The sequence below is a fragment of the Acinetobacter sp. TYF_19 genome, assembly GCF_043105125.1.
GTDB lineage: Bacteria > Pseudomonadota > Gammaproteobacteria > Pseudomonadales > Moraxellaceae > Acinetobacter > Acinetobacter johnsonii.
In genome coordinates this window covers 1-44,887 of the sequence record NZ_JBICLH010000057.1, presented here as the reverse complement: position 1 = coordinate 44,887, position 44,887 = coordinate 1, and the positions used below count along the sequence as shown (strand labels likewise).

Genomic DNA, 44,887 nt, shown 5'->3' with positions numbered 1-44,887 from the left:
AAAGCCCTGAATTTATAACATATTGGTTCTCAATACAAAATGTTATAAAACAAGGCTTCTCGATGGATCATATTACCGAATTATTTTGTATTTTGGACGATTTCTGCAAAACATTTAATGAATCTTTAGAAAAAGCTTTAATTTCTGATCAAAAATCCAAGCTGAAAAAGTCAGCCTTGAGCTTGTCTGAAGCAATGACCATTGTCATTTTATTTCATCAATCCGGTTTTAGATTCTTCAAATATTTTTATTGCCAAATGATCGTTCCATTCTGGAAATCTGCTTTTACTAAACTGCTTAGCTACAACCGATTTATTGAAATCATGCCCCGTTGTTTGCAAGCTCTGAGTAGTTTCTTCCACCAGGTGAAAGGAAAAGATACGGGAATCAGTATCATTGACTCCACTAAATTGGTAGTTTGCCATAATCTTCGGATTAAAAGGCATCGTGTATTTAAAGGCTTGGCCGGCCGTGGAAAAAGTAGTACGGGTTGGTTTTATGGTTTTAAATTACATATCGTTATCAATAATTTAGGTGAAATTATTAATCTCAAACTAACATCGGGAAATGTTCATGATGTTGCTATATTAGAATCTTTAACTCAAGAATTAAAAGGAATCCTACTCGGAGACAAAGGCTATTTGAGCAAAGCAAAAGCCGAAGCTTTAGCAGCAAGAGGACTGAAAATATTGACCCCATCACGTCGGAATATGAAAAATAAACCCATCCAAACTGAAGAAGAAAAACAATTACTTTGCAGAAGAGGATTGATCGAAACCGTGAATGATCAATTAAAAAATTTACATCAACTTGAACATTCACGTCATCGTTCGGTAAATAACTTCATGGTGAATATCATGGCTGCTGTAGTGGCTTATTGTTTGAATCCCAATAAGCCAACTTTCCAAAATATGCTAAAAGGCTAAGCAGATTTCGTCGAACTCAGGTTAGAATAATTAGAATACTGTGTAGAATAGGGTGATAAAAATTATAGAGTCTGGTTGGTATACCGCCCCCAATGATTTTCTAGGCTGACAAAAGGATGATATTTGTCAGATAAAAAGAAAATAAAACAAAAGGAATTTGAATTTGCAAGTGAAGCATGTGCTAAGTGGATTGGCATTCATTGTGTTGGCATCTGTATGCGGTGTACTTATCGCTATTTGGACGTTTAAACACTTTAATATTTATATTCCCTTAGAAAATCAAAAAGTCAGTATTGATCTGCAAGAGCCTTTACAAGCTGAGGTTAAAATTCATGATGCCTTAGATGTTGATGTCACAGGGCGCGTCAATGCAGAAATTCCGATCCGTGAAAATCTGAATATTCCACTGACCCAAACGCTGACGCCACGAGTGTATTTTGATAATCAGGTTCCGATTAAAACCATCATTCCAGTACGTGAAACCTTGAAAATTAACCAGAACATGCCTGTAGATACCAAGGTACAGGTGAAAGTCATGGGGCGAGATGTGACTTTACCTTTAAAAGGAAATATTCCCATTCAGCTGGATGTGCCGATTCATATCGATGTGCCACTTGAACAGCAGGTACACCTCAAGTTTGATGCGTCTGTGAAAACAGTGCTTAAAGAAAACCTACATATTCCAGTCAATACAGTGGTTAAAACCAATATTCCCATACAGGGACATTTAAACGTTCCCATTAAAACGGCGTTGAAAGCTTCAGTGGATGTGCAAAATACATTACCAATTGAAATTAAGCAGGGTGAATTGAAAATTCCACTCATAGTCTGCAACTACTGCGTGAAAAACCTCAACCTCAAGAACACGTGAAGCCATAGGAGGGAGTATGTGGATATTCCAGTCTATGAAGCGGCTTGTATTGAGTTTTGTATGCGTTGTCATTTTGGTGGGTACGCTGTTTTGGTTGTACCTAAATATTCAAGCCAGTATGCAGGTGTCTGCGAGTGAAGCACAAATTCAACTGTCAGACGCCTTACCGACAAAAATCCAAGTGGGTAATTATTTAGAAACCCAATCTGTTGGGACTTTAGATACGCAACTGAAAATTGATCAGAAAATCAATCTGCCTTTGACCGGGAAATATTTGGCAAATTTAGAGTTTGAAGTAGAAGTGCCTGTTTCAGTGGAGGTTGATTATCAAACCGAGGTGCTCATTGATCAAAACATGCCGTTGGAGACAACTACGGATTTAATTTATCAAAATAAACTGTTGCCTAAGTTTCCACTCACTTTAGATATTCCGATTAAGCTGGCTGTGCCATTTCATTTAAAGCAAGACTATCAGATCCCGATCAAAATTATGTTTAATGGCTTGGTCTATTTTGAGTTTGATGAGCAAGTGCATCTGCATGTGTTGCATCAGTTTGCGCCACAGTTAAATTTGAATGACCCAATGACTATGCGCAAAATAGCAAGCTTCAATGCCACTATGTACAACATAGAGCGAAGTACGACGGCGAACTTGGAGATGAATATGACTCTACCCGTGAAGAACATTCACCCATAAAAAACACCACCAATGATTGGTGGTGTTTGAATGTGAAGATTAAATGGGTGGCTTAAAGTGAGGCTTTGATCGCATCTTGAATGCTGGTGGTCTTACGTCCAATCAATTGTTCTAAGTCTTTGCTGTCGCTGTACATCGCACCTTTGGCGGTTTGCACATCGGCATCCACAATCACATCAATCAAGTGTGCTGGGAGGCTGGCTTGAATTAAGCCTTGACGCAGGTCATCGGCAGACAAATTTTGATAGATGACTGGCTTATGTGTTGCCTGACTGATGAATTGAGCCAAATCAGCTTTAGTAAAACTTTCAGAGCCTGCCAATTCATAGGTTTTATTCTCATGGCTCGTTGAGGTTAAGACTTTAGCTGCAGCTTCAGCATAATCTATACGTGATGCTGAGCTAATTCGGCCATCTTGAGCTGCGCCAAAAAGAGTCCTAATTTCAATGGTGTGAGCAACCCCCGCAAGGTAGTTTTCGCTATACCAGTTATTTCTTAAGAAGGTATAAGTGATTCCACTGTCTTGAATCAGTTTTTCGGTTTCACGGTGTTCTTGCGCTAAGCCGAGTGGGGAAGTGTCTGCACGTAGTAAGCTGGTGTAAGCAAGATAAGGTACGCCGGCAACTTTCGCAGCATTAATCACTGCTTGGTGTTGAGGTGTACGGCGACCGATTTCATTGGCTGAAATGAGTAATAACTTATCTATTCCTAATAGAGCAGGAACTAATGTTTCAGGGCGGTCATAATCAAACTCACGCAGCTCAATACCTTGAGTTTTGAAATGTTCAGCTTTATCTACATTACGAACCAGCGCAACAATATTCTGGGCAGCAGTCAACTGCAAGAGTTGCTCTATAATGAGGTTGCCGAGTTGTCCTGTTGCGCCTGTGATTGCAATTTTCATAATTCACCTAAGTTGGTTGTTTTCTATACTTGATGGTTGAATCTTAATCTGTTAACTTACTAAATGTAAGTACGCACCAAAAAGTAAGTAATAAACCAAATGGAGAGAAATGATGCACACCTATGCGACAAGCAAATTATTAGGTCAAGTTTTATCCACGGAGTGTCCGTCTCGTGAAATTTTGGAGCATCTTACGAGTAAGTGGTCGGTACTGGTGTTGCGTTGTTTAAGTGATGGCGTACATCGTTTTAGTGAGCTCAAGCAGCGTATAGAAGGCGTGAGTGAGAAAATGCTTTCTCAGACGCTCAAAACGCTTGAGCATGATGGCTTTATTCTACGGACGGTCTATCCCGTGGTGCCACCCAAAGTAGAGTATCAATTGACGATCTTGGGTTCTCAAGCTGCTGAGAAGACCATGTATTTGATTGGTTGGATTGAAAAAAGTTTGCCTGAAATTCTGGAAAGCAAAGAGCGAGTAGCAGCTTTAAAATAAAAGATGACAAGTAATGTGGATTGGTTGTGTGAATCCTTAATTACACTTTAAGAGTGAATTCCTCTGGAGTGCGGAAGTGGATTAGATTTGATTAGAATTTCAGGCTCTGAAAAAGGCTTGTGATCAAACAATCTCCTCTTTTAGCGCGCTATTTTGATGAGAAAATCCTTCTTGGAGTAAAAGTTGAGTAGGATTGAATAAAATGAGTCGAAGAGTGACCTAACAACTAAGTGGTCAACACATTTAAATTAAAAATGAAGAAAATCAGGTGAAAAGTGTCAAAAAATTAGATTTTGGTATTTTTGTGACTAAATTTCATGTTTCGCTGAATAATTATATTCGAGAAATTTTGTAAAATATGGCAGAATATGCGGTTTTAAAGTATTTAGAGGATTGGCAGCATGCGCTTTGTTGATGAAGCAGTCATTACCGTAGAGGCTGGCGACGGTGGCAATGGCGTAGCCAGTTTTCGCCGTGAAAAATTCGTACCTTTTGGTGGCCCAGACGGTGGTGATGGTGGTCGTGGTGGTAGCGTATTTATCGAAGCTGATGATAATACCAGTACCCTTGTAGACTTCCGTTATACGCGCCGCTTCCGTGCGGAGCGAGCTAAAAATGGTCGTGGCGCGAACTGCGCAGGCCGTGGTGGTGAAGACACAGTATTAAAGGTTCCTGTAGGTACAACCATTGTTGATACTGACTCAGGTGACATTATTGGCGACTTGGTTGAAAGTGGTCAGCGTGTTCTTGTCGCAGCGGGTGGTGATGGTGGTTTGGGTAATACTCACTTTAAATCATCGACGAACCGTTCGCCACGTAAGTGTACCCATGGTTTTAAAGGCGAATTCCGTGAAATTCGCTTAGAGCTAAAAGTACTGGCCGATGTTGGCTTACTGGGTATGCCAAACGCAGGTAAATCGACGTTTATTCGTGCCGTATCAGCAGCAAAACCTAAGGTTGCAGACTATCCGTTTACTACGATGGTTCCAAACCTTGGTGTGGTCGATGCAGACAGTCATCGTTCATTTGTAATGGCGGATATTCCTGGCTTGATTGAAGGGGCTTCTGAAGGTGCAGGTCTTGGTATTCGTTTCTTAAAGCACTTGGCGCGTACGCGTATTTTGCTTCACATTGTGGATGTTCAGCCGATTGATGGTTCTGATCCTGCATACAATGCAAAAGCGATCTTGGGTGAATTAGAGAAATTCTCTCCGACACTTTCAAAGTTACCTATCGTTCTAGTATTAAACAAAGTTGACCAACTTGCAGACGATACGCGTGATGAATGGTGTCAGCATATTTTAGATGAAATGCAGTGGGATGGTCCTGTATTTAAAACTTCAGGTTTGATGTCTGAAGGGACAAAACCAGTTGTGTATTACCTGATGGATCAAATTGAGCAACAACGTGAACGTGAGCTTGAAGATCCTGATTATGCAGCAGAAGTGAAAGCATTCCGTGAGCAGCTTGAAGCTGAAACACGCGAACAAACGATTGCCGCTAAAGAAGCATATCGTGAAATGCGTCGCCAACAACGTCTTGCAGGCCTGTTGGCTGATGATGATGAAGACGATGATGAAGATGACGGCGAAATGGAAGTGTTTTACGTACGTTAAGCTCGTAATGAGTAACTGAGGACAAGATGATAGAAGTGGTAGATGGGCAACGTAAGCTCGAAGCTTGTAAACGAATCGTTGTTAAAATCGGATCATCTTTACTCACAGCAAATGGGCAAGGTCTAGATATAGATGCAATTTCGCATTGGGCGAAACAAATTGCAGATCTACACAATGCCAGACATGAGATTATTCTGGTGTCGTCAGGAGCTGTGGCTGAAGGTATGGTTCGTATGAAGCTAGACAGCCGACCCACCGATCTACCCAGTCTTCAGGCGTGTGCTGCCATTGGTCAGATGGGCCTTATTCATACGTGGTCAAGTGTGCTTGAAAAACATCATATTCAGACCGCGCAAGTGTTATTAACCCATGATGATTTGGCAGACCGTCGTCGTTATTTGAACTCGTGTGACGCTTTACAGAACTTGATTGAATGGCATGTCATTCCTGTAATCAACGAGAATGACACGGTTTCGACCGATGAAATTCGCTTTGGTGACAATGACACGCTTGCTGCGATGGTTGCAGGTCAAGTCCATGCAGATTTGTTAATTATTTTGACTGATCAGCAAGGTATGTTCGACTCAGATCCACGTTCAAATCCAGACGCTAAACTGTTCCATACTGTGCGTGCTCTAGATGAGAGTTTGTTTGATATGGCTGGCGGTGGCGGCAAGTTTGGTCGTGGTGGTATGTTGACCAAAGTCCGTGCTGCACGCTTAGCTGCAAAGTCTGGCTGTCCAACGCTGATTGCCAGTGGTGAAAGCGACAATGTGCTTGCGCGTTTGATGGATGGTGAAATGCTCGGGACATTGTTTATTACAGATAATGACCGCATTACCGCTCATCAACAGTGGTTGGCGGCTCACTTACAAACTGCGGGTCGTTTAGTGTTGGATGATGGTGCTGTCAAAGCCATTAAAGATAATCATCGTAGTTTACTTCCAGTTGGTGTGAAAGCTGTGGAAGGGCATTTTGAACGCGGTGACGTGGTTGAATGTGTTGATATCCAAGGTGGCCGTGTTGCGGTCGGGCGTGTCAACTTTAGTTCGCGTTCTGCGGAGTTGGTAAAGGGCTTGGCGTCAGATAAAGTTCACCAAGTTCTAGGTGAAGCACGTTCACTTGAGATGATCCATCGCAACCACATGGCAATCTACTGACTTAAACGCATCAAAAAAATCCCGCTTTCGAGCGGGATTTTTTTGTTTTAAAGCAAAAGTTATTTGATATAGCCTTTTTGAATAAGGGGCTTAAATAAGTAAAAGTGAATAGTGAGTGCCCATTGCATGATTGTATCTTTATAGAGATTCCAAAGCTTTAATCCAAAGAAGTTTAAGGCAAAAGCCAATAGAAAAGCCCCAAGCATATCTAAAGGAAAGTGCACACCAAGATAGACACGTGACCATGCAACCAGCCAAGCCATGACCAAGAGAAAAATTCCCAGTTTACGCTGCGCAGAGAAGAGATAAGAAAAGGCGATACTGCTAAAAATCAGCATATGGTCACTCGGGAAAGAGCCATTGGGTGCATGGTAAATGAGAGTGCGTCCGACCTCCATGACAAAAGGCCGTGGGTGATAATACACATGAGAAATACATTGGCTGATCAAAATGGCGATACTGGTAAAGATAAACGCCTTCAATATCTGTTTTTTAGTGTCATAGTTACCACGTAGCCAAAACCAAGCAAACAGTAAAATCATGCAATAGAGCAGGTCATTGGCGATGAATATGGCAAAATGAATGCTGGTATTACTGGCTTCAGGAGAAGCATTAATCCATGAAAAAAGCGATAAATTAAGTTCTGAAAGAGTCATGAAAGTGGATTGTGTTTATAAAGTATGGAAGAGAGTCATAATTTTGTCATATTGTTAAAATAAAAAAGACCACAAAAATGTAGTCTTTTTTAACAGTTCAATGTAGTTGAACTAATTGGCTTTCAGTTTTAGAAATCAAATGACGTTTGAAGGTAGAAGGTACGTGGTTGCCCTACATATTTTCCGCCTGTTGAGTCAGTAGAACGTGTGAGATATTGTTTATCAAACACGTTTTTAACGCCACCCGCGATTTTTAAACCGTGAAATTGCTCACCAAAGTCATAGGCTGTACGCACGGCAAAAGTGGAATAACCTGGAATATCACCTAATTTTCCATCAGCCGATTCGTCAGTTTGATAGGTATCACCCGAACCTGGAGAATGCTGCTTAGATTGGGCAAACATATCTGCATTGATGCTCCATTGATTCACTTTATAGCCTAAACCAACATTTGCTGTGTGGCGTGAGTAGAACGGAAGATCTTTGTCTTCAAAGTCGCCTGCTTCAGCCACAGCTTTGGTGAAGGTGTAGTTGCTATAGAGTTTTAAGCCCTCAAGCGCATCGGTTAAATAGGCAAAGTCATAAGCCAGACCAAGTTCTACACCTTTGTGACTGGTTGCACCTAAGTCTGTCCAAATGCCATTGTTCTGCGCATCACGTTCTAAAATTAACTCTTTTTTGAAGTCTAAATAAAACGCGGTTAATTCTGCATTTAGACCATTGCCTAAATACTTCGTCCCAATTTCATAGTTGTTGGACTTTTCAGGATGCAAGCCATCAGTTGTACTTTGCGCAACCCCACCTTCTAAACGTGCCAATTGGTTGTATTGCTGTGGGCCGAATGAGACGCCCGCATTGGCAAAAATGTTCCAATTGTCTGTCGCTTTATACATAACCGATAGGCTGGGTAAAAACTCATCTGAATCAATTTTTGGTGAAACGGTATTAACTGCTACGCCTTGGTTATAGGCAGTAAAATTGTTATGTGTTTCAATTGATTCAAAACGTAGTCCCGGTGTGATGACCCAGTTACCTAAATCGAAGCGGTTATCTGCATAAATCGCATGTGCTTTAGTGCCACCTTCACTCGTGGTACGTGCTTTAATTTCGGTCACAGGTGCATTCAATGCATATGTAGATGAGCGACCTGAGAACTCAGAACTATCTTCATCTAAATAACGATAGCCGATAGTAAATTCGCTATTTGAGTTACCTAATTGGTATGCACGAGACCAGCGCGGTTCAATGGCAAAAACTTTATAGTCGCGTGGAGAGGTATCCATACGCGAAGTCGTTGCACTAAGATCTGTCTCTAAGTCGCTCGTGCGAAATGAGTCAATATAATAGGTCAGCAATTCAAAGTTATTTTTTTCATCTTGATGCGTATAGCGGAATGACACATCTGAGCGGCGACCAGAGAAATAATTACGTGACTTATTTGACTGATAAGGGTTTTGTGCATATTTTTCGGCAGTTAAGCCTTCAGGCATTTCACCATAACCTTCATAGTGATGTAGGTTTAAGGCAATCGCATCCGCATCTGTAATTTGATAGGCCGTTTTTAACATGACATCATCAATGTCAGTTTTATTATTGGCTTCACGGTAGCCATCACCTTTTGTGCCAGAATACAGTAAAGCAAGGTCTAAACCATTATCTAAGGTTCCGCCTACAAATAGATTCGGGCTGTATTTGACTTGATCTGTACCCGAAGCATATTCGGTCGTTAGGCTGACATTACCTGCAAACTCTTGAGGAATAGCACGAGTTGCAAAATTAATGATACCGCCAACGTTCTGCGGCCCAAAACGTACAGAGCCTGCACCACGAGCCACATCTACAGATTCAATATTGCCTAATGATACTGGTGCTAGAGAAAGCTGAGGCTGTCCATAAGGCGCAAATGAGAGTGGGACGCCATCGAGCAATACTGTAGAACGAGGAGATAAACGAGAGGCTAAACCACGGACCCCAATATTGAGTGAAACATCACTGCCACCAGTACCATTATTTTCTTGGACTTGAACACCAGGCGCTTGCTTCAGGGCATCTTTAATTGAAGTCGCAGCAACTTCATCTAAGCGATTACGAGTAATAATCGTACGAGCGCCTGCATGCTTTTGCACTTTCTCTGCATTGGCATCTTCTAACCAGTTGCCTTGTGCTTCAAGTTTAATGGTCGGAAGCACATTGTTGCTCGTTGCGTCCGTGAGTTCTTCTGCTTGTGCATAGGTCAAGCAGCTCATAAAAAGTCCAATCGCAATACTGAGTTGTTTGGCTTTGAATAATCTGCGATCCTGCAGATGAAGACGTGATTAAATCATTCTTTTGTGCGCAATCCATAAGAAAGAGCGCGGCTATCATATGCTGAACTTTGTTGAAATTAAATAATAATCATTATCACTTATTGCAATTAAAACACTAAAATTAATAGGCGAATTAAAGTTTTATTGATGGATACACAATAAAAAAGCCACGTTTAACATGGCTTTTGAGATGAATTTGAATGAAATCTATTATTTAAGTTGAACAGTACCATTTGCATTGACAGTGATTTTAGATTCACCGCCTGCAACATCTTGCATTGGCACATCAGCTGCTGCAAATTTTGCACTTTCTGCACGCATCATGACTGGGCGAGGGTAGTAGTTGCTGGTATTAATGTTTAAGTTAACCAAGTTATAACCTGACTTACTCCATGCTTGTACTAATGATTGCGCACGCTGTTGAAAGTTTTTCGATGCTTCAACAATCAGCTCATTTTCCACTTTCTTACGTTGTGTGTCGGACACACTGAAGCCGATTGACTGTGTTTGGAAGTTTTGCTGTAGCTCACCAATCAATTGGCTCGCCGCTTTAAAATCGGTACTTTCTAAATTAATTTCAGCACGACCACGCCATTCTTTTAACTTTTGGTTGTCATCGTTGTAAATTGGGTAGGTGGTTTGAGAACCTGTTTCGACTTTTACGCTTGGATATTTACGAGCTAAAGCTGTGGCTTGATTCATCAGCTGCGTAATTTGTGTAGCGAGCTCGGCAGGTTGTTTGTTACTACGTTCAATGTAAAGCGTTGCATTCATTAAATCGTTGGATACTTGGCGTGTTGCCTCGGCCTGAACATTGACAATATTGTAGTTTAATTGGTTCTCAGACTGAGCAAAAACTGCTGAGCTAAATAAAGCACTAAGCGCGATTGCTGGGATGAAGAATTGACGCATTTTTATTCCTTTTTTATTTAGGAGGAGTTTTGCAACATTTGTAAAAAGCTTAAAGCCAATTTGTGGTGAATTTGCGAAAATATTGTGGTTCGATTGTAAAAAAAAGGTATAAAATATTTTTCAGAAAAACCTAGATAAATCTATTTATTTCAAAAACTTATTTTTCAACCAAGGTGAGTATTTTGAATTTTTGTGGCGAAGTTGAAAAATAAATAAATTCATCGGCTTTTCTTTACGTTGTCACACTATAAGAGGATAATTTAAGCTATGGTTTGGCATGATATATTTTTTTAGTAAATTTCTGGCAGATAATGTGCAAAAGCTGTTTATTTTATTGAAAATTTCTGTATCATCCGCCTCCTAGTTATGAAGTATCCAAACGCTATCTGACTAGAATTTATAAAGCGCCGAGTCAAAGGACCAAAAGTCACCCGACTTATTTCTTTCAACCCATATCAGAGATGGTAATTCGATATGAGCGTTTCTTCTGTAAACCCTGCCACTAATACTACTAACGAATACTATTTGACTCGCCAAAGTCAGATGGAATCCAATGTTCGTAGCTATCCACGGAAATTACCGTTAGCGATAGCCAAAGCATTAGGCTGCTGGGTTACTGATGTTGAAGGTACAGAGTACCTCGATTGTTTAGCTGGGGCAGGAACATTGGCTTTGGGCCATAATCATCCTGCGGTAATTCAAAGTATTCAAGATACACTTGCAAGTGGCCTTCCTTTACATACTTTGGATTTAACGACACCTTTAAAAGATGCATTTACTGAAGCATTGCTTGAACAATTACCAGGCGGTAAGGAAGAGTATTGTTTACAGTTCTGTGGTCCATCTGGTGCAGATGGCACGGAAGCAGCAATTAAATTAGCGAAGACGTATACCGGTCGTAGCACAGTGATTAGTTTCTCTGGTGGCTACCATGGTATGACGCACGGCGCTCTTGCAATGACAGGTAATCTGTCTGCGAAAAATGCTGTAAATGGTTTAATGCCAGGCGTTCAATTTATGCCGTATCCGCATGAATACCGTTGCCCACTTGGTTTAGGTGGCGAAGCGGGTGTGGATGCTTTGACATATTTCTTTGAAAACTTCATTGAAGATGTTGAAAGTGGTGTAACCAAGCCAGCTGCTGTCATTCTTGAAGCAATTCAAGGTGAAGGCGGTGTGGTAACAGCGCCAACCAAATGGTTGAAAAAAATCCGCGAAGTGACTGAAAAACACAACATTGTGTTGATTCTTGACGAAGTTCAAGCAGGCTTTGCACGTTCAGGCAAAATGTTCGCATTTGAACATGCGGGTATTGAACCTGACGTAGTAGTAATGTCTAAAGCCGTTGGTGGTAGCTTACCACTTGCTGTATTGGGTATTAAACGTAAGTTTGATGCTTGGCAGCCAGCAGGTCACACGGGTACTTTCCGTGGTAACCAATTGGCAATGGGTACTGGTCTTGCAACGATCAAAACTATCAAAGAACAAAAGCTTGCGCAAAATGCACAAGAACGTGGTGATTTCTTACAAGCTGAATTTAAAAAGCTTGCTCAAGAGTTCCTATGTATCGGTAACGTGCGTGGTCGTGGTTTGATGATTGGTGTTGAAATTGTTGATGAGCGTAAACCAGCGGATCATATGGGGTCTTTACCTGCAGATGGTCAACTGGCAGCAGCGATTCAAGCGGCATGCTTTAACAACAAATTGTTGTTAGAAAAAGGTGGTCGTAACGGTACAGTGATTCGTTTACTTTGCCCACTTATTATCACTCAAGCTGAATGTGAAGAAGTAATTGTTCGCTTTAAGAAAGCAATTGCTGAAGCACTTGTTGCAACTCGAGGCGCGTAATCATGGTTGATTTTGCAGAACACCGTAAGGCGTTACTCTGCAATGATGCTGCATCTATTGCTGACTACTCGTCAGCAATGGATCAAGCGACTAAAGCAGTTGCAGCATGGTTGCAAAACGACAAAATGTACACGGGCGGTAGCATCAAAGAGCTCCGCAGTGCGATTGCATTTATTCCTTCTAAAGAAGGTTTGGGTGTACAAAAGTCACTTGAACGTATGGTTGAGCTTTTCTTAAACAAAAGCTTAAAAGTCCATCACCCGCACTCGCTCGCGCACTTGCACTGTCCAACTATGGTGACCAGTCAAATTGCTGAAGTGCTGATCAATGCAACGAATCAATCGATGGATTCTTGGGACCAAAGTCCTGCAGGTTCATTGATGGAAGTTCAGTTGATTGACTGGCTTCGTCAAAAAGTGGGTTATGGTGCAGGTCAGGCAGGCGTGTTCACTTCTGGTGGTACACAGTCAAACTTGATGGGTGTACTGCTTGCACGTGATGCATGTATTGCGAAAAACTGGAAAGACGAAAACGGTAATCCGTGGTCTGTACAGCGTGATGGCGTGCCGGGCGATGCGATGCGCAACGTCAAAGTTATTTGTTCTGAAAATGCACACTTCTCTGTACAAAAGAACATGGCGATGATGGGTATGGGCTTCCAATCAGTCGTGACCGTTCCTGTGAACGAGAACGCGCAGATGGATGTGGATGCACTTGAAAAAACCATGGCTCACCTTCAAGCTGAAGGTAAGATTGTGGCGTGTGTGGTTGCAACTGCGGGTACGACCGATGCAGGTGCAATTGATCCACTGAAGCAAATTCGTGAAATCACCAACAAATATGGCGCGTGGATGCACATCGATGCGGCGTGGGGCGGTGCTTTAATCTTATCGAACAATCATCGCGATATGTTGGATGGTATTGAGCTTTCTGACTCAATTACGCTGGATTTCCATAAGCATTACTTCCAAACCATCTCTTGTGGTGCGTTCTTGTTAAAAGACGAAGCGAACTATCGTTTCATGCACTACGAAGCTGAGTATTTAAACTCTGCTTATGACGAAGAGCATGGCGTGCCTAACCTCGTGTCTAAGTCACTTCAAACAACACGTCGTTTCGATGCGTTGAAGCTTTGGATGACTGTTGAAGCGCTTGGTGAAGAACTGTATGGCTCTATGATTGACCACGGCGTTACTTTAACTCGTGACGTTGCTGATTATATCAATGCAACTGCTGGTTTAGAGATGTTGGTTGATCCACAATTTGCATCTGTATTGTTCCGTGTGGTTCCAGCAGGCTATCCAGTAGAATTGCTTGATACCTTAAACCAAAACGTTGCAGATGAATTGTTTGCACGTGGTGAAGCGAATATTGGTGTAACTAAAGTAGGCCACAATCAATCATTGAAAATGACGACTTTAAGTCCAGTTGCGACTTTAGATAACGTGAAGAATCTGCTTGGTCTTGTCCTTGCAGAAGCGGATCGTATCAAAGGTCCAATCGCAGATGGAACCTATACACCTGCAATTGCTTAATCGATTGTTTGTGTTAAAAAAGGAGCTGATATCAGCTCCTTTTTTATGTGTTCTAAATATTAAAGAACATAACATCACTGGCTAAGTTTCTAATTTTAATTATGTTGGAGATGCTTTATTTTTCTATGAAGTAGTTGTCGATATCTGCTTCAACTATGATTTTCAGGAAAATGAGCTTCAATAGTTAAGACTAAAGCTAAATATTCGGGCTTTTGATTTTCAACAGGCAAATGATTTCCTTCACGAATTTTCAAGTTAAAGGTATGACCTGCACGACAGGCAAGTCCTTATCATAATCCCGAAAAATTGGGGGGTAAATAAACGTGTTTGGCTAGCTGTCATGGGAAATGTCGCACTCATATGACTTGTCACGCTTATTACGAAAAATGAATGGTTAAGGCGGCAGTAAGGGGAGGAGAAACCCAAAATCTCCTTCTTTGAGCTATCTTTTAGAAAAAAGATAAAGCGGTGTCGTCAGAAATACCCATTATTCGGACAAATATTTCTAAAAATAAGAAAAGTACCTGAGTCTGAAAGTCATAAATTTGCTCTCGTATTTGAGATGAGCATGCTATTTTTCAGTAATAAATAAGGGATAAAAGGTAAAAATTAAGACCTAAATGATGCTCAATTTTCTAAATATGACACCACGCATTTGTCATTTATAGGTTATGAAATTCTGACAAATGGCGAAAATTTATATGGATTTTGCATATAGGTATACGCAAAGTTTTATAGATTAGAAGGGATATTCAATGTTAAATAAATCAAAGTCTATGAAGTTCTTTTTTGCTTTATGTATTGATTCTAAATGTGTTTTATTTTTTATAAAAGCGTAAAAGATGTTTATGTAAAATGAATTACGCACTCTCGGTATATCGAAATAAGAAAAATTCTTTACGTGTTTAGACTGGGTGAAATTGAACAAAGTGTAACGAATCATGGAAAAATAAAAATAAACATCATGAAAGTGTCACAATGCTGTAACTTGCTTGTCATATTCTGAAATCAAAATGCAGTTATCCAAAAAAGTACAAGACTGAATAAAAAGTGGCGTACTCCAAAATGTTTAATATGTGAGATAACAAATATGCGCTTAAACCATATCGCACTTGCAGTAGTAGTTTCTGGGGCAGCTGTAGCAACCACGGCAAACGCAGCTCGTGACACAATCCAAATTGCGGGTTCTTCAACAGTTTTACCATATGCAAGTATTGTTGCTGAAGAATTTGGCAATACTTTCCCACAATTTAAAGCACCAGTTGTTGGTTCTGGCGGTTCTTCAGGTGGCTTAAAACAGTTTTGTAATGGTGTGGGTGATAACACAATTGATATCGCAAACGCATCTCGTAAAATTAAAGATACAGAATTAGCTGCTTGTAAGAAAGCTGGTGTGAACCAAGTGATCGAAATCAAAATTGGCTATGACGGTATTGTATTCGCTTCAAATGCAAGCAAAGCAGCATATAAATTACGTCCACAGCACGTCTATGCAGCTTTAGCAGCGCAGTTACCATCTAACGGTAAAATGGTTGCAAACCCATATACACGTTGGAACCAAATTGACAAAAGCCTTCCAAACGAACCAATCACTTTAGTGATTCCAGCATCAAACCACGGTACACGTGAAGTGTTCCAAGAAAAAATGGTTGATGCAGGCTGCGAAACTTATGCAGCAATCAAAGCAATGGATAAAGATGCACAAAAGAAAGCATGTTCAACTTTCCGTAAAGACGGCAAAGTGATTGAGATTGCGGGTGACTACACTGAAACTTTAGCGCGCTTAAAAACCTCGCCTAGCGCAGTAGGTGTGTTTGGTTTGGGTTTCTACGACCAAAACCGTGACAAGTTACGCGTAGCTACAGTGAACAATGTTGCACCATCTGAAAAGACGATTTTGAATGGTTCATACCCAGTTTCTCGCCCACTATTCTTTTACGTGAAGGGTGAGCATTTGAAATCAATCAAAGGCTTAAAAGAATACACGGAATACTTCATCAGCAAGAAAGTATCAGGTAAAGGTTCTAAGCTTGAGCGTGCTGGTTTGATCTCAATGTCAGACAAAGAGCGTGCAGCAGTTCTTGCGAACTTCAAAGCAGGCAAAGCGGTTAAGTAATTAAGCGTAGAAACAGTCAACGGTAGGCAAGTCCTACCTTTGACGTTTTTTACTAGGATTAAGTTTTTTCAAATAATGAAAATTGAAAGAACCGTGGAGAATAGATGAATCTGCTACTTATAGGTGTGTTATTGGCACTGATTGCCATAGCCTATCAAATGGGCTTAAGTCAGAGCCGTAACTTAGCAGGTAAGGGAAATAATTCTGCAAAATTACACTCACGTCCGGGGTATTACGGTGCGTTAGTGGCTTTGTGGTGTGGTATCCCTGCTTTTTTAATTTTGATTGTTTGGAATATTGTTGAACCAAATGTTTTGAATCATGTGGTGTTAAATCACGTGCCAGCACAAGTCGCTGCAACCTTAGATGCTGCTAGTACGGATGTGTTGATTAACCGTGTAGAAGCGATTGCCTCAGGTTTTGGTGTCACAGATACACCAGCCGCGTATGAGCTTGCTGCTGCGGAGCAACTGGCGAAGTTTCAAAGCATTGGAACATTTGCAAAAATTGCAGTGGTGATTTGTGCTGCACTGGCAGGTTTAGTCGCTGCGAAAAAGCGCATTGCAACTCAATTCCGCGCGCGTAACCAAGTTGAAAAAACCATTAATGTTGCACTTGCGCTCTGTTCTGGTGTCGCGATTCTAACCACGATTGGTATCGTGATGTCGATGTTCAGCGAAGCGATGCGATTCTTCCACTTTGTGAGTCCACTCGACTTTTTCTTCGGTACAGAATGGAACCCCGGCTTTAGTACCTCTGGTAATGCAGAAGGAAGCTACGGCTTACTGCCATTACTTTGGGGTACCTTAATGGTCAGTGGTATTGCACTCTTGGTTGCAGTCCCTGTAGGTTTAATGATCGCGATCTATCTTGCTGAATATGCATCTTCTGGGTTTCGCTCATGGGCAAAACCAACCATTGAAGTTCTCGCAGGGATTCCAACCATTGTTTACGGTGTATTTGCACTGATGATCATTGGCCCATTCTTTAAAATGCTTGGTGAATCCGTTGGTTTACACATCAACGCAACTAGCGCACTCACTGCTGGTTTCGTCATGGGTATCATGATTATTCCTTTCGTTTCATCGCTTTCTGATGACATTATCACGCAGGTACCACGTGCATTACGTGATGGCTCATTAGGTTTGGGCGCGACAAAGTCCGAAACCATTCGTCAGGTGGTGATACCAGCAGCACTTCCGGGCATTATCGGCGCGTTCTTGCTTGCAGCGTCACGTGCCATCGGTGAGACCATGATTGTGGTGCTTGCAGCAGGGAATAGTCCTCTATTGCATGCCAATCCACTTGAAGCCATTTCAACTGTGACCATTACCATCGTAAACCAATTGACTGGTGATACTGACTTTGCAAGCCCGCAAGCTTTGGTGGCATTTGCACTAGGTCTAACACTCTTTGTAATTACGCTTGGTTTGAACATTGTTGCACTGTACATCGTGCGTAAATATCGTGAGCAATACGACTAATGACGACTTCTAATAGCACAGCAGATCAAGTATTTGATCCACAACATGCGGCAGAATTACGAGAAAAGCGTAAGCAAACGATCAGTAATTCATTGGCAAAACGACACCGTAAAGAAAAAACCTTTCGTTTCTTTGGTTTCTCGGCAGTGATTGCAGGTTTATTCTTTGTCGCGCTACTTTTTGGCAGTATTTTATCGAAAGGCTTACCTGCTTTTTGGCAAAGTAGCATGAGTTTACCTGTGTACTTTGACCCTGCCATTATTACGACAGGTGCAAAACCTGTACAGCGTGCCGGAGAATCTCCAGCGCAGTTTGAGGAGCGCTTTATTGCTTGGCAAACTGAAATGGGCATGGTGGATTGGGATGCTTTAATCGTGAATGCCATGATTGTAAAAGATCCAGCACTTGCTTCTAAACGAGATGATTTAGCTTCTTTGTACACCAGTTCTGAAGCGTATCGCTTACGTGATATGGTGATGAAAGATCCATCATTGGTCGGTAAGAAAGAAGACATTAAAGTGCTTGCCGATGCAAACGTTGATGTGTGGCTCGCAGGAAATATTGACCGTAGTTTGCCTGATGAACAGCAACAGTTGAGCCCAGAAGTTCGTCAACTTGCCGATGAAATGAAAGCTTCAGGGGTAATGGAAAATACTTTCAATACCAACATTTTCGTTAGTCCAGACTCGCGTAGTTCACCTGCAACTTCAGGTTTAGCAGGGGCATTCATGGGGTCGCTGTTCATGATGTTGATTGTGATCATTATTTCGATTCCAATTGGTGTGGCATCTGCAATTTATCTTGAAGAATTTGCACCTAAAAACTGGATCACTGACGTCATTGAAGTCAACATTAACAACCTTGCCGCTGTACCATCAATTGTCTTTGGTTTGCTCGGTGCTGCGATCTTTATTGGTTGGATGCATTTACCGCTTTCCGCACCATTGGTCGGTGGTTTGGTGCTGAGCTTAATGACTTTACCAACGGTGATTATTACGACACGTGCATCGTTGAAAGCTGTACCACCATCAATTCGTCAGGCCGCTTTAGGACTAGGTGCTTCACGTGTACAAACTGTATTTCACCACGTTTTACCACTTGCACTACCGGGGATTCTAACGGGTGCAATCATTGGTGTAGCACAAGCATTAGGTGAGACTGCACCGCTGTTATTAATAGGTATGAGTGCATTTGTTGCAAGTGTACCTGCGACCCCATTTGATCAATCAAGTGCTTTACCTGTACAGATTTTCTTGTGGCAAGGTAATGAGCTGCGTAACTTCTTCGAAGGACGCACAGCGGCTGCGATTATTGTCCTCCTTGCAATGATGATTGGACTCAACAGTATTGCAATTTGGTTACGTAAGAAATTTGAAGTCCGTTGGTAAGTGAGGGCAAAATATGAATACCGTTGTTAAAAATTCCTTAGATCAGGATCAAACAGTGAATCAAGAACACACTCAATTTACAAACCCGAATACGACCTCAGGTCAGCAGGGTACTTCTTTTGTGTCGCAGTTCGATACACAGACTTCTGCTAAGAAAGATCAGGCACAAGGACAAGTCAAACTCAGCACTTCAGATGTACATGTTTACTATGGCGAAGCTGAAGCGATTAAAGGGATTGATCTGAATATCTACGAAAATGAAGTGATTGCATTTATTGGGCCATCGGGCTGCGGTAAATCGACCTTCTTACGTACTTTGAACCGTATGAACGACACCATTGATAGCTGTCGTGTGACGGGTAAAGTGATGTTGGATAATCAAGATATTTATGACCCAAACCTCGATGTGGTACTGCTTCGCGCTCAAGTAGGTATGGTATTCCAAAAACCAAACCCATTTCCAAAGTCAATTTTTGATAACGTGGCTTATGGCCCTAAACTGCATGGTTTAGCCCGTGATAAGTATGACTTAGAAGAAATTGTAGAAAACAGCTTACGTAAAGCGGGCCTTTGGGATGAAGTCAAAGACCGTTTAAACCAACCGGGCACAGGCTTGTCCGGTGGTCAGCAGCAGCGTTTATGTATTGCACGTACCATTGCGGTGAGCCCTGAAGTGATTTTGATGGATGAGCCATGTTCAGCGCTTGACCCGATTGCAACAGCGAAAGTGGAAGAGCTTATTTCTGAGCTTTCAACGCAGTATACGATTGCGATTGTGACACACTCGATGCAGCAGGCTGCACGTGTATCAGACCGTACCGCTTACTTCCATTTAGGCGACTTGATTGAAGTGAACTCAACCGAGAAAGTCTTCACTCAGCCAGATCATCAGTTAACTGAAGCCTATATTACAGGTCGTTTCGGTTAATACGCACAACTTGAAATATTTGAAAAAACAGAGCCTAAGTGCTCTGTTTTTTATACGCGAGCATTTGGTTTGGTGATGAAATAGCCACGATAATGGGCATTGTGTATTGCAGTCATATTGGACAATAAATGCGAAGATGTGCTGTCTGAGGGATTGACTCAGCTTATAAATGATTAAATGTGAAAGATAACGCATTACAGAATAAAACAAAAAATGGCTATTGAAAAAAAATGCCATTGACCTAATCTAGGTCATATACCGACGTATTATTTTAGAGAATATAATTTCTATGTTATTTCATTTACCGAAACTTCCCGCTGAAATTCGAATTACACATTTAAATGCGCGTATTAATGAACAACGTAAAAAAATTGCGCAAACTACAGCCTCTAAATTGGAGTTATTGCAACTGACTCAGCAGTTAGCGAAAGAGTCTCGTCACCGTAAAAAAGCCAATCAAAAAGTTTATATTCTAGATTTTAAAGGTGATACTGCGGCAACAGCGGTAGAAAGCTTACGTGAAGAAATTACTTTGATTTTAGCGACAGCCAAAGCAGGGCGTGATCGCGTTGTGGTGCGTTTAGAAAGCCCAGGCGGTATGGTACATGGATATGGTTTGGCTGCTGCCCAATTGGTACGTTTACGTGATGCAGGTTTCAATCTCACTATCTGTGTCGATAAAGTTGCAGCGAGTGGCGGTTATATGATGGCATGTATCGCCAATCAGATTATTGCTGCACCTTTTGCGGTTGTTGGTTCAATTGGTGTGGTCGCGCAAGTCCCTAACTTTAATCGTCTGCTAAAAGAACACAATATCGATTTTGAACTGTACACAGCAGGGCAATATAAACGTACAGTGACGATGTTTGGTGAAAACACAGCAGAAGGTAAGGCGAAGTTTGAAGAAGAGTTACAACAGACGCATGTCCTGTTTAAGCACTTTGTTGAAAAATACCGTCCACAACTCAATGTTGAGAAAGTAGCGACAGGTGAGCACTGGTATGGGCAAGATGCTTTAGATTTGAATTTGGTCGATCAGTTACAAACTTCAGATGCTTATTTACTTAATTTACTGACCGATCATGATGTTTATGTCATTTCAACACGTAAGAAACCGACTTTAGGTGAGAAGTTAGGCTTACAAGCTGCGCAAATGGCAGATGCCTTGGTACCAGCAGTCATGAATAAAGTGATGGAAACCTTAACTAAAACCAATGCAAATTTGGTGCAAATGCGTGATCCGAAACTTTAATATTTAGTTGGCCGATTCATTTCAAAAAGTCTGGTTCCGAAATATGCAAAAAGCAATTTTAGAACCAGACTTTTTTGTCTTAAGCCAAGTACGCTTTAATCATTTTTACCAAACGTTCAATCAGTTGATCCGCCTGATCTTTGGTAATGTTCAAGGTCGGCAGTAAACGCACCACAGAACCCGCAGTAACGTTAATAATGGTGCGGTATTCATCACGAGCGATGTTGACTAAGTCACCACATGCTTTTGGTAGCTCCACACCAATCATCAAACCAAAGCCACGGACAATCACATTTTGATCGGCAAGTTGGTTACGCAGTTGTTCTACGATGTAAGAGCCTTGTTCAGCTGCATTTTGTACAATGTTTTCTTTTTGCATAATGTCGATGATGGTATACACCACACGCGAACCCAATGCTGAGCCACTATATGTTGAACCGTGGTTACCTGCGGTCAGCACGCCTACACCACGACCTTGAGTCATCACCGCACCAATGGGGAAGCCATTGCCTAAACCTTTGGCTGTGGTGAGTACATCAGGAATGATGTTGGTGTGTTGGTAGGCAAAGTATTCGCCCGTACGACCATTACCAGTTTGAACTTCGTCCAACATCATTAGCCAGTTGTGTTGATTACAGATCTGACGAATCTCTTCCAAATAGCTAAAGCCTTGCGGAGCAGTGTTGACACCACCTTCGCCCTGAATTGGCTCGACAAAGATTGCGACGATGTCTGGATGGTGAATTGCAGCTTCTTCAATAGCTTCAATGTCACCGAATGGAACACGAATAAAACCTTCAACCAATGGACCAAAGCCTTCTTGGACTTTTTTGTTGCCTGTTGCTGATAAAGTTGCCATGGTACGACCATGGAATGAGTGCTCTGCAACAATGATTTTTGGATTGGCAATGCCTTGCATGTAGCCAAATTTACGGGCAATTTTGATTGCACCCTCATTGGATTCTGCACCACTGTTTGAAAAGAATACTTCTTCCATGCCAGCAACTTCAGCAAGTTTTTGTGCTGCAGCCGTTTGCCAAGGCACTTCAAACAAGTTACTGGTATGAATGAGAGTCATAGCTTGTTCTGCAATCGCTTCTGCAATGACAGGATGTGCATGGCCTAAACCACAGACTGCAATGCCCGTTAGCGCATCAAAGTATTCAGTACTATCCTCCGTGTACAGATAAGAGCCTCGACCTCGGACAAAGCTGATCGGCTGACGGCCAAATACTGGCATCAAATGTGAGGGTTGATCAGTTTGTACAGGAGCAAGGGTAATGTTATTCATGACTAACTCTTATCTGTTAGAGGGTAAGTGAAATCCAATATTAAGCAATTATGCTTGTAGTTTTAAAGCCTAAATCTAAATAAAAGTCGAAATATTGCTTTAGGCATACTGTTTTTCTACGTTTTGGGTATAATGCGGGTTAGATTAGTTGAGGATTGATCAATGACTGAACAAGCACGCGATACCGAAGCGTTAATTCGTGACCAAATTGCAAAACACGCTGTACTTCTTTATATGAAAGGCACCCCACAGTTTCCACAATGTGGTTTCTCTGCACGTGCTGTAGAAGCGCTTAGTCAAATTGGTCGTCCGTTTGCTTATGTGAATATTCTTGAAAATCCAGATATTCGTGCTTTGTTACCACAAATTGCAAACTGGCCTACATTCCCACAGTTATGGATCAACGGTGAGTTGATTGGTGGTAGTGACATTATTCTAGAGATGTTCCAAAAAGGTGAATTACAACCTTTAGTTGAACAGCATAGTCCAGCACCTGAAGCTTAATCTTCAGTTGTAAAAAAAGCGCCATTGAGGCGCTTTTTTTGTTTGAGGGAAAGGCTTAATCCGTTGTAATTACAGTGCTTACAGCTTCAGGAGTTTGTTCCGCTGTATTTTCAGTTGCAACGGTCTTCTTTTCAGCTTTGTCCTTTTTTTTGTCCTTCTTCTTTTTTTTCTTTTTCTTCGGCTCTTCTTCAAACTCAGCACCATCTTCAATGGCTTGCCAATAATCTAACTGATCCATCACCGCTGCATAAATGGACTTCTTCGTGTAGCGTCCTTTTTTGTCTAAAGTACCGACTGGTCGAGCCATAAGTAGTTCAAGCGCTTGATCAATCGTATCTATAGCATGAATGTGGAACTGGCCATTTGAAACCGCATCAATCACATCTTTACGTAACATTAAATGTTGCATATTTTGACGCGGAATAATCACACCTTGTTTACCAGTTAAACCTTGAAGTTTACATGCATCGAAGAAGCCTTCAATTTTCGCATTGACACCACCAATTGGTTGAACTTGACCTAATTGGTTCATTGAGCCAGTAATCGCCCAAGATTGATCAATCGGGAGTTGGCTAATCGCTGAGATTAAAGCAGAGAGTTCTGCAACCGTAGCGCTGTCACCATCGACTTGACCATAGCTTTGTTCAAAGGCAAGCGCGGCAGAGAAGTGTAGGGTTTGCTCACGACCAAAATGTGCTTTTAAGAACGATGACATCAATAGCACACCTTTGGCATGCAGAGAGCCACCGAGCTCGACACTACGCTCAATATCCAGAATATCTCCGCCGCCTTGATACACAGACGCTGTTAGACGTGATGGTAAGCCAAACTCAACATCCGCATAGTGAATGACCGAAAGCGCATTAATTTGGCCGAGGCGGTGTCCACGCGTTTCGATGAGCTGTGTACCACGTGATAAATCCTGCCAATAGAGCTCACGCAAATAACCTAAGCGATATTTACGATGATCTAATGCCATATTAATGTGTTGATCCGAGACCATCTTATCGCCTGATTGGAAGGCGTGATGATGCGCCTCACGAATCAAATCACCCAATGTGAGGGCATGTAGAGATAAGGAGCTTTGATCTTCGGCTTGACGGCTAGAATCAGTCAAAAGCGCAGAAAGCGCAGATCGATCGAAAGGAAGTAATTTATCGGCTTGTACATAGTCTGCGATTAGTTGCATATAGGCTTGTTCATTTACTTCATTACGCTGCAACGTATCAGTAAAGTCGGCACGGATTTTAAAGACACTGCCAAGCTCAGGTTCTACTTCAAGTATTTCATAGTAAATTTCAGGCTCTGCGAGTAAAACCACTTTCAAATTCAGCGGAATTGCCTCAGGTTCAATTGAGATACTTCCTGTCAGTGTCAACATATGCTCAAGTGAAGAAAGTTTTAACTGGCCTGATTTTAAAGCACGTTTTAGGCCTTGCCATGCATATGGCTGTTCAAGCAGTTGTTCTGCTTCTAACATTAAAAAACCACCATTGGCTTTATGCAATGTCCCTGGACGGATTAAGGTAAAGTCTGTAGTAATGGTGCCATGTTGAGTCAGTTGCTCTACGTGGCCAAGCAAATTGTAGTGAGTTGGGAAGTCTTCAAAAATAACTGGTGCACCAGCATTGGGTTTATGCGACACAATCACATTGGTTTGATAGCGCGAAGGGATACGACTAAACAGGCCTGGGGTAAAGTCATCTTCTTCTTGTTCGAGTACCACCTCGACATTGTTAATAATGTCTTCAGCATAATATTTTAAATAGTCTTTTAAGCCTTCAACCTCAGCAAACTTAGTCAGTAACTGTTCAACTTTAGGCAATAAAACTTGCTTGGCAATATCGCGATTCAACACTTGAACTTTATCGCGGGCGTCTTCTTCCAAGTCGCCTAAATGCATGCCTAAACGCTCAAGTTTTTTGTCCATGTGGCGTATATTGGCATTAATTTCAGAACGCTCTTTAGAGCTTAATGCATTGATGTCGGCCTGCGTCATTTCTAACACTTTATCGTCTACATACCGGACGGGGATAAAGCAGTGTTCATCATTCCGAGAGACCAGTTTGAGGTCGAGCTCTTCGCCTTCTTGAGTCAATTCAATCAAAGCTTGTTGCTGAACGTCACCCGTTTGTTGGCGAATGGCTTCTATACGGTTGTGGTAAGTTTCAGCAGTAAAGCGGCGCTCGAGCTGCTTTAAAGTGGTTTGCCATGTTTGATGTAACATGGTTTGAAATTTTACTGCCTGACCCGCAGGCAACTCTAAAGCAATCGGTTGACGTGGGCTTTTAAAATTATAAACGTAAACCCAATCGTTCGGTGTTGGCATATTTTTGGCGTGTTGTTGGAGTAACCGCTTGACCATGGTGCGCTTGCCCAAGCCAGCTGTCCCTACGGCAAAGATGTTATAGCCAGAGTAAGGTAATGAAATGCCTGCTTCAACTGAAGCACGTGCACGGTCTTGCCCTAAAAAATTATTGAGCGGTTTAATACGACGCGTTGAGGCTGGTATCTTATCCAGAGCAGGGGTGTGCGTCAGTTGCTCTGCTTGAAGTTGTGTCTTTGCTAAGGTCGTTTGAATTTCGGGTTGGTCAAATGCTGAACTAAGGTTGTTTTCTGGATTTTCTTGACTATTTAATGCAGGTGGTACAGATAAAGAAGAGCTCATTTGATCGTGTTTTTGGGTCACTTTGAAATCCGAAACTAAAGATTGCGTTAGAAACTTAAAGGTATACAGGTTTAATGCAAAAGATCAAGCAAAGTCGCAGTGTTTGTCGACAAAAATAGAACATTGATTTTATAAATCAGGTTGAAACAAATTGTATTAAGGGTTTGAATAGCAGCATTGGTTTTAAGACAACAAAAACGTAATGACAACACAATCTTCAGGATGGAAATCCGCCTTTACTGCATTTTTAGATCGCCGTGCGTTGATCATGCTGTTTTTGGGTTTCTCAGCAGGTATCCCAATCCTGTTAATTTTCTCGAGCTTATCTTTATGGCTAGGGGAAGCAGGTATCGATAAGAGCGCGGTGACTTTTTTTAGTTGGGCAGCTCTGGGTTATTCATTCAAATTTGTTTGGGCTCCTTTGGTCGATGAATTACCTGTACCAGTGCTGACCAAATTATTGGGTCGTCGCCGTGCATGGTTGTTGATTGCACAACTCTTAATTATTTGTGCCATTTCTATCATGGCTTTTTCAGATCCATCTCTTGGTCAGAGTTATCTTTACCAAATGGCTGCGGGTGCTGTGCTTTTAGGTTTTTCTGCTGCGACACAAGATATTGTGATTGATGCTTATCGTATTGAGCTGGCAGAAACGCAAATGCAAACAGTGTTGGCTTCAACTTATAACGCTGGTTATCGCATCGGCATGATCGTTGCAGGTGCGGGTGCGTTATTTTTAGCGGCTTATTTGGGTACAGCCAAAGGTAACTATATTTATGAGGCGTGGAAGTGGACGTATTTGGCAATGGCGGCGGTCATGTTGGTCGGGATCGCAACCACTTTATGCATACGTGAGCCACAAGTTGATCGGGTACGTAAAGAATATAAACGAGTAGATTATTATCGTTTAGTGGCAGTTTTCTTTGTGTCTGTGGTGAGTTTTGTACTGAGTTATATTTACTCAGGCAAGCTCACTGAAATGCTAATTCAGCTCTGGTCGATCAAAGATAGTTTTGCACTGTTTTGTTTTGAGGCTTTACGTTTTATTGGCTCTGGTGCTGTTGCATTTTTAGTGGGTTCAAGCCTAGTCAAAATGGGCGCTGTGAACAAACAAATGGCCTATGAAACATGGGTAAATCCTGTTGCTGACTTCTTTAAGCGTTATGGCGTGAAGTTGGCGTTGGTATTGCTATTGTTGATTGGTTTTTACCGTATTTCCGACATCATTGCAGGTGTGATCTCTAATGTGTTCTATCAAGACTTAAACTTTACCAAAGAGCAGATTGCTGAAGCGGTGAAAGTTTATGGGGTGATTTTTAGTTTGGTTGGTGGGTTTTTAGGAGGACTACTGGCGCAGCGTATGAACATCATGAAATTGATGTTTGTCGGAGCAATCTTGGCCAGTTCAACCAATCTCATCTTTATTGGTTTGGTCAAATCAGGACAACCTTTAAATGATGTTGTGATCAATGTTGGTGAGCAAAGTTTCAAAACTCAAGCGGATGAGACAGGTGCATGGGCAATTAAGGTTCCTGTTGAGCAACTTCAGGCAAGTGAACGTCTAACTGCAACGGCCAGTTTTCAAAATGATACTTCACAGCCTGTCTCGGTCACATTGCCTTATATTAGTCAACCGGGTGCATCTACGGCATTGCTCTTGCTTCCGATCACGGCTGATAATGTGATTGATCAACGAGAGTCTGAAGGAAGTATCGTGGTACGAGGTCAATACCTTGCTACACTGGCTGAAAACCAAAGGATTCAATTGAGCTTAGATGGTCAAAGCTTTGATGCAAAGTTAGACAAAGAAGGTGTGTTTAGCGCAGCAATCCCTGCTCAACTGCTTCTTGATTCAAACTCTAAAAAGCTGAATGCCATATTGATGCAAAATGAGCGTGCGCAACAACACACTGCGCTGAATTATCAGGTGGATCCCGCAGCTGCAAAATCTGTAACTTTAGATGTTGATCTTCAACCGATTAATTTGAATAAAGCAGTTGATGGACAGTTAGAAGTTAAAGGGAAGGTGATTAAAGAATATAGTTCAAACTGGCTGTATTTTGCGATTATTGTCGATAATTTGGCATCAGGTTTAGCAGGTGCTGCATTTATTGCATTTCTATCAAGTTTGACCAGCGTATCTTTCACTGCGGTTCAGTATGCAATTTTTAGTTCATTGATGACGTTGACACCTAAAATTCTAGGTGGTTACTCAGGCACAATTGTGTCTAATATTGGCTATCCAAATTTCTTCTTGTTGACCACACTCATTGGAATCCCAATTTTAATCTTAGTAGTCTGGGTGGCGAAACTTCTGCGTGAGCATGGCGCTGAGCAAAGTTAAAGCATCGACTTGTCCCGAATTAAAAAAGTAGCTCTTGCGGCTACTTTTTTATGGTTGAGGTTTGAAATATAGGACGGTTTTGCCTATATTGGGGGCTGAGAATAAATCATGAGGAAATTCCAATGCGCATGCTACATACCATGCTACGTGTAGGCAATTTAGAACAATCTTTGGCGTTCTATACTGAAGTGCTTGGTATGACTTTACTTCGTAAGCGTGATTACGAAGAGGGTCGTTTTACTTTGGCATTTGTGGGTTATGGTGATGAAGAAAATCATACGGTTTTAGAGCTGACACATAACTGGGATACGGACAGCTATGAATTAGGTAATGCTTATGGTCATATTGCTATTGCGGTAGACGATGCTTATAAAGCTTGTGAGGAAATCAAAGCGCGCGGTGGCAATGTTGTGCGTGAAGCTGGACCAATGAAGGGGGGGGTAACGGTTATTGCCTTTGTAGAAGATCCAGATGGTTATAAAATTGAACTGATTCAACAAGATAGTAATGCACGTAATAACTAAGCCGTTATTAGATCATATGCAGTGTGTATGCACAGTATTAATTAAAAAAATATTGAACATATCCTGTAAAAGCTAGCTTTACTTATATAGCTCAGTAAGATGAATTTACCCAAAGGTAAATGAGTCACTGGGCTTTTTCATTTTTAGAGGAATGACAGGATGTTGATATGTTGAAATTATTGGCACTCGATCGGTTTACGTTATTGCTATTTGTTATGGTGCTCTTAGCCAGCTTAGTCCCTGTTTCAGGCCAAGCGGCCAGTGTATTTGGTGTATTGACGACGGTCGCGATTGCGATATTATTCTTTTTGCATGGCGCTAAACTATCCCGTGAAGCCGTCATTCAGGGCATGATGCACTGGAAACTGCATGCTTTGGTTTTTGCATTTACCTTCATCCTTTTTCCAGTTTTAGGTTTGCTTGCAAAACCCATTTTGGTGCCACTACTTGGGCAGGAGCTGTATTGGGGCTTTTTGTTTATGTGCTTTTTGCCATCGACAGTACAGTCTTCAATTGCGTTTACTTCGGTCGCGCAAGGCAATGTTGCTGGGGCGGTATGTAGTGCTTCATTCTCGAATTTGATCGGGATGTTTATTACCCCTGTGATGGTGGCCTTTTTCATTTTGGGACAATCAGAGCATGGTTTTGATCCAACCTCGTCTATTCTTCAAATCACCTTATTGCTATTGGTTCCTTTTGTCCTTGGACAGCTACTTCGACCATATGTCTTTCCGTATATGCAAAAAATGCCAAGCATCGTCAAAGCATTCGATCAGGGTTCGATATTAATGGTGGTGTACGGTGCTTTCAGTGGTGCTGTGGTAGCGGGTCTATGGCAAGAGGTGAGTGTCGGTACGTTAATCCTATTGATCATTGTATGTTCGGTCTTATTGACGATTATTATGTTGCTTGGGTTGTTTTTACCACGTTGGTTGGGCTTTAACCGTGCCGATCAGAAAACCATTTTTTTCTGTGGTTCAAAAAAGACCTTAGCCAGTGGCGTTCCAATGGCACAGATTCTTTTTATTGGACAACCTTTGGGGATGATTGTTTTACCAATTATGATTTTTCATCAAATACAGCTGATGGTGTGTGGGATTATTGCCAACTATTGGGCCAAGCAATCTGAAATTGAAACGAAAGAATAATTGGCTATCTGATATTATATCTCGTATAATATTTGCCACTTGTTGTGCTTAGCTCTGACGGTATCCGTCTCGGTGGGCCAAAAGAATGGTCTGTTATGGTGTTGATCTGCGACTTAATTTAATTAAGTGGCCCTTTCCTCAATTTTGAGAGTGATCAATTGCGATGACAGCAAAACCTTCTTTAATTTTTATGGAGTAATCGACGATGCGCGCCGATATTCACCCAAAATACCAAACTTTAGTTGCTACATGTTCTTGCGGTAACGTAATCGAAACTCGTTCAGCACTTGGTAAAGAAACTGTTTACCTAGACGTATGTTCAGCTTGCCACCCATTCTACACTGGTAAGCAAAAGAACGTTGACACTGGCGGTCGTATCGACAAGTTCAAACAACGTTTTGCTGGCATGTCACGTTCTATCAAACGCGACTAATAGCAAAAGAAAAAAACGGGCATTTGCCCGTTTTTTTATACCTATGATTTTGATACAGAGTCATAGGCCCAATAGCTAGACAACATAAAAAGACCCTATATAGAGGCCTTGAAATTTAGAGGCTAGTATCCAAGGTCAAACCTTTACTGATCCTGCACATCAATCAGATGATCAAGTTTCTTCTGGAAATAATCGCCTTGAATAAAGCGGGCATCGACATTCCACGCATTGGCAAACGAAGTCATATCATTCAGATCTCGCAGCATAATTTGAATGTTTTTCAATTGATGATATACAGCAACTTTTTCTTGCAACTCTTCCGTGTTGGCGTCGCTACTGAGCATGCGAGTTAAGTTTTCATGTAAGGTGAGATTGTTGATATCGAGCTGACGTAGGATAGATTCACTATAAATACTATTACCAAAGTCACGAATCGAAACTTCAGCACCATATTGGCGAAGCTGGGCAATGTATTTTTGCGCTTCAGCAATGTTTTGGCTGATATCATCTTCAGAAAACTGAAGGATAATTGGATGACTTAACTTACTGCGTACAATGGTAATCAGTTTGGCGATAAATTCAGGGAAAGAGCGGTCATTCAACAGTACAGCTTTGTTTAAGTTTACAATCAACTTTGCTTCAGGATACTGAGTGATAAAATTGTGTAGCTGTTTACATGACTCAACTAAAATCCAGCGGTCAAGTTTAATAGACAGTTCGTGATCTTCACTTAACTCTTTGAGGCTCGATATATCTTTCCACGTATTGCCATAAATAAAGCCACTGGTGACCTCATAGGTATATAAATTGGTGTCTTCTTTATCGTAAAGTTGTTGATATTTAAGATGAATCTCACCACGCTCTAAAGCTATATGTAAAGCTTTAAGTACCGTAGGCTCATTTGCTGTTTTTTGAGTGTCTAAAGTATCGCTGACACTAGGGTTAATCAACTCAATCACAGGCATGTCAATACTGGCTTTTTGCTCAATTTCGCAATCGTCTTGATTGGTCGGTAAAGCGGTTTTAAAGGCTGAGCATAATAATTTTTCAAACTGATCTTGATTTGAAATTTCACCTTTCAACAAAGTATAGCCAATGCGTAAATTTACGGGATAGCTATTGTTTTCTACCGTAATGAGTTGTGGTTTGGTGAGCGCATTTAACGCAATCAGCTTAGATTCAAGTTTGGCCTGTGATTCCGCTTGGAATAAACCAACGATGGTTTGCCCACCCGCCTTAAATAGAGGAATATGAGTCTGTTCATTTAAAAAGCTGTAAATATTGTTAAAATAATCACGCGTAGTTGCCCAGTTGGCTTTAAAAATTTCATCTGGACAAGAGCTGAGTGCAAAGCTAACCAAGGCATTCTGATCAGAAGGTTGTTTGGTCATAGCACGGTTAATTTGTTGATACGTATTAGGTTGTATCGCATGATTTTCAGTGTTGACTGATGGAGCAGCAGACCGTTCAGATTCGACTTCAATCGTCAGTTGGAGCGCATCATCTTCAGGTGCGGCTAAAAACTCAACTTTTAAAGGGTTTTGAGTTTGGGCATTGCTATTGAGAGTAGCAATTTCAAAAGCACCTAAATCAAACTGACCTTGTGAAATTTTCTTAAAACGGATTTTAAAATCGTTTACATCTTTCGGCTGGAGAATATCAAGCAAAGGTTGACCGATAATATCGTCCTCAGAGCTTAGGCCGAACAGTTGTAAGTATTCAGCATTGGCTGAAACATGAATCCCTTCTTGAATTAAAGCAATGGCTTTATTGCTTTCTTCAACTAAGGCCTGTGCTTGGTTTTGCGCTGTTTCAAGCTCATTCATGAGTTGTTGTTGGCTTTGCAATAAACGACTTAATGACAGTGCACGCAGTAGACCTAAGTAAAAGTTATCCGCTTCTTCTAAGTCCAAAATATCATAGACCCCTTTACGAATAAAACTTGCGTATTGGGTTGATTGATATTCATCGGGCTTTAATAAAATCAGCGGTAAATTGACTTGGTTAGAGTTGCGAATCAAAGTTAGTGCTTGTTCATACTTTAAGTCATAAGCGCGACCAAAAATCACCACATCCCAAGGCAGATGAAGCTGTTTTTCAAAGTTTTGTAAGTCATCCAGTAACGTGGCATGAACTTGATGATCGCTAGAAGTTAAAAGGTCACGAATTTGGTTATAACGGATCTGATTATCATCAATAATGAGTAAACGTGTTTCCGTACGTTTTAACTTTTTAGATAATAATGGATTTCTCACTTCAATGCTTCCCATAAATCGTGATTCTTAATAGCATTCATTTGCTTTTGAATAAAACTTTGAACCAATGGTTCTTGTTGGTCATTCAACAATTCATAATCAAAACGAATAAAACTTTGTGTAATTAAATGTGCTTTTACTAAATAAATTTTAAGATCTTCATCACCTAAACGTAAGTGGATGGTTTGTTTTTCTCGGTACATATTCGAACCTGGCACAATGAGACTGGTTTGTACTTCATCTAGTTGGGATGTTTGTACCAATAACGCAGGTTGATAGTTCTGAGTGGTTCGGTCTGTTTTTACCATAACAGCACATGGGAAAAGATCTTGCGCTAAGATTTCTAACCCTAGTTCCAAGCTTTTTTCACTTGATTGTTTAATCCAGCGAATCACACCACCGCGCCATTGGCTATGCGCATTTTCTTGGACCAAAATAAACTCACCTGTTTTTAAATGTGCAGGTGTTGGTCCAGTCCAACGAATACGGTAACCATTCACACTAATATCTAAAACTTCGGCAGGGTAGATTTGTTTCGATTCACGATCAATCATACGAGCAGAACTTGTCTCCACAGGAATATTACTGTTCATGGAGTTGATCACGTGACTTTCATTCTGAAAGTTGTAGTTGCCTTCTAGCTCTAAAGTTTCATTAAAATTTTTGCCTTTAGACAAATAGAAATGTGCGACTGACAGGCCAAAACAAATTTGTAATTGGGCTGAGTATTCATAACGTTCATGCTTACGTTCAATATTATTGGTCAATAAGTTATGAATATGAAAATGCAGAGCAGGGGTAAGGAAAATCTTCTCATCGCGTGACAGTGGCTCGGCGCGTTTGGTTTGCATCTCTGAGAGATGATCAAGCAGAGCTTGCGTCGAGATAAAAATATTCGGCTGAATGTGACTGTTTTTTTGAGAATTATAAGTTGGTGGATAATCTTTTGATGCATCGACAATATAGCGAGATAAGGTTGTTTCTTTAGGTAAAATTTGAATCAGTTTCGCCCAATCAAAGCTACACAAAAACAGCCCTTGAATCTCACCTGGACGGATTTGATGGGTATTAAAAATATCCAATAGAATGAGCTGCGCATAGGCTTGACTAATATTGCTCAGTTGATGCTGCGTGCCTTGTATTTGATTAATGTTGGTCAAATAGAAGTTATTTTGAATAGCAGAATCCAAGAGTTGATGAGCTGCTAGCCACTGACCCGGAATCGGGGAGCTATAGAGCAAGTGTTGTTGGTACAACAACAGTGACAGTTGTTGTAAAGCATAATAACTCGATACGGTTCGAGCCGTTTGTAGGTTCTTTTTTTGGTTAAAAGCAAATAGAGAAAACTTATTTTGAGTGATTTGCTGAGAAACACGTTTTGCAATGTCGATATAGACTTTAGCAAAATGACTACGCATTAATAAGGCAAGCTCAATAATATGGTCATTTCGATCAGTGGTGATGAGGCCTTGATTAAAAAAATGTTTCTCTAAACTGGTAAGCACATTTTCTAAATTTGGATGCAGTGCTTGAACCAAATCAAAGCGAAGTGTTTCGCTGACTTGGAGCTCGGAGACTTCAAGTAATGCTTGAAATAAGGAACGAGAAGAATCACCTAATTGTAAAATGGATAAGTTTGCCAACCATTCTTGTAAGCCTTTGACTGTGCTTGGGCAGAAACTAAGCTTATCCAACTTTAATTCGGTTGGTTTTTGGAAGATATCTGAAGTACTCGTCGTCATCATCGTTATTATTTAACTCAAAAAGTTGAAACCCCGAAAAGTGGTGTCTTATTCTTTTCTCCCGCAATTTCCCTGACCAACTTGGGAACCAGATAGCCGGGTAGATTCGCCAATAATCCTTGATACAGCAAATCAATGTCTTGCGAGTTTAAATCAAAATGGTGAGCCCCTTTTACTTTATCTAAAACATGTAAATAGTATGGCAATACACCTGCATCGAATAAACGGTAGCTCAAATCTGTCAAAATTTGAACGTGATCATTGACCCCTTTCAATAAAACCGCCTGATTGAAAACGGTGATTTTTTCTGCGACTAATTGCTGTAATTGACGGCAGGTAAGATCATCCAATTCCGATGCATGATTTGAGTGTACCACTAGAATAATGCGCAGCCTACTGTTTTTTAAGATGGAAATTAGCTCATCATCGACACGGTTAGGCATTACGATAGGAACTCGTGAGTGAATTCTCAAAAATTTAAGTTGGGGTATACTTTCTAAGCGTTCAATCCATAATTTTATTTTACGATTGGACAGCGTTAAGGGGTCTCCGCCACTCAAAATGACTTCATTAATGTCAGGTTGAGACTGAATATAGTGTTGAATATTGATCCAATCTTCTGACTTTGGTAGGTTCTCTTGATAGGGGAAATGTCGACGAAAACAGTAACGACAATGAACGGCACATGCCCCAGTTAGCGTAAGTAAGAAACGAGTTTTATATTTGTGCAAAACACCGGGTTGTTGGTTGGCTTGTTCCTCACCCAAGGGGTCGGTCACGAAGTCGGGATGTTCTTCAAGCTCAAGATGATGGGGCAGGACTTGAAGGAGTAAAGGATCAAGCGGATTACCTTTTTGCATTCTTGTCACAAAAACACGGGGAACACGGAGTTTAAATTGGGTTGATGCAAGCAGTGCGCCTGACAGCAGTTGCTCAGGAGAAAGCTCTAGAATGTTAAGTAATTCTAAAGGGTCAGTAATTAAATCACTGAGTTGAGCTTGCCAATTTTGCTCTTGGTACAAATAATGAGTCATGCAATAAGGGGTCAAATACTAGGTCAAAAGAAAGTTAGGTCATCAAATCGAGTGATGTCAAAACGAGTTGTTCGGATGTGTGCGGTCTAAAAAGGCTTTTTCAATACACAAAAACACGCGGAACGGGGCTATTTTATCAAGATCTTCGGCTTATAGGCAGTGGATTTTCATTGCTTCATAACACCTTGCTCATTTACAATACGAGGCATCAAAAAAGATGCCCTATCTTTACAGCCCAGCTTTTCAAAGCTTTGGTGTCTAAGATAAAGACATAAATATTTAAGTTAGTTAGTTTGGAGTGCGCCAGTCATGGCCTATTATTCTACGAATGATTTCAAGTCAGGCCTTAAGGTTATGCTTGATGGTAACCCATGTTCAATCATGGAAAATGAATATGTAAAGCCAGGTAAAGGTCAAGCATTTAACCGCGTAAAACTACGTAATTTACGTTCTGGTAAAGTTTTAGAAAAAACATTTAAGTCTGGTGATTCTTTAGAAGCGGCTGACATTGTAGAAGTAGAAATGGAATACTTGTACAACGACGGCGAAATGTGGAATTTCATGGATCCTGTATCATTTGAACAGATCGCTGCTGACAAAACAGCAATGGGCGATGCTGCAAAATGGTTAAAAGATGATTCAAATGAAAAATGTACCATTATGTTGTTCAATGGCGTGCCATTAACAGTAAACCCACCAAACTTCGTAGTTTTGAAAATTGTTGAAACTGATCCGGGTGTACGTGGTGATACTTCTGGCGGTGGTGGTAAACCTGCAAAATTGGAAACAGGTGCTGTAGTACGTGTTCCATTATTTGTACAGCAAGAAGAAAGCGTTCGTGTAGATACGCGTACTGGCGATTATTTAGAACGTGCATAATGGTTTAAAAATAGACTATTATCGGAAGGGATGATGAAAATCATCCCTTTTTTTATGCCAAAGTATTAGATCAAAACAAGGAGATGCAGAGTAAAGTCGCAAAGGAAAACAGCAGTACCTCGAATAATTAAAGACGCTGATTGAATGCAACAAATATGAGGGATTGAAATGGAATCTGTTCAGCCGAAGTCAACCCTGACTTCAAAAATCATCTGGCTACTGGTAGCCATCGTCGGTGCAGTCTCTTTTGGGATATTGGCACTGAGTCGTGGTGAGCATGTCAATGCCATCTGGCTCGTACTTGCTGCGGGCTGTATTTATAGTATTGCTTATCGCTTCTATAGTTTATTTATTGCAAATAAAGTTTTTGAGCTTGATGAACGTCGCTTAACTCCCGCGCATCGTTTGAATGATGGTCTGGACTATGTTCCAACCAACAAAAGTGTTCTATTTGGACATCACTTTGCAGCGATTGCAGGTGCAGGTCCATTAGTAGGGCCTATTTTAGCAGCGCAAATGGGCTATTTACCTGGCACGATTTGGTTACTTGTCGGTGTCGTGCTTGCAGGTGCAGTACAAGACTTTTTGGTGTTGTTTATTTCTACCCGTCGTGATGGACGCTCACTCGGTGAAATGGCAAAGCAAGAGCTTGGAACTTTTGCAGGTATTGTGGTCATGCTTGGTGCATTGGGGGTAATGATTATTATCCTTGCTGTTTTGGCACTGGTTGTGGTCAAAGCACTTGCACACAGCCCGTGGGGCGTATTTAGTATTGCTGCAACGATTCCAATTGCACTCTTTATGGGAATTTACATGCGTTTTATCCGCCCGGGTAAAATTGCAGAAGTATCTATTATTGGTTTCGTTTTGATGATGCTCGGCATTGTCTACGGTGAAAATATTGCACAGCATCCATATTGGGGTGCGCTCTTTACACTGTCTGGCACTCAGTTGACTTGGGCACTGATTATTTATGGTTTCGTGGCTTCGGCACTGCCTGTGTGGTTATTGCTTGCACCACGCGATTACTTATCAACCTTCCTAAAGATTGGTGTTATTGCAGGTTTGGCAGTCGGTATTATTTTCGCAATGCCAGAAATGAAGCTGCCAGCATTCACGCAATTTATTGATGGTACTGGTCCCGTGTTTGCAGGTTCAATGTTCCCATTCTTATTTATTACCATTGCCTGTGGCGCAATTTCAGGTTTCCACGCTTTAGTGTCGTCAGGCACCACGCCAAAACTTGTGAACAATGAACGTGATATTCGTATGATCGGATATGGCGGTATGCTCATGGAGTCATTTGTTGCAATCATGGCTCTGATCTGTGCAGCAGTGCTTGATCCCGGTGTATATTTTGCGATTAACTCACCAGCCGCTTTACTGGGTACAAGTGTCGACACTGCAGCTGAAGCTGTTCGTAACTTAGGTTTTGTTGTTACTCCAGAAACATTAACTTTACTGGCTCAAGAAGTGGGTGAAAGCACCATTCTTTCACGTACTGGCGGTGCGCCAACTTTTGCCATTGGTATGGCCCACATCATTACGGAAATTTTCAATAGTCGTGAAATGATGGCGTTTTGGTATCACTTTGCCATTTTATTCGAAGCACTATTTATTTTAACGGCAGTTGATGCAGGTACGCGCGCGTGTCGTTTCATGGTGCAAGACACCGTGGGTATTGTGATTCCTGCGGTGAAAAACTCACATAACTTCTTCGGAAACTTGTTGGGTACAGCGGTTGCAGTTTCGGGTTGGGGCTTCTTTGTTTACCAAGGTGTCGTCGATCCACTCGGGGGGATCAATAGCTTATGGCCACTGTTTGGTGTGGGTAACCAAATGCTTGCAGCAATGGCATTGATCTTAGGTACGGTTATCCTCTTCAAAATGAAGAAAGAGAAGTATGTATGGGTCACGATTATCCCGACCATATTCTTGTTGGTAACCTGTATGACAGCGGGCTGGCAGAAAATTTTCCACGAAAATCCAAAAATTGGTTTCTTGGCACAAGCTGAACGCTTTAACAATGCAATTGCAAACAATGAAATTTTAGCACCAGCAAAAACGGTTGCTGAAATGCAGACTGTTGCGATGTCGAATCAGATCAATGCTGCACTGTGTGGATTCTTTATGATTGTGGCGATTGTGATGCTCTTTGCTGCGATTAGAGTGATTCGTCGTGCATTGGCAAGCCCAGTTCCGACTGTGCATGAAGCAGAAGCCATTTATCGTGATCCTGAAGACATTCAGCCATCAAAAGCTGGACATTAAGGAGAGTCAGATGAATCTAAAATTTGCTAAAAGTGGAAAAACGATGATTTATAAAATCATTAAAATGACCGTGATGTCGCAGAAAGATTTGATTCTGAACCCTAAAAATTGGTCTCGAATTGCGACGCTGTGGCAACGTTTGCAGCAAAGTTTCCGCTTGATGGTGGGAGTGCCTGATTATCCAAACTATTTGGAGCATATGAAAAAGCACCATCCTGATTTAGAAGCGATGGATGCTAAAACTTTTTATCGTCACTGTGTCGATGCGCGTTATCCATCTGCAACGAATGGCATGAAAAAGTGCCCATGTTAATATAATTAATCAATTCAAAGACGGCACTTCGGTGCCGTTTTTTTTGTGAAAATACTCAATTACATGCGGTTGCTCGTGTTAGATTCGACAGTGTACTTTTTGCATGAAGCAAGTTGTTACATCACGGCTTAAATCATAACGCAACACGGAGTGTGAGGCATAAAAGGTTCATGTTGTATATTTGACAGCTTTTGATTGTTATAGTTCTTAAAATACTGGAATGTTTGCAAAGGGAAATTGAATGAAAATATATATTTATGGTGCTGGAAGCATTGGGTGTTATTTAGGCGGAAGGTTGGTTGCTGCAGGTAATGATGTTACTTTTATCACGCGTCCACGTATTCATGCAGAGCTTCCCAATGGGGCTTAGTCTTAACTGATTATTTAGGCAAAAAGATCAAACTTGCACCTCATCAACTCAAACTAACGACTGATCCTGCTCAGGTTGTGAATGCTGATGTTGTTTTTATTTGTGTGAAATCGGCAGCAACGGAACAAGTTGCGCATGAACTTAAAGAATATTTAGGAACTAAAATACCGCTGATCATCAGCTTTCATAATGGTTTAAGCAATGTCCCTATTTTAAAAAGGGTTTTGCAAGAGCAAATGATTTTAGAGGGAATGGTTCCTTTTAACGTCGCCACGCAAGAAGCTGGGCATTATCATCAAGGTACCTCTGGTGCATTAAGTGTTAAGCAATATCCGAATCAAAATTTGCTTGAGAATGCATTTCAAAAAGCAGGGTTAGAGATTGTTTTTGAAAAAGACATGCCGGCTGTGCAGTGGGCCAAGCTTTTACTTAATTTAAATAATTCAATCAATGCATTGTCAAAAAAACCGTTAAAGGAACAATTGTCGATTCATAAATATCGCCCATGTGTGGCAATGGCGCAGCAGGAAGCCTTAGCACTGCTTGATTATGCACAAATTAAACCTGCAAAGTTAACCGCAGTTCCGACCCATTTGATTCCAAAATTACTGAGTTTACCCAATCCATTATTTAAATTATTAAGTCGTAAAATGTTGGCAATCGATCCACTAGCCCGGTCGTCTATGCAAGATGATTTAATTGCAGGTCGCCCCACAGAGGTCGACTGGATTAATGGTGAGGTTTTAAAACTTGCAGAGCAATGTGGTAGACAGGCTCCAATCAATGCACGACTCATAGAATTGATTAAGCAAGCAGAGAAATCATCTCTATCATTTTCAATGAGCGCAGATGCTGTAAAAGATCAGTTGAAATCGGCATCGAAACAATAGCTTGAGGTGAGGTAAGTCATTCATACGCAAATCATTGAATATTTATAAGGATCATCTTTGAGTATGGTTGAAAAACCTGTATGTTAAACCTTGATTTATATTTTGATTGGGGAGAATAAGGTGCTTTGGGGAAAAGAGAAAACGGTAGAAACGTTGCAATATGACATGCTCGATGAATCAGAGTTAAGTATTTTTTATCCAAAAATCCAAGAATTCCTCAATCAAGTTAATCAAATCGTTTTAGATAAAAATCAACAAACCCAATTAGCCTTATGCAGCCTTTTAGCTGGTGGGCATATCTTATTTGAAGACTTGCCTGGTTTAGGCAAAACCACATTGGCCAGTAGCTTGGCCCATTTGGCTGGTCTTCAATTTAAACGGATTCAGTTTACCAATGACATGCTGGCAAGCGATGTGATTGGGGTGAATATGTTTAACCAAAAAGAACATCTGTTTGAGTTTAAGCAAGGGCCAATTTTTACTCAAATTTTACTCGCAGATGAAATTAACCGCTGTAGTCCGAAAACGCAGAGTGCGCTCTTAGAGGCGATGGAAGAGGGTGTGGTGACAATCGATGCAAGTCGTTATGTACTACCGCAGCCTTTTTGGGTAATTGCAACGCAAAACCCACTTTTTCAAAGTGGAACTTATGCACTACCAGAGTCACAGCTCGACCGTTTTCTTATGCGTTTATCTTTGGGTTATCCATCCCGTCAGGCAGAAAAGGCTTTATTGCAGCAACAATCCCGTCATGACTTGATTCAGCAGTTGATGACTGTATTTTCTGAACAAGACATTCTTGCCTTACAAACTTTGGTGCCACAGATTTATTTGTCTGAGGAAGTCTTGGATTATATTTTAGATTTGGTGGCTGAGACTCGTAAAGGTCGACATGGGTTATCTACACGTGGCGTACTGGCTTTGAAGAAAGCAGCACAAGCCTATGCTCTGGTTAAAGCCCGTGCATTTGTTACACCCGATGATGTACAGGCTGTATTTGTCGCAGTGACCGCGCATCGTATTGGGCTGGGTGAAGCTGAAACTGAGCAGCTTATGAAGCAAGTCAAAGTTCACTAATAGGATAAGCTGACGCATGCTGTGGCAAAACTGGATCAATAAACGCTTTAAATTTAAGGCTGAAAAACAACTGACCCAAAAAGATGTACTGGTGTTTATTTATCAGCAAGGATATGTATATGTGGTGCTGATTTTAATCACCTTTATTGCTGGGGTGAATTATGCCAATAACTTAATTTTAGCGTTTTGTTTTTTAATCAGTGCCGTGCTGTGTATGAGTTTTTATTTGACCTTTAAACAGCTACATGGGTTAAGTGTTGATCTTGTATTGCCTGAAATAGGGCAGGTTGAGAGTGCATTGCAATTACAAATGCATTTCAAACAACAGCATTCACAGCCTCGATACCTTTGGCTCGCTTATGCTGATCATATAGAACAGTTGTTTATTCAAGATACCCATCAGGTGGTCGATTTAAATTTTTTTCCAAAAGAGCGCGGACAGTTTAGTTTTCCCGAGATTAAAATTTACTCGACTTATCCATTTGGTCTCGTTCGTGCATGGAGTTATTTTTTTATCCAAGCACCTGTGTGGATAGCGCCTAAAGCTAAGTCTTTAGCGGCAGAAAATAAACAGCAACAGCACGGTTTTGAACCGGACATGGATGAATTTCGAGAATTACGAAATTTTAAAGAGGGCGACTCTTTACAGGCAGTTTCATGGAAACAAGTGGCACAAGCACAAGGTTTATTTATTAAAGTCTTTGAGCAACATCAGGATCAACACAGTTTAGACATTCACTATGCACATATGCCGAGTCCTTCGCATGAAGAAAAGTTAAGCTTGATGATGGGCTTGGTTGAACAATGTGAGCAGTTGCAGTATGCCTATGCACTGTATTTCCCCCATACTGAACTAGCCAAAGGGATAGGACGAGAACAATACCTTCAAGCCAAATTACTTTTGGCGCAGGCATAGCGAGAACAGTATGCATTCTTCTATTCGTATTGCCATTGTACTGACACTAAGTTTGATTTGGATCACACAACTAAGTTTTAGTCCTGTGCTATTGAGTGTCATTTTCGCCATTTGTATCGGCTGTCTATGGTATTTCATGAAATCCACGGGCAACCATTTCCCGAAATGGGCAATTTACATTTTGACCCTTGTTGCTCTAGCGGTCACTTTTTGGAGCTATCAAAGCTTTTTAGGGGTAGAAGCGGGCGTAGCTGTTTTAAGCATCTTTCTCTTTGCGAAAGCCTTAGAAACAAAAACGCAGCGTGATGTGATCATTTTGTTTAACTTTGCTTTATTTGTTGCGGCGAGTATGTTTTTACATAGTCAGTCATTTATGACGGCTGCCATGGTTTTGCTGTGTTTATTGAGTTGTTTGTTGGGGCTGTATCGAGTGCAAACCCATGCTTTTGCATCTGAAAACTCGAATCGTATGGCATTAAGGCAAGATGCAAAACACGTCATTAAATTTGTAGGTCTCGCACTGCCTTTTTTTGTGCTGCTGTTTATCTTTTTTCCGCGTTTACCCCCACTTTGGCATATTCCCATTCCTGAAAATAAAGCAGTGACAGGCATGAGTGACAGTATGTCACCTGGAGATATTGCGCAATTATCCCAGTCCAGTCATTTGGCTTTTCGTATTATTGGTGATGTCACTCAGCTCCCAAATCGTTCAGAGCTTTATTGGCGCGCGATGGTCTTAGATCAGTATAATGGTCAAAAGTGGACCGGTAGTTTGATCAATCAGCAAAGTATTGCAAATGAGACGCTAGGCCAAATATCTGCATCTAAAAAATGGAACTATCAATATTTACCCGCTGATGCCGCGATTCCTTGGATCATGGGATTGGAATATTCACAACCTTTAGAGCGACGTTATCAGCTACGTCAGGATTGGAGTATTCAGGCTTATCGTCAAGTACAGCGTGTAGAGCCGATTTCACTACAATGGATGGGAAATGTCCAACTTACTCAAACTAAATTATCCAATGTGCAACGAAGTATTAACTTAAAAGCGCCTGAGCAAATAGATCTGAAAGCACAACAATTTGCACAACAACTCTTTAAACAAAGTAATGACAATCCGAACCGTTATATCCAAAATGTTTTGCAATGGTATCGTAATAATGGCTTTAGCTATACCTTGCAGCCAGGCTTGTTGGGGCAGCATCGTATTGATGAGTTTTTGTTTCAGTCCAAACAAGGGTTTTGTGAACATTATGCCTCTAGTTTTGCGATGCTGATGCGTTATGTGGGAATTCCTGCCCGTATCGTGGTTGGTTATCAAGGTGGTCAGCCTTCACCAGATGCAAAAAGTTGGGAAGTTCGACAGTTAGATGCGCATGCATGGACGGAAGTCTTTGTGGATGGACGCTGGAACCGCTATGACCCAACAGCCATGATTGCACCACAGCGTATTGAACAGGGTATGCAAGATTTAATGAGCCAAGATGCCAGTGTTTGGGGTGATAGTAGTCGATGGCATGTACAGCGCTATTCGGTATTAAACAAAATGCGCATTTGGAGTGATTATGCAAGCTACCAATGGCAAAGTAAGGTGGTTGGCTATAATGCAGAGACTCAACGAGGATGGTTACAGAAGCTAGGACTCCAATCTAGTTATTCATTGGTATTGCTGATTATGATTAGCATTGGTGGATTAGTTTTACTGTACTGGGGCGTTATATTTTGGCATAAACGTGCTCAAACTTCTGAATATGACATTGTCGTTCAGTCTTTTTCTCGAAGCCTAATAGCAGAGCAGCGTAAACAAGATGCCGAAACGGTAAACAAATGGTTGTTGCGTTTAGCTCAAGATGTTAAACCTGAACAGCAAGTTTTATTTCATCAGGCAGCTGATTATTATCAACAAATGCGTTATTCCAATACGTTGAATTCAAAAAATATTCAACAATTTAAACGGATGCTTAAAACTTGTGCATCTGCTTTAAAAAACAAGAAATAGCGCTTGTCATACTTTTTAAAAGTGAATATTATGCTTTTACTTCAGGTGTATAGCTCAGTTGGTTAGAGCGCTACGTTGACATCGTAGAGGTCTCCAGTTCGAGTCTGGATATACCTACCAAGATTCTAAACGTTATGTTATAAGGGTTTTAAGCGAAAACAATAGCTTAAAACCCTTTTTTGTTGTCTTGAATAAAGTCTACCCTTAACAACACTATCCGTAAAATCGCTACTTTTTGCCGATAATGCAGTTAAATTTAGACCAAGATTAGACCAAGAATATAGAGTTATAGATCATGAAAATGCCTAAAGCGGTCAAGCGCGGTGAAAGCTACAGAATTAAAATAATGATTGCTGGAACTACATATTCAGCAACCAGAGATACCGTAAAAGAATGCGAGCAATGGGCTGCGCAAAAGATGCTTGAGGCAAAAGCAAATAAACTCTCTGAAGATCTGGGCGTAAAACAGCACTATCCATTCAAAACACTTTTTCATAAATATTATGATGAGCATGGGCGAAAGCTTCGTGGATCCAAATACGTCAAAGAGCAATTAGCGCCGTTTGATGAAAAGTTTGGTGCACTGGCAGATATGTCGATTCATGACATCACACCACAGCATTTAACTATCTGGCGCAATAAGCGCTTAAAACAAGTTGGAGCAAATACAGTACTGCGAGAAATTGCGCTGTACTCATCAGTTTTTAGCTATGCAGTTAAAGAGCTTTTCTTATTGGAAGCCAATCCATGGATGGGTATTAAGAAACCGGCCAAACCTAAAGCGCGTAATCGACGTATTCGTGATGAAGAAATTCAGCTCATTTTAGAGGGATTGAATTATCGTGAAGGGCAGACACCGACATTGCCAGAGCATTATGTTGCCTGGGCTTTTCTATTTGCATTGGAAACAGCAATGCGCCGTGGTGAAATTCTAGGTATCACAATGTCAGAAATTTATGATCGGCATGTTCATTTACCTAAAACTAAAAATGGTGATGCTCGTAATGTTCCTCTGACTAAAAAGGCTTTGGCACTTCTAGATCTAATCAATCATGGAGGGGATAAGTTGATTCCTCAGTCTGAGAATACTTTTCGGTTAATGTGGGAACGTCGTAAAGAAAAAGTAGGGCTGGC

At 41.1% G+C, this 44,887-nt stretch carries 34 protein-coding genes, 1 tRNA gene and 1 pseudogene; 27 read left to right on the top strand and 9 right to left on the bottom strand.

Features of this window, described 5'->3' with window-relative positions; genetic code table 11:
- Nucleotides 1-62: 62 nt before the first annotated feature.
- The 3 genes from ACF8FD_RS07190 (at nt 63) to ACF8FD_RS07180 (ending at nt 2,494) form a co-directional block, all read left to right on the top strand.
- Nucleotides 63-926, top strand: a complete 864-nt coding sequence (locus tag ACF8FD_RS07190) for an IS982 family transposase (protein ID WP_017397145.1) — start codon at nt 63-65, stop codon at nt 924-926.
- Nucleotides 927-1,089: 163 nt separating this feature from the next.
- Complete coding sequence (locus ACF8FD_RS07185; protein WP_341767644.1) at nt 1,090-1,797, top strand: MFS transporter; 708 nt, start codon at nt 1,090-1,092, stop codon at nt 1,795-1,797.
- 16 nt (nt 1,798-1,813) lie between these two features.
- Nucleotides 1,814-2,494, top strand: a complete 681-nt coding sequence (locus ACF8FD_RS07180) for a hypothetical protein (protein WP_178927871.1) — start codon at nt 1,814-1,816, stop codon at nt 2,492-2,494.
- A gap of 52 nt (nt 2,495-2,546) precedes the next feature.
- On the opposite strand, the gene ACF8FD_RS07175 is transcribed toward ACF8FD_RS07180, so the two are convergent.
- Nucleotides 2,547-3,398, bottom strand: a complete 852-nt coding sequence (locus tag ACF8FD_RS07175; protein ID WP_234303711.1) for an SDR family oxidoreductase — start codon at nt 3,396-3,398, stop codon at nt 2,547-2,549.
- Nucleotides 3,399-3,510: 112 nt separating this feature from the next.
- Here ACF8FD_RS07175 and ACF8FD_RS07170 point away from each other — a divergent pair, with 112 nt between their 5' ends.
- The 3 genes from ACF8FD_RS07170 (at nt 3,511) to proB (ending at nt 6,667) form a co-directional block, all read left to right on the top strand.
- Nucleotides 3,511-3,891: a helix-turn-helix domain-containing protein gene (locus tag ACF8FD_RS07170; protein ID WP_004980366.1), complete on the top strand. Its 381-nt coding sequence runs from the start codon at nt 3,511-3,513 to the stop codon at nt 3,889-3,891.
- A gap of 401 nt (nt 3,892-4,292) precedes the next feature.
- Complete coding sequence (gene cgtA / locus ACF8FD_RS07165; RefSeq protein WP_004980365.1) at nt 4,293-5,507, top strand: Obg family GTPase CgtA; 1,215 nt, start codon at nt 4,293-4,295, stop codon at nt 5,505-5,507.
- A gap of 26 nt (nt 5,508-5,533) precedes the next feature.
- Nucleotides 5,534-6,667: a glutamate 5-kinase gene (gene proB, locus ACF8FD_RS07160; RefSeq protein ID WP_234303710.1), complete on the top strand. Its 1,134-nt coding sequence runs from the start codon at nt 5,534-5,536 to the stop codon at nt 6,665-6,667.
- Between the two features lie 59 nt (nt 6,668-6,726).
- On the opposite strand, the gene ACF8FD_RS07155 is transcribed toward proB, so the two are convergent.
- From ACF8FD_RS07155 to ACF8FD_RS07145, 3 genes are all read right to left on the bottom strand, one after another.
- On the bottom strand, nt 6,727-7,323 hold the full coding sequence (locus ACF8FD_RS07155; RefSeq protein ID WP_062034592.1) for a phosphatase PAP2 family protein: 597 nt from the start codon (nt 7,321-7,323) through the stop codon (nt 6,727-6,729).
- Nucleotides 7,324-7,451: 128 nt separating this feature from the next.
- Nucleotides 7,452-9,626, bottom strand: coding sequence for a TonB-dependent receptor family protein (locus ACF8FD_RS07150; RefSeq protein ID WP_392453296.1), 2,175 nt, complete (start codon nt 9,624-9,626; stop codon nt 7,452-7,454).
- A gap of 213 nt (nt 9,627-9,839) precedes the next feature.
- The gene (locus ACF8FD_RS07145; protein ID WP_234303708.1) at nt 9,840-10,541 is read right to left on the bottom strand and encodes an SIMPL domain-containing protein; all 702 of its coding nucleotides are present in this window, start codon (nt 10,539-10,541) and stop codon (nt 9,840-9,842) included.
- A gap of 474 nt (nt 10,542-11,015) precedes the next feature.
- Here ACF8FD_RS07145 and ACF8FD_RS07140 point away from each other — a divergent pair, with 474 nt between their 5' ends.
- The 7 genes from ACF8FD_RS07140 (at nt 11,016) to sohB (ending at nt 21,092) form a co-directional block, all read left to right on the top strand.
- A complete protein-coding gene (locus ACF8FD_RS07140; protein ID WP_010326460.1) occupies nt 11,016-12,389 on the top strand; it encodes a diaminobutyrate--2-oxoglutarate transaminase in 1,374 nt (457 codons plus the stop codon).
- Nucleotides 12,390-12,391: 2 nt separating this feature from the next.
- Nucleotides 12,392-13,924 (top strand): aspartate aminotransferase family protein, encoded by a 1,533-nt coding sequence (locus tag ACF8FD_RS07135; protein ID WP_058869439.1) that lies wholly within the window; start codon nt 12,392-12,394, stop codon nt 13,922-13,924.
- A gap of 1,090 nt (nt 13,925-15,014) precedes the next feature.
- Nucleotides 15,015-16,040 carry a substrate-binding domain-containing protein gene (locus tag ACF8FD_RS07130; protein ID WP_004693599.1) on the top strand — a complete coding sequence of 342 codons (1,026 nt, stop codon included), beginning with the start codon at nt 15,015-15,017 and terminating at the stop codon, nt 16,038-16,040.
- 104 nt (nt 16,041-16,144) lie between these two features.
- Complete coding sequence (pstC, locus tag ACF8FD_RS07125; RefSeq protein ID WP_125280435.1) at nt 16,145-17,524, top strand: phosphate ABC transporter permease subunit PstC; 1,380 nt, start codon at nt 16,145-16,147, stop codon at nt 17,522-17,524.
- Nucleotides 17,524-18,912, top strand: a complete 1,389-nt coding sequence (gene pstA, locus ACF8FD_RS07120) for a phosphate ABC transporter permease PstA (protein WP_234303707.1) — start codon at nt 17,524-17,526, stop codon at nt 18,910-18,912. The genes pstC and pstA overlap by 1 nt, the downstream gene beginning before the upstream one ends.
- A gap of 13 nt (nt 18,913-18,925) precedes the next feature.
- Complete coding sequence (gene pstB / locus ACF8FD_RS07115) at nt 18,926-19,840, top strand: phosphate ABC transporter ATP-binding protein PstB (protein WP_004693593.1); 915 nt, start codon at nt 18,926-18,928, stop codon at nt 19,838-19,840.
- 280 nt (nt 19,841-20,120) lie between these two features.
- Entirely contained in the window at nt 20,121-21,092 is a 972-nt protein-coding gene (gene sohB, locus ACF8FD_RS07110) for a protease SohB (protein ID WP_286407986.1), read from the top strand.
- Between the two features lie 79 nt (nt 21,093-21,171).
- On the opposite strand, the gene ACF8FD_RS07105 is transcribed toward sohB, so the two are convergent.
- Complete coding sequence (locus ACF8FD_RS07105; RefSeq protein ID WP_279679166.1) at nt 21,172-22,383, bottom strand: aspartate aminotransferase family protein; 1,212 nt, start codon at nt 22,381-22,383, stop codon at nt 21,172-21,174.
- A 162-nt stretch (nt 22,384-22,545) separates the two neighbouring features.
- Between ACF8FD_RS07105 and grxD the strand changes: the two genes are divergently transcribed.
- Complete coding sequence (gene grxD, locus ACF8FD_RS07100) at nt 22,546-22,887, top strand: Grx4 family monothiol glutaredoxin (RefSeq protein WP_279679165.1); 342 nt, start codon at nt 22,546-22,548, stop codon at nt 22,885-22,887.
- A 55-nt stretch (nt 22,888-22,942) separates the two neighbouring features.
- Here the strand turns inward: grxD and ACF8FD_RS07095 are convergent, their stop codons facing one another.
- Nucleotides 22,943-25,576: an ATP-binding protein gene (locus ACF8FD_RS07095; RefSeq protein ID WP_279679164.1), complete on the bottom strand. Its 2,634-nt coding sequence runs from the start codon at nt 25,574-25,576 to the stop codon at nt 22,943-22,945.
- Between the two features lie 181 nt (nt 25,577-25,757).
- On the opposite strand from ACF8FD_RS07095, the gene ACF8FD_RS07090 reads away from it, so the two are divergent.
- The 4 genes from ACF8FD_RS07090 to rpmE all read left to right on the top strand — a co-directional run bounded on the left by ACF8FD_RS07090 (nt 25,758) and on the right by rpmE (nt 30,004).
- The gene (locus ACF8FD_RS07090; RefSeq protein WP_279679163.1) at nt 25,758-27,899 is read left to right on the top strand and encodes an AmpG family muropeptide MFS transporter; all 2,142 of its coding nucleotides are present in this window, start codon (nt 25,758-25,760) and stop codon (nt 27,897-27,899) included.
- Nucleotides 27,900-28,021: 122 nt separating this feature from the next.
- Entirely contained in the window at nt 28,022-28,423 is a 402-nt protein-coding gene (gloA, locus tag ACF8FD_RS07085) for a lactoylglutathione lyase (RefSeq protein WP_010326466.1), read from the top strand.
- A gap of 167 nt (nt 28,424-28,590) precedes the next feature.
- Nucleotides 28,591-29,571: a bile acid:sodium symporter family protein gene (locus ACF8FD_RS07080; RefSeq protein ID WP_279679162.1), complete on the top strand. Its 981-nt coding sequence runs from the start codon at nt 28,591-28,593 to the stop codon at nt 29,569-29,571.
- Between the two features lie 205 nt (nt 29,572-29,776).
- Nucleotides 29,777-30,004 carry a 50S ribosomal protein L31 gene (rpmE, locus tag ACF8FD_RS07075; protein ID WP_004693579.1) on the top strand — a complete coding sequence of 76 codons (228 nt, stop codon included), beginning with the start codon at nt 29,777-29,779 and terminating at the stop codon, nt 30,002-30,004.
- A gap of 143 nt (nt 30,005-30,147) precedes the next feature.
- Here the strand turns inward: rpmE and ACF8FD_RS07070 are convergent, their stop codons facing one another.
- The 3 genes from ACF8FD_RS07070 to epmB are packed head-to-tail and all read right to left on the bottom strand — an operon-like array spanning nt 30,148 to nt 35,035.
- Complete coding sequence (locus ACF8FD_RS07070; RefSeq protein ID WP_279679161.1) at nt 30,148-32,274, bottom strand: EAL domain-containing protein; 2,127 nt, start codon at nt 32,272-32,274, stop codon at nt 30,148-30,150.
- Nucleotides 32,256-34,001, bottom strand: coding sequence for a GTPase (locus tag ACF8FD_RS07065; protein WP_234305101.1), 1,746 nt, complete (start codon nt 33,999-34,001; stop codon nt 32,256-32,258). Before ACF8FD_RS07065 ends, ACF8FD_RS07070 begins: the two co-directional genes overlap by 19 nt.
- Before the next feature lie 17 nt (nt 34,002-34,018).
- A complete protein-coding gene (gene epmB / locus ACF8FD_RS07060; protein WP_234303701.1) occupies nt 34,019-35,035 on the bottom strand; it encodes an EF-P beta-lysylation protein EpmB in 1,017 nt (338 codons plus the stop codon).
- A 309-nt stretch (nt 35,036-35,344) separates the two neighbouring features.
- Here epmB and efp point away from each other — a divergent pair, with 309 nt between their 5' ends.
- The 9 genes and pseudogenes from efp to ACF8FD_RS07015 all read left to right on the top strand — a co-directional run.
- On the top strand, nt 35,345-35,914 hold the full coding sequence (gene efp, locus ACF8FD_RS07055) for an elongation factor P (RefSeq protein WP_004693574.1): 570 nt from the start codon (nt 35,345-35,347) through the stop codon (nt 35,912-35,914).
- A gap of 168 nt (nt 35,915-36,082) precedes the next feature.
- A complete protein-coding gene (locus ACF8FD_RS07050) occupies nt 36,083-38,185 on the top strand; it encodes a carbon starvation CstA family protein (protein WP_201706352.1) in 2,103 nt (700 codons plus the stop codon).
- 10 nt (nt 38,186-38,195) lie between these two features.
- A complete protein-coding gene (locus ACF8FD_RS07045; RefSeq protein ID WP_004693572.1) occupies nt 38,196-38,498 on the top strand; it encodes a YbdD/YjiX family protein in 303 nt (100 codons plus the stop codon).
- Between the two features lie 241 nt (nt 38,499-38,739).
- Nucleotides 38,740-39,758: pseudogene (locus tag ACF8FD_RS07040) on the top strand (2-dehydropantoate 2-reductase).
- 120 nt (nt 39,759-39,878) lie between these two features.
- Entirely contained in the window at nt 39,879-40,835 is a 957-nt protein-coding gene (locus ACF8FD_RS07035) for an AAA family ATPase (protein WP_392453295.1), read from the top strand.
- 16 nt (nt 40,836-40,851) lie between these two features.
- Entirely contained in the window at nt 40,852-41,751 is a 900-nt protein-coding gene (locus ACF8FD_RS07030) for a DUF58 domain-containing protein (protein ID WP_234303700.1), read from the top strand.
- A 10-nt stretch (nt 41,752-41,761) separates the two neighbouring features.
- Nucleotides 41,762-43,753 (top strand): DUF3488 and transglutaminase-like domain-containing protein, encoded by a 1,992-nt coding sequence (locus ACF8FD_RS07025; RefSeq protein WP_234303699.1) that lies wholly within the window; start codon nt 41,762-41,764, stop codon nt 43,751-43,753.
- A 43-nt stretch (nt 43,754-43,796) separates the two neighbouring features.
- Nucleotides 43,797-43,873, top strand: a tRNA-Val gene (locus tag ACF8FD_RS07020).
- A 175-nt stretch (nt 43,874-44,048) separates the two neighbouring features.
- Nucleotides 44,049-44,887, top strand: an 839-nt coding sequence (locus tag ACF8FD_RS07015) for a site-specific integrase (protein ID WP_279679159.1), incomplete at its 3' end; no start/stop codon positions are given.

What these genes read in the sequence shown, in the direction of transcription:
- ACF8FD_RS07180 (WP_178927871.1), top strand. Translation starts at nt 1,814, where the DNA reads ATGTGGATATTCCAGTCTATGAAGCGGCTTGTATTGAGTTTTGTATGC.
- ACF8FD_RS07065 (WP_234305101.1), bottom strand. Translation starts at nt 34,001, where the DNA reads ATGACGACGAGTACTTCAGATATCTTCCAAAAACCAACCGAATTAAAG.
- gloA (WP_010326466.1), top strand. Translation starts at nt 28,022, where the DNA reads ATGCGCATGCTACATACCATGCTACGTGTAGGCAATTTAGAACAATCT.
- epmB (WP_234303701.1), bottom strand. Translation starts at nt 35,035, where the DNA reads ATGACTCATTATTTGTACCAAGAGCAAAATTGGCAAGCTCAACTCAGT.
- ACF8FD_RS07090 (WP_279679163.1), top strand. Translation starts at nt 25,758, where the DNA reads ATGACAACACAATCTTCAGGATGGAAATCCGCCTTTACTGCATTTTTA.
- rpmE (WP_004693579.1), top strand. Translation starts at nt 29,777, where the DNA reads ATGCGCGCCGATATTCACCCAAAATACCAAACTTTAGTTGCTACATGT.
- cgtA (WP_004980365.1), top strand. Translation starts at nt 4,293, where the DNA reads ATGCGCTTTGTTGATGAAGCAGTCATTACCGTAGAGGCTGGCGACGGT.
- pstC (WP_125280435.1), top strand. Translation starts at nt 16,145, where the DNA reads ATGAATCTGCTACTTATAGGTGTGTTATTGGCACTGATTGCCATAGCC.
- grxD (WP_279679165.1), top strand. Translation starts at nt 22,546, where the DNA reads ATGACTGAACAAGCACGCGATACCGAAGCGTTAATTCGTGACCAAATT.
- ACF8FD_RS07080 (WP_279679162.1), top strand. Translation starts at nt 28,591, where the DNA reads ATGTTGAAATTATTGGCACTCGATCGGTTTACGTTATTGCTATTTGTT.
- pstB (WP_004693593.1), top strand. Translation starts at nt 18,926, where the DNA reads ATGAATACCGTTGTTAAAAATTCCTTAGATCAGGATCAAACAGTGAAT.
- ACF8FD_RS07030 (WP_234303700.1), top strand. Translation starts at nt 40,852, where the DNA reads ATGCTGTGGCAAAACTGGATCAATAAACGCTTTAAATTTAAGGCTGAA.
- ACF8FD_RS07045 (WP_004693572.1), top strand. Translation starts at nt 38,196, where the DNA reads ATGAATCTAAAATTTGCTAAAAGTGGAAAAACGATGATTTATAAAATC.
- ACF8FD_RS07070 (WP_279679161.1), bottom strand. Translation starts at nt 32,274, where the DNA reads ATGGGAAGCATTGAAGTGAGAAATCCATTATTATCTAAAAAGTTAAAA.
- efp (WP_004693574.1), top strand. Translation starts at nt 35,345, where the DNA reads ATGGCCTATTATTCTACGAATGATTTCAAGTCAGGCCTTAAGGTTATG.
- pstA (WP_234303707.1), top strand. Translation starts at nt 17,524, where the DNA reads ATGACGACTTCTAATAGCACAGCAGATCAAGTATTTGATCCACAACAT.
- ACF8FD_RS07135 (WP_058869439.1), top strand. Translation starts at nt 12,392, where the DNA reads ATGGTTGATTTTGCAGAACACCGTAAGGCGTTACTCTGCAATGATGCT.
- ACF8FD_RS07145 (WP_234303708.1), bottom strand. Translation starts at nt 10,541, where the DNA reads ATGCGTCAATTCTTCATCCCAGCAATCGCGCTTAGTGCTTTATTTAGC.
- proB (WP_234303710.1), top strand. Translation starts at nt 5,534, where the DNA reads ATGATAGAAGTGGTAGATGGGCAACGTAAGCTCGAAGCTTGTAAACGA.
- ACF8FD_RS07025 (WP_234303699.1), top strand. Translation starts at nt 41,762, where the DNA reads ATGCATTCTTCTATTCGTATTGCCATTGTACTGACACTAAGTTTGATT.
- ACF8FD_RS07050 (WP_201706352.1), top strand. Translation starts at nt 36,083, where the DNA reads ATGGAATCTGTTCAGCCGAAGTCAACCCTGACTTCAAAAATCATCTGG.
- ACF8FD_RS07130 (WP_004693599.1), top strand. Translation starts at nt 15,015, where the DNA reads ATGCGCTTAAACCATATCGCACTTGCAGTAGTAGTTTCTGGGGCAGCT.
- ACF8FD_RS07170 (WP_004980366.1), top strand. Translation starts at nt 3,511, where the DNA reads ATGCACACCTATGCGACAAGCAAATTATTAGGTCAAGTTTTATCCACG.
- ACF8FD_RS07190 (WP_017397145.1), top strand. Translation starts at nt 63, where the DNA reads ATGGATCATATTACCGAATTATTTTGTATTTTGGACGATTTCTGCAAA.
- ACF8FD_RS07175 (WP_234303711.1), bottom strand. Translation starts at nt 3,398, where the DNA reads ATGAAAATTGCAATCACAGGCGCAACAGGACAACTCGGCAACCTCATT.
- ACF8FD_RS07105 (WP_279679166.1), bottom strand. Translation starts at nt 22,383, where the DNA reads ATGAATAACATTACCCTTGCTCCTGTACAAACTGATCAACCCTCACAT.
- ACF8FD_RS07140 (WP_010326460.1), top strand. Translation starts at nt 11,016, where the DNA reads ATGAGCGTTTCTTCTGTAAACCCTGCCACTAATACTACTAACGAATAC.
- ACF8FD_RS07155 (WP_062034592.1), bottom strand. Translation starts at nt 7,323, where the DNA reads ATGACTCTTTCAGAACTTAATTTATCGCTTTTTTCATGGATTAATGCT.